This window comes from Actinosynnema pretiosum (assembly GCF_024171695.1).
Lineage (GTDB): Bacteria > Actinomycetota > Actinomycetes > Mycobacteriales > Pseudonocardiaceae > Actinosynnema > Actinosynnema pretiosum.
In genome coordinates this window covers 115,344-173,014 of record NZ_JAMTCF010000021.1, presented here as the reverse complement: position 1 = coordinate 173,014, position 57,671 = coordinate 115,344, and the positions used below count along the sequence as shown (strand labels likewise).

The window sequence follows — 57,671 nt, the reverse complement described above, 5'->3', positions numbered from 1 at the left end:
CTGGTGATCCGCTGGATCTTCCGGCCCTCCTCCATCGATAAGGGCCGGACAAACACGCTCGGTCGACGAGCCACAGCCACCTCCCGCACTCGACATGCGAGACCAGCCTGGCCGATCAGCCCACCAGACCGATTACCGGGTCAACCCTCCGAGACACGCCACTAGCCACCACGGCAGCCACCGCTTTTGCCGGGGCCGTGCGCGAGGCGAGCGCGTGGTGCAGCTCCCGCAGCACGTCGAACCCCGCGCAGCCGCCGACCGCGATCACCACCCGGATTCCGGCCGCGAGCAGGCCGCGCGCGTAGCCGAGCCCGGTGTGCTGCACCACGACCAGGTCGGGCGGTCGGTCCAGTTCGCCGAACTCGTGCGCCAGCAGCACCCCGTCGTCCAGGCGGACCCCGGAGAACAAGGGGTTCTCCGGCGAGCGCTCGGCCCGAGCGGACAGGTGCAGCACGTCGGCGCCGTTGGCCGCCGCCAGAACCAGGCGGCGGGTCGGCGGGACCACTTCCCCGATCGGGTACCGCGCGGCGATCTCCTGGGCGTTGGACGGGTGAAGGTCCGAGGGCGGCCCGACGACCAGCGCCCGGTTGAGCTCGTGGGGCGGGCGCTGTTGGGCGGTCCACCACGTCCCGGCTGACCGGGTGACCACCACCGGTGTGCGGCGCAGTGAGGGAAGGACCGTCCAGGGGAGTTCGTGCAGGTCAGGAGGTGGGATGACGACCAGGTCGCGGTCGGAGATCCTCGGCCGGAGCGGGGTGAGCAGGACGTGGTCCAGAGCCTCGGCGGCTTCTGCGGCGAGGGCGTGAGCGGCGCGGGTGAGCCTGGGGGAGTCGACCGCTGAGGCGGCGTGCAGGGCTCGGCGCAGCTTCGCGACGTTTTCGGTGACGAGTTGTTTGTCGAGGTCGACGGTGTGGGCGGCCCCGGACACGACGACGATCGCGATCAGGCGGTGGTGGGTGGTGGCGAGCAGCAGGAGTGCCCGGTGGCCCAGCGCGGTGCTCAGCGAGCGGGGGGACGGGGTGCGCTGACCTGGGGGTTCGCGGACGCGGATCACCTGCCAGGGGAGGTGCTCGGCGAGTGCGGCTCGCAGGGCCAGGGTGGTGAGCTGTCTGCGGTGCGCGGCTGCGAGCGGGCCTGGGGTGTGGTGGGTCGAGAGCGCCAGTTCGAGGGCGGCCCGGTGGTGGCCTCGGGCTTCGAGGAGTTCGGCCTCGCACAGCGCGTGGAGTGGCGAGGTCGGGGGCACGCGGGCCAGCAGGGTGCGGGCGGCGGGCAGGGAGCCGTGGGCGATGAGCAGGCGGGCGGCCAGGAGGGTGGCGTGGTCGGCCTGCGGGTGGAGGCCGTGGGCGGCGAAGGAGTCGGCGGTCAGGAGCGCGCGGTCGACGGACCAGATCCACCGGGCGCCGGGGGTGCGTCGGGTGCCCTCGCACATGCCGGTCAGCGCGGTGAGGGTGCAGGTGGCGGCGGCGTGGTGGTTGTTCTGGGCGGTGAACGCGCGGGCCGCGTCGAGGGCCCTGCGGACGGCCGAGGGGAGTTGGCCGGTCGCGAGGGAGACCAGGGCGCGCAGGTGGCGGGTTTCGGCGACGAGCGCACCCGGTTGACCGCGTTGGGGGCCGTCGCGGATGTGCTCCAGGCAGCGGCGGGCGTCCTCGTGGCGACCCGCGTCCAGTTCTGCGGCGGCTCGGTCCAGGTGGGTGCGGGTGGTGCCGAGGAGGGTGGTCGCCCTGGTGAGGTGGCGCAGGGCGCTGCTCAGGTCGTGCTGGGTGCGGTGGAGGGTGCCGAGGGTGTGGTGGAAGGCGCCTGCGGTGGGGTGCGGGAGGTGGGACTCGGCGCGTTCCGCCACGGCTTCGAGGGTGTGGCGCTCCTGGGTGAGCCAGGTCGACCAGGTGGTCGGGGGTGCGGTGGAGGCTCGGTCGAGCAGGTGGCGGTAGTGGTGGAACAGGCGGCCGAACGCTGCTCTCGCGGAGGCGGGGCTGAGGTGTTCGGTGACGAGGTCTCGGGCGTAGGCGGCCACCAGGTCGTGGGCGCGGAGGCCGCCTTTGCCGTTCTCCTCGACCAGGTGGACGCGGAGGAGGGCGTCTGCGGCTCGGCGCAGTTCGGTGGGGGTGAGGGTGGAGAGGGCGGCCAGGGCGCCGGGGGTGCAGTCGCGGCCGGGGTGGAGGCCGATCGCGTGGAAGAGGGTGCGGTCCTGGTCGGTGAGGGCTTTGAGGGACCAGGAGAAGACGGTGCGGAGGTTGTGGTCCCTGGTGCCCGCGCGGAGGAGGTGGTGTTCGTCTGCGAGTTCGGTGGCCAGGGTGGAGAGCGGGGTCCTGGTGCGGAGGGCTGCGGTTTCCGCGGTGATGGCCAGGGCCAGGGGGAGGCGGGCGCAGGTGCGGACCAGGGCTTGTGCGGCGGCTGGTTCTCGGGTGGCTCTGGGGCCGAGGGCGTGGTGGAGGTAGGTCAGCGCGTCGGCGGTGGGGGGTGGGGTCAGGGCGATGCGGTGGGAATCGCAGTGGAGGGTGGTCATCCGGTCCCGGCTGGTGATCAGGACGAGGCTCGGGCCCGCGCCGGGGAGGAGGGGGCGGATTTGGTTCGGGTGGGCTGCGTTGTCCAGGAGTACCAGGAGGGTTTTGGTGGCCAGGAGGGTGCGGTAGCGGGCGGCTCTGGCCTGGGGGGTGCCTGTGGTGGGTGCGCCTAGGGCTTGGAGGAAGTCGGTGAGGACGTCGTCTGGGGAGAGGGGGTGGGTGGGGTCGTGGTCGTAGCCGTGCAGGTCGGCGTGGAGTTGGCCGTCCGGGAAGAGGTGGGTTGAGCGGTGGGACCAGTGCAGGGCCAGTGCGGTTTTGCCCACCCCGGCTGGGCCGGAGATGGTGCAGGTGGTGGTTTTGCCTGGGGCGGCGGTGAGGGTTGCCAGTTCGGTGGTGCGGGCGGTGAAGCCTGCCGGTGGGGCTGGGAGTTGGTGGGGGATGGGTGCGGGTGGAGTGGAGGTGGGGGCGTGGGTGTGGGTGGGTGGGGCGTTGTGGATCGTGGCTGTGTGGATGGTGGCCGCTTGGATCACGGTGCCCCGGCTGCCCGGTGCGGTGTTCGTGGAGTGCGCGGCCGTCACGGGACCTCCAGGACTTGCGGTGGTCCGTCACAAGCTAAGGGCATCGCCTCGCCGGCGGGGCAGGCCTCCAAAAACGAGGGGGACGGGCTCTGTCGGCTGGTGGCTGTTGGTGTTGTGGTGCGGTTTACGGCGAAGTGCTGCGGTGGTTGGGGTCCCTCGTCTCCGTTTGGCCTCCTTTCAGGCAAGCACAGGCGTCAAGACGCCGTGTGACTCGTGTGGTCTGCCGGGCGGTGCGGCGGCGTCTTGACACCTGTGCTCGGGCTTCGCCAGGCCAAACGGAGACGAGGGACGCGGGAACGGGGTGCTGCGGGCTCGCTGCGCTCGCCCCGCAGCCCGCGAAGCGGTGAGCCTGCGAGTGCGTTTGGCCTGCGAGTGCGGTGAGCTGAGGGTGCGTGTGGCTTGTGGGTGCGGTGTGGTGCGTGGGCGGGCGGCACCACCTCGGCGTCCCGCAACCGAGGTGAACTAGGTTGCCCCGTATGCACCAGGACCAGACCGATCCGAGGGCCAGTCGCCGTTCCGGTGGTGAGGGGACCACGGCCGCCGACCTCGCCTCCAGTCCCTTCCGGGTCGACCGGGACCGGGTGGCGTCCTCGCCGTTCTTCTCGCGGCTCGGTGGGGTCACGCAGGTGGTCAGTTCCACCGGGTCGGGGTTGTTGGTGCACAACCGGCTCACGCACAGCCTCAAGGTCGCGCAGGCCGCTCGGGCCATCGCCGAGCGGCTTTGCGCGCGGCCTGAGCTGGGTGGGGTGTTGGAGAAGCTCGGGGGGTGCGACCCGGATGTCGTGGAGGCGGCCTCGTTGGCGCACGATCTCGGGCACCCGCCGTTCGGGCACCTCGGGGAGCAGGTGCTCGACCGGATCGCGCGGCACCGGTTCGGGTTGTCGGACGGGTTCGAGGGGAACGCGCAGTCGTTCCGCATCGTGACCACCACGGACGTGCGCGGGCCCGAGGCGGTGGGGTTGGACCTCACGGTGGCGGTTCGGGCCGCGATGTTGAAGTACCCGTGGACGCGGTTGTCGTACCCGGACCCGCACCCGCGTGACATGGGCTCGCCGCCGCGTGGCGCCGCCGAGCCGTCCGAGGCGCCGGGGACGGGGTCGGGGAAGTTCTCCGCTTACGTGACCGAGATGGACGACGTGCTCGGGGCCCGGCTGCCGTTCGACGGGAAGGTCGAGTCGTGGCAGCAGACCGTCGAGGCCTCGATCATGGACACCGCCGACGACATCGCTTACGCCATCCACGACCTGGAGGACTTCTACCGGGTCGGGGTGTTGCAGCACGCGACGGTGGCCGCCGAGTTGGGGACCTGGCTCCAGCAGGCGTTGGAGCTGGCCTCGTTGAGCGGGGCGGAGTTGGCTGCGCAGGAGCGGCGGCCTGGGCGGTCGTTGGAGGCGCTGCGGCGGCGGTTGCACCTCAAGGACTCGTGGGCGGTGGACGACGAGGTGTTCGCGGCGGCGGTCGCCAAGGTTCGGGCCGAGCTGGTCGACGGGTTGCTCGCGGTGCCGTTCGACGGGTCCACCGAGGCCGAGCAGGTCGTCGCGGGGTTCTCCGCGCGGTGGACGCGGCGGCTCGTGGACGCGGTGGGGGTGCTGGAGGAGCCCACGACGCGGTCCGGGCACGTGGTGCTGGCGCAGGCCCAGTGGCACGAGGTGCAGGTGCTCAAGTTCGTGCACCGGCGGTTCGTGCTGCTGCGGCCGGACCTCGCGCTGCACCAGCGGGGGCAGGCGCGGTTGCTCACGGCGCTCGTGGAGGCGTTGGAGCAGTGGGTGACCGACCGGCACGAGGTGGGGCGGTTGCCCCGTCGGCTGCACGACCTGGTGGAACTGGCGGAGCAGGAGTACGCCCGGTTGGCCGTGGACGATCCGGCGGCTCTGGTGGGTGCTACCGGTGAAAAACCGTCGGGGCCGGACGCGGTGCGCTCGCTCGCGCGGGGTCGGGCGGTCGTGGACTTCACCGCCTCGCTGACCGACAACCAGGCGTCCGCGCTGCTGGAGGCGCTGTCCGGACGAACCGGGCAACTCTGGACAGACGCCTTCGTTCTGTGAACTGTGATGTACGGGGTAACTGCGGCAAGTAGCCTGAACGGCCGCAGACGGTAATCGGGGCTGGCCAATACGTTGACCCCTCGATCGGTGACATCCGATCGTCGGCCGCGTGCGTCGGGGGCACGCATCAACGTGGGGGAGACGCCTGTGCGCTCACCGAAACGCCGGTCCCGAAGAAGCGACACCCTGGTCATCGCGGGCTCCGCGGCGTTAGCGCTGCTGCTGGGTTCGACGGCTCCGGCAGCGGCGGACCCGCCCAAGGCGAGCAGGGGTGTCGAGGACACGACGGCCGCGCAGATCGCGGCCCTGCAGGAGATCAAGAAGTCCGCCTCCCCGGCGGAGTCCAAAGTGGACAGCTCCCTGGTGGTCGAGCAGCGACGACGCGCCGACGCCGGGACGCGGGCCAAGCTCCCCTCGGTGCAGACGGGGGTAGAGGTTCAGAACGGGTCCGCCGTGCTGGTGGACATCCGCGCCCACAAGGTCAGCGACGACCTCGTCAACGCCGTGAAGTCCGCCGGCGGGGCGGTCCGGTCGGTCTCGACCGAGGGCGCCACGATCCGCGCGCAGCTGCCGCTGGCCGCGCTCACCGGCCTCGCGGGCCGGTCCGACGTGCGGCGCGTGGAGACCGCGGCGGACGCGAAGACCTTCCACCAGCAGGACGCGAAGTCCAAGCGGGACAAGGCTTCCGAGGAGTCGAAGCAGTCGAAGGAGGAGCGGGGGGCCGAGGTCGAGCGGCGCACCCGCGAGGCGCTGGAGCGGGTCGGCGCGGACGCGGTGGTCACCTCCGAGGGCGACCGGGCGCAGGCCACCGACACCGCGCGCCAGGAGCACCGGGTCACCGGCACCGGCGTGAAGCTGTGCGCGCTGTCGGACGGCGTGCGCTCGCTGGCGGTGTCGCAGGCGGCCGGTGAGCTGCCCGCCGTCGACGTGCTGCCGGGCCAGGAGGGCTCCGGCGACGAGGGCACGGCGATGCTGGAGATCCTGCACGACGTGGCGCCGAACGCGGAGCTGGGCTTCGCCACGGCGTTCACCAGCGACGCCAGCTTCGCCGACAACATCAGGGCCCTGCGCTTCCAGGCGGGCTGCGACGTGATCGTCGACGACGTCCTGTACTTCAACGAGTCGCCGTTCCAGGACGGCATCATCGCGCAGGCGGTGGACGCGGTCGCCGCCGACGGCGCGGTGTACTTCTCCTCGGCTGGCAACGAGGGCAGCGTCGCGGCGGGCACCTCCGGCCACTGGGAGGGCCAGTTCGTCGACTCGGGCGTGGGCATCGGGAAGTTCGCGGGCACCGCGCACGACTTCGACCCGGCCCCGAACGCCAAGCAGGTGCTCAACCCGCTGTCGGCCTACTCGACCGGCGTGCCGGTCACGCTGTTCTGGGCCGACCCGCTGAACCGGTCGTTCAACGACTACGACCTGTACCTGGTGAACTCGGCGGGCGCGGTCGTCTCGTTCAGCCAGAACGTCCAGGACGGCACGCAGAACCCGTACGAGCGGATCGACACGCCCGCCTCGGGTTCGGGGCTGCGGCTGGCGGTCGTGAAGTTCCGGGGTGACGACAAGTACCTGGCGCTGAGCGCGCTCGGCGGCCGGTTCAAGGACTCGGCGGACGGGCTCAAGGGCTTCGCGACGCCGGGCGTCTCGCGCGGTCACTCGGCGGCCAAGGGTGCGATCAGCGTCGCGGCGGCCCCGGCGGCGTCCGCGCTGTCGTTCGACCTGGAGCCGGGCGACCCGGCCAACCCGACCGGCCCGTTCCCCGGCTCGTTCACCTCGGCGCAGCAGCCGGAGCGCTTCACCTCCGACGGCCCGCGCCGGGTGTTCTTCGCGCCGGACGGCTCGCCCGCGCCCCAGGTGCGGCAGAAGCCGGACATCACCGCGGCGGACGGCGTGAACACGTCGGTGGCCGGGTTCAAGCCGTTCTTCGGCACGTCGGCGGCGGCGCCGAACGCGGCGGGCATCGCGGGCCTGGTGCTGTCGGGCAACCCGACGCTGACGCCCGCCGAGGTGCGGGCCGCGCTGGTGGACACCGCGATCGACATCGCGGCGGCGGGCGTGGACAACCAGACCGGCGCGGGCGTCGTGCGCGGCGACCTGGCGCTGGCGCACACGGGCGCGAGCCCGCAGCCGCTGGCGAGGGCGGTCGCCCCGACCATCGCCAACGACGACGGCAGCCGGTACCTCAAGCCGGGCACGACCGCGACGGTGACGCTGCCGGTGGCCAACACCGGTGACGGCACGGCCGCGTCGACCAGCGTGGTGCTGACCTCGTCGACGCCGGGCGTGACCATCGCGCCCCGCTCGAAGTACTACGGCAACGTGGACGCCGGGCAGACCCTGGTCGGCACGTTCAAGGTGACCGTGCCCGCCGGGCAGGCGATCGGGTCCGTGGTCAGGCTGGACGCGCGGGTGACCTACGCGGGCGCCACCTCGCCGACCAGCTCGGTGTTCCAGCTGCCGGTGGGCGAGCCGTCCAGCGAGGTCAAGACGTTCGGGTTCACCGGCGTCACGGCCATCCCGGACAACAGCGCCGAGGGCGTCTCGGTGCAGATCCCGGTGACGGGCGTGGGCGTGCTGTCGTCGCTGAAGTTCGTGATCGGCGGCGAGACCTGCACGACCACCGAGAAGGCCACGACCGTCGGCGTCGACCACACCTTCGTCGGCGACCTGGTCGGCACGCTGACCTCGCCGTCGGGCGTGAGCGCGACGCTGTTCCAGCGCAACGGCAGCTCGGGCAACAACCTGTGCCAGGTCGTGTTCGACGACTCGGCGGCGTCGGCGTTCTCGTCGGTGACGAGCGCCCAGGCGCCGTTCACCGGGTCGTGGCGGCCGGTGTCGCCGCTGGCGCCGCTCCTGTCGGGGTCGGCGGACGGCACGTGGACGTTCGAGGTCGTGGACTCGGCGGGGTCGGACACCGGTTCGGTGCGCGACGTGGCGCTGAAGGTGACCGGCTACGTGTGATCGGCGACGTGTGACCGGCTGCGTGTGATCGGTCGGCGGGCGTCCCGGTGTTCCGCTCAGCGGGATCCGGGGCGCTCCCCGATGTCCGTTCCGGGCGGTTTCCGGGGCCTGGACCGGGTGTTGTGACGAAGAAGGCCCCCGTGGGATATCCCACGGGGGCCTTCCCAACGGGTGGGACGGTCGGCGGCGCTCCTACTGCGGCCACTCCCAGCGGATGCCGAACACGCCGGGGCCGAAGCCGAGCGCGACCGCGTGCACGCCGCCCGCGTTGTCCAGGGCGAGGTTGCGGCGGCGCGACGGGGTCTCGTCACCGGCGGGCACGCTGAACTGCTGGCAGCGCGACGGGAGGTAGCCGGGGTCGAAGCGGACCTCGATGACGTACTCGCGCACCGGCAGCCGGAACTTGCGGGCGAACGTGTTGTTGCCGGGCGGGTAGTGGCCCTCGGCGAACAGCAGCTCGTACTCCATGATGAGGGTCTCGCCCCTGGCCAGCGGGCGCTCGAACATCATCTCCGCGGCCATGATGTTGACCTCGGGGTCCTGCACCACGCGGCCGAGGTGGCAGTTGCGCAGGTTCACGACCTGCGGCAGCACGTTGGACTCCTCGGTCTCGAACACCAGCGCCCAGCGGTCGGGGCCGTCCTGCTCGGCGCGAAGGATCTGCCGCACCCACACGGACCGCTGCCCGCCGTCGGCGGCGATCTCGACGCGGTCGTGCTGGCTGATCCGGCCCAGCTTCACGTCGGAGGTGGTGTCGACCTTGCTGAGCAGGTTCGCGACCCGCTCGCGGCGCGACCACAGCGCGTCGATCGGCATCATGGTGGTCGGTCGGGAGCGGCGCCCGCGCGGCCTCGGCGGTCCGAGCAGCGCGGACAGGCCCGAGGACGGCACGCCGAGCACGGTCTCCAGGTGCCGCAGGGCCTCCAGCGACTCCGGCCGCTCGGGGCGGCGGCGCCCCGACTGCCAGTAGCTCAGGGTGGCCACGCTGATCGTGACCCCGCGGAGCGCCAGCCGGTGCTGGATGCGGTCCAGGCTGAGCCGGGACGCTTTGATGGCTGCCCTCAGCGCCTCCGGGAACGGCCCGGTGGTCAGAAGCTGCGCAAGACTGCCGTGGCCCGTCGAGTCGAGCTCGTCGACGGACACGTTGGGTCGACCGGCAGCGTTGGTCATGGTGACTCCCCGCTGTCATGAGATCACGCCCCAGTGACCCTACCCGCCAACGCAGTCCGCCGTCGCCTGCCGGGAGGAGTCAATGCTTGGGCCATACGGGTTACGAGTTCACTGCTAGGGCATCGGTCTGTCAAGTGGTGTGCACGGTGAGTTCGCAAGAAGTCAACTCGCCGGTAACAAAACTCCCCCTGCGGGGTAGGTACTCGCTTGACGAGTGACCCCTTAGCCCTACTGTGTGGCCGTGACCGCCGCCCAGGACCAGGAACTCGCCCAGGAGGACCCGCTCGCGCAGGTGGCGGCGGCCGTGCTCGGGACGCCCCACCTGGTGGTGGTGGACCTGCTCGACATCGCCCGCGTCCGCCCCGACCGCCCGGTCGACGTGGTGCGCGCGAGCGACGACCTGCTGCCCAGGCTCGCGCACGAGAACGCCCTGCCGCAAGCCCTCATGGCCGCGCGCGAGGTGCTGCGGCCCGGCGGGCTGCTCGTCGCCGCGGTGCCCGAGCTGGACCGGCTGAGCAGGCTGCGGCCCACCGCGCCGCCGCCGAGGGTGGTCGGGCGCGGGGACGAGCGGCAGGTGACCGTGCAGCTGTGGGACTGGGCGTCGGACGGCGGGTCGTACGCGCTCGACGTGGTGCGGCTGGTGCGCGGGCCCGCGTCGTGGGAGGTCGCAGGTTCGGTGTCCACGCAGCACCGGGTGCTCTCCTCCGAGCAGGTCGCCGAGGAGTTGGCCGAGGCCGGGTTCGGTCCGGTGCAGCGGCTCTCGCCCGCCGAGAGCGGGCACCCGCTGCCGGTGTGGATCGCGCTGGTGCCCTGAGCGGGTGCGTCGGGCCCGCGTCCCGAGGTCCGTGCCTGGGGGCGGGCGTCCCGGAGCGGGTGCCGGGCGGGGTGCTGGGAAGTCGTGACAACCGGGTGAGCGCCCTGGCGCATTGGTAGGGGTGAGGGCGCTGCCGGACGGCGGCGCCACCGAACCTGGGAGACAGGTGTGCGCACTCGACTGGTGGTGATGGCCGGCGCGGTGGTGGTCGGCGGGGCGCTGATGGCGCTGCCCGCGCTCGCCAGCGGTTCCTGGCAGGGCGACGGGCAGCCGCCCGCCACCTCGGCGCCCGCGACGACCCCCGTCGCGACCTCGCCGATCGAGACCTCGCCGGGCGCGACGACGCCCGTCGAGACCTCGCCGCCCGCGACCTCGCCGGAGGCGACCACGTGGAGCCCGCCGGTCCAGGTCACCCCCGAGCCCACGTCGGGCCCCGGCGTGACGCTGACCGAGCCGCCCGTGCCGGAGACCTCGCCGCAGGCCACCACCCACCCCGACCAGCGGGGGAACTGACGGCGTGAGCTGGGACGCGGAGTTCACCCGGCACTTCGACCGGTCCGCCGCCTCGATGCGCTTCACGGCCTACCTGCTGTGCGGCAACTGGCACGAGGCGGAGGACGTGGTGCAGGCCGCGTACCTCAAGCTCTACCTCGCCGGGCCGAGGATGGCGCACCGGGACGGCGTCGACGCCTACCTCAGGCAGATCGTGGTGCGCACGTTCCTCGGCGAGCGCCGCAAGGCCCGGTGGAAGCGGGAGCGGGTCACCGACGAGCTGCCGGAGGTCGGGGCGCCCGCGCAGCTCAGCGAGGACCGGGTGGTGCTGTGGCGGGCGCTGGACGCGCTGCCCGCCAAGCAGCGGGCGGTGATCGTGCTGCGGTTCTGGCACGACCTGGGCGTTGACGAGGTCGCCCGGTCGCTGCGGTGCACGAGCGGCACCGTCAAGAGCCACACCTCGCGCGGGCTGGCGGCGCTGCGCCGCCGGTTGGGGGCGGACTTCGCCGAGCTGTGGCCGGAGGTGTCGCGGAATGCTTGAGCACGAGCTGAGGAAGACCTTCGAGGAGCTGGAGGACGCGCCGGGCGGACCGGTGGCCTTCGGCGCGGACGACGTGCTGCGGCGCGGGGCGCGGGTGCGGGCCGAGCGGGCGCGCAGGCGGGCCGTGCTGGGCACGGGGCTGGGCACGGCGGCGCTGGTGACCGTCGTCGCGCTGGGGCTGGGCGGCGCGCAGGGCGACGTGCAGCCCGCCGGGCCGCCGGTGGGCACGTCGGCGCCCACGACCGCGCCGGGCGCGCCCACGACGACGCCGGGCGGGCCTGCCACGAGCCCCGGCGGGAACCCGGACGGCACGCCGGGAGCCACCCCGTCCGGGACGGGTGGTCCGACGACCACGAACGGTGTGACGACCACGAACGGTGTGACCACTACGAACGGCGTGGCGACCACGAACGGCGTGGCGACCACGAACGGCGTGACCACCACGGCGCCCGCCACCTCGCCGGGGCCGTGAGCCGGGGGCGCGCCCGAGCGCGGGCGCGCCCCCGGTCGCTCAGCCGAGCGTCCCGGTCGCCAGCAGCCCGCCGTCCACCGCCACCGTCTCGCCGGTCACCCACGACGCCGAGTCCGACGCCAGGAACGCCACCAGCGACGCCACGTCCTCCGGCGTGCCCAGCCGCCCCAGCGGGTACGCGCCCGCCGCGTCCTCCTCCCGGCCGGTGTACAGCGCCTCGGCGAACTTGGTCTTCACCACGCCCGGCGCGACCGCGTTCACCCGCACCTTCGGCCCCAGCTGCCAGGCCAGCTCGGCCGTCAACCGGATCAGCGCGGCCTTCGACGCCCCGTAGGCGGCGATCACCCCGGTGGAGCGCAGCCCGCCCACCGAGGCCACGTTCACGATCGACCCGCCGTGCTCGGACATCCACGCCTTCCACACCAGCTGCACCATGCCCAGCGCGGCCACCACGTTCACGTCGAAGATCTTCTTGACGGCCTCCAGGTCGGCGTCCATCAGCGACCCGAACGAGGGGTTGATGCCGGTGTTGTTGACCAGCACGTCCAGGCTGCCGAACCGCTCGATCACCTTGGCCACCGCCTCCTCCCGGTCCTCGGCCCTGCCCGCGTTGCCGGGGATGGCGAGCACGTGGTCGGGCGCGCCCAGCTCGGCGGCGGCGGCGGCCAGCTGCTCCGGCTTGCGCGCGGTGATGGCGACCGCCGCGCCGCGCGCCACGAGTTCGCGCGCGATCCCGAGGCCGATCCCCCTGCTCGCCCCGGTCACCAGCGCCGTCTTGCCCGCGAAGTCAGTCATGGTCGAGCAATCTATTCCGGCAGGCGGTCCCCCGGCTGCCCCCGAACCGGGCTCCGGCCCCCCTGCCTTCGGCAGCGGCAAGGGCCACAGGTCGGCTTGTTCGGGGACCTGGACCCGTAGACTGGTCGGGTGGAGATCCTGATCGAGTGAGTGCGGCCGAGCGCCGCCCCCGTCACCCCACCCCCTCTCCACCTATCCCGGAGCCTCGAAGTGATCACCGCAACCGATCTTGAGTTGCGCGCGGGTTCGCGCATCCTGCTGTCCGACGCGACCCTGCGCGTCCAGCCCGGCGACCGGATCGGCCTCGTCGGTCGCAACGGCGCGGGCAAGACCACCACCCTGCGGGTCCTCGCGGGCGAGGGCCAGCCGTACGCGGGGGAGGTGCGGCGCACCGGCGAGCTCGGCTACCTGCCGCAGGACCCCCGCGAGGGCGACCTGTCCGTCATCGCCAAGGACCGGGTGCTGTCCGCGCGCGGCCTCGACCAGCTGCTGCGCGACATGGAGAAGACGCAGACCGCGATGGCGGAGCTGGCCGACGACGCAGAGCAGGAGGCCGCCGTGCGCCGGTACGGGCGCCTGGAGGAGCGGTTCTCCTCGCTCGGCGGGTACGCGGCCGAGAGCGAGGCCGCCCGGATCTGCGCGAACCTGGGCCTGGCGGACCGGGTGCTCGCCCAGCCGCTGAGCACGCTGTCCGGCGGTCAGCGCCGCCGCGTCGAGCTGGCCCGCATCCTGTTCGCCGCCTCCGAGGCGGGCGTCGGCGCCAAGTCGAGCACGATCCTGCTGATCGACGAGCCCACCAACCACCTCGACGCCGACTCGATCGCCTGGCTGCGCGGGTTCCTCAAGTCGCACGACGGCGGCCTCGTGGTGATCAGCCACGACGTGGAGCTGCTCGACGACGTGGTGAACAAGGTGTGGTTCCTCGACGCCACGCGCGGCGAGGTCGACACGTACAACATGGGCTGGAAGAAGTACCTGGAGGCGCGCTCGGCCGACGAGAAGCGCCGCCGCCGGGAGCGGGCCAACGCGGAGAAGAAGGCCGGGGCGCTGATGGCCCAGGCCGACAAGATGCGCGCCAAGGCCACCAAGGCCGTCGCCGCCCAGAACATGGCCCGCCGCGCCGAGAAGCTGCTGTCCGGGCTGGAGGAGACCAGGCAGGCCGACAAGGTCGCCAAGATCCGCTTCCCGCAGCCAGCCCAGTGCGGGCGCACCCCGCTGACCGCCGAGGGCCTGAGCAAGAGCTACGGGTCGCTGGAGGTGTTCACCGGCGTCGACCTGGCGATCGACCGGGGCTCGCGGGTGGTCATCCTGGGCCTGAACGGCGCGGGCAAGACCACGCTGCTGCGCCTGATCGGCAGCATGGAGACCCCCGACAGCGGCGAGGTCGTGCCCGGTCACGGGCTGAAGCTGGGCTACTTCGCGCAGGAGCACGAGACGCTCGACCACGACGCGTCGGTGTGGGCGAACATCCGGCACGCCGCGCCGGACGTGCCCGAGCAGCAGCTGCGGTCCCTGCTGGGCACGTTCCTGTTCAGCGGCGAGCAGCTCGACCAGCCCGCGGGCACCCTGTCGGGCGGCGAGAAGACCCGGCTGGCGCTGGCGGGCCTGGTGTCCAGCGCGGCCAACGTGCTGCTGCTCGACGAGCCCACCAACAACCTCGACCCGGCCAGCCGCGAGCAGGTGCTCGACGCCCTGCGCCGCTACGAGGGGGCCGTCGTGCTGGTCACGCACGACCCCGGAGCGGTCGAGGCGCTGGAGCCCGAGCGGGTGATCCTGTTGCCGGACGGGAGCGAGGACCACTGGTCCGCGGACTACCTGGAACTCGTGCAATTGGCCTGACGCAACGATTTCGCCCCCGAAACCCCGATCAACTCTGAGTGATCATCCGAACGCGCGCCGATCTTTTCGTAAGATCACCTGGCGTTCTCGCCCTCCGTGATCGATCATTGCGACGACAGGGGCTTTCAAGGCCCGACCTGCTGTCCACGGAAGGCGGGACAAGGTGGCTGACCTGAAGAAGGGCGCCCGGATCACCGGTGCCACACGGGACAAGCTGGCCGCTGACCTGAAGAAGAAGTACGAAAAGGGCGCGAGCATCCGGGCTTTGGCCGAGTCAACCGGGCGCTCCTACGGCTTCGTGCACCGGGTCCTCAGCGAGTCCGGTGTGCAGCTGCGCGGTCGAGGTGGCGCCACCCGAACGAAGAAGAAGTAAGCTACCCTCCGGTAACACAAGCGGGTGACGCAGGACGCGACACCCTCCCGGACCCGGAGGTTGCAGCGCATGTCGGCATCGAGCGCAGTGGACGCCGACCTGCTTGAGCGCGGTGGTGTGCGGCTCGTCCTCGACGGACCGCGCGCGACCATCGTGCTCGAACGGCCGGACGTGCTCAACGCGCAGACGCCGTCCACGTGGGAGGCTCTGCGCCACATCGGTGGGAAGCTGGGCCCGGACGTCCGCGTCGTGGTCGTCCGGGGCTCAGGCCGCGCTTTCTCGGCGGGCCTGGACCGGCGCTTGTTCACCGGTGACCACGTGGACGGCGAACCCGGCCTGATGGACATCGTGAAGCGCGGTCCCGAGGCCGGAGCCGAGCTGATCGCCTCCTTCCAGGAGGGCTTCCGCTGGCTGCGCGCCCCCGAGCGGGTGACCGTGGCCGCCGTGCGCGGGCACGCCATCGGCGCGGGCTTCCAGCTGGCGCTCGCGTGCGACTTCCGCGTCGCCGCCGAGGACGCCCGGTTCCGCATGGCCGAGACCTCGCTGGGGCTCGTCCCCGACCTGGGCGGCACGCTGCCGCTGGTGCGGCTCGTCGGGTACTCGCGGGCCGCCGACATCTGCCTGACCGGGCGCGAGATCGCCGCCGCCGAGGCCCTGGAGATGGGGCTGGTCAACGCGGTCGTGCCGGTCGACGGGCTCGATGCTGCTGTGGACCACCTGGTGGAGGCGCTCGTGCGGCCCGCCGCCGGGGCGACGCGGGAGACGCTGGCGCTGCTGGCGGGCGCGGCCGACGGGGCTTCCGAGGAGGAGCAGTTGCGGGCCGAGCGCGAGGCGCAGCTGCGCAGGCTCGCGGACCTCGCTGCGCGGGCCGAGCGGGGCGGGGCCTGAGTGCCGCGCGGGGCGGGGCCTGAGTTCTGAGTTCCGAGCCCTGGTCCCTGAGCCCTGGTTCTTGAGCTCTGCTGCGGGATCGCGCAGGTTCCTGGTGCGCCCTCCGGTTCGCCCTGACGTGGCGGCGGCGGTTCCGGAAAGTAGAACTGAAAGCGTTTTCAGGTTCTGCCTCCGGCGTTCATGACGCCGTCGTGGGGCGTCGGTGGGGCGGCAAACCGGTCGCGGGGGTAGCTTTCGACACGTTTCCAGGGGCGGGCCAACGGTCGCCGGGCGAACGATCCTTGTTCTTCCGGGTGGAATTCCGGGTTCCACGCTGGATCGTTTTGTGGGCCAAGCATCGCGGAAGTTCACTCGATCGTGTCGCTTGCGCGGGCTTGCATTCTCGGTGCTGGCCGGATTCCGACGGCGGGCATTCCCCGGTGCGCACCCGTCGGGACCATTCGTTACCTGAAAAATGTTCGCGTTCGGCGGAACAAGGGAAGCAAGCGGCCCGCTCCGGTGTTCTCCACGGGCGTGGAAGGTTCCTGGGCTCTGATGCGCGCGGCCGTGGCCGCCTCCGACGCTCCGAGCGGCGTCCGGCGCGGCACGTTCCGCCGGGTGCTCGCCTTCGCCCGGCCGCACCGGGCGAAGCTCGTGGTGTTCCTGCTGCTCACGGTCGTGTCGGCGGTGCTCGCGGTCAGCACACCGGTGCTCGCCGGGCGGGTCGTGGACGCGATCGTCGGGCACGGCGACGTGTCCACCGTGGTGTGGCTCGCCGTCGTCATCGCGGGCATCGCGGTGCTCGACGCCGCGCTCGGCCTGGTCGAGCGCTGGCAGTCCTCCCGCATCGGCGAGGGGCTGATCCACGACCTGCGGCGCGCGGTGTTCGAGCACGTGCAGCGGATGCCCGTCGCGTTCTTCACCCGCACCCGCACCGGCGCGCTGGTCAGCAGGCTCAACAACGACGTCATCGGCGCCCAGCGCGCCTTCACCTCCACCCTGTCGGGTGTGGTCACGAACGTCATCCAGCTCGGTCTGTCACTGGGCGTCATGGTCACGCTGTCCTGGCAGGTGACCGCGCTCGCCCTCGTGCTGCTGCCGCTGTTCGTGCTGCCCGCCAGGCGGATGGGCGCGCGCATGGCCGACCTGCAGCGCGAGGCGTCCGGGCTGAACGCGGGCATGACCACCCAGATGACCGAGCGGTTCTCCGCGCCCGGCGCGACCCTGGTGAAGCTGTTCGGCCACCCGCGCGCCGAGGCCGCCGAGTTCGGCGAGCGGGCCGCGCGGGTGCGCGACATCGGCGTGCGGACCGCGATGGCCACCCGCTGGTTCATGACCGGCCTGACCCTGGTGTCCGCGCTCGCCCAGGCGCTGGTCTACGGGCTCGGCGGTTACCTGGCGATCACCGGGCAGCTCGCGGCGGGCACCGTCGTGTCGCTGGCGCTGCTGCTGACCAGGCTGTACGCGCCGCTGACCGCGCTGGCCAACGCGCGGGTGGACGTGATGACGGCGCTGGTGTCGTTCGAGCGGGTCTTCGAGGTGCTCGACCTGGAACCGATGATCACCGAGCCGGAGAAGCCGGTGAAGCTGCCCGAGGGGCCGCTGTCGGTGGAGTTCGACGGCGTCCGCTTCGGCTACCCGGCCCCCGACCGGGTGTCGCTGGCCTCCCTCGAATCGGTGGCCACGCTGGACACGCGCGGTGGCGAGGAGGTGCTGCACGGGCTGGACTTCCGCGCCGAGGCCGGGCAGTTGGTCGCCGTGGTCGGCTCGTCCGGGGCGGGCAAGTCGACGCTGGCCTCGCTGGTGCCCAGGCTGTACGACGTGGACGCGGGCGCGGTGCGGTTGTCCGGGGTGGACGTGCGCGAGGTCGCGTCCGAGGACCTGCGCGGCGCGGTCGGCGTCGTCACCCAGGACGGGCACCTGTTCCACGACACGATCCGGGCCAACCTGCTGTACCCCCGGCCCGAGGCGACCGAGGAGGAGGTGTGGGACGCGCTGCGGCGGGCCAGGTTGGAGCAGCTGGTCGCGTCGCTGCCGGACGGGCTCGACACGGTCGTCGGCGAGCGCGGGTACCGGCTGTCCGGCGGGGAGCGGCAGCGGTTGACCATCGCCCGGTTGTTGTTGGCCAGGCCCAGGGTGGTGATCCTGGACGAGGCGACCGCGCACCTGGACACCGAGTCGGAGGCGGCGGTGCAGGCCGCGCTCGGCGAGGCGCTGCGCGGGCGGACCGCGCTGGTGATCGCGCACCGGCTGTCCACGATCCGGTCGGCCGACGTGATCCTGGTGGTGGAGGACGGGCGGATCGTCGAGCGGGGCACGCACGACGAGCTGATCGCGGCCGGTGGGCGGTACAAGCAGTTGAACGGCGCGCAGGGTGGGGAAGGTGCGCGGGGTGGGGAAGGTGTGCAGGGCGGGGAGAAGGTTGGTGTCGTGCAGGTCTGACGGGCCCCGTCCCGTCACAGGCCGCCCAGGAACTCCCCGGTGATCCGCACGGCCGGTTCCGACGAGCCGCCGCCCACGACCAGGACCGCGAACGCCACGTCACCCCGGTAGCCCACGAACCAGCCGTGCGCGCCGGTGCCGTCGCCGAACTGCGCGGTGCCGGTCTTGCCCCGCACGTCCCCGTGCGCGGAGAGCGCTCGGGCCGTGCCGGAGGTGACCACGTCCGCCATCATCGCCCGCAGCGCGGTCACCACGGCCGGGCTTGGAGCCGGGTGGCCGCCGCCGGTGGTCTCCAGCTCGCGGACCAGCTTCGGGGTCGGGGTCGAGCCGTTGGCCACGGTCGCCGCCAGCAGCGCCATGCCGAACGGCGTGACCTGCACCCGGCCCTGCCCGATGCCGGCCTCCACCCGTTCGGGCACCGACTCGGCGGGTGGCACCTTGCCGGTGTTCGTGGTCAGGCCGGGCACGTCGTAGTCCGCGCCGAGGCCGAACCTGGCTGCCGCGTCTTGGAGGGCGGTGGCCGGGAGGTCGGCGGCTAGCTTCCCGAAGGTGGTGTTGCAGGACGCGGCGAACGCCCGGCGCAGCGGCACGGTCCCGAGGTCGAAACCGCCGTCGTTGGTGATGGTGCGGGTGCCGATGGTGGCTTCACCGGGGCAGGGCAGCGGGGTGCTCGCGGTGAGGCCGCCGGTCGTGAGGGCTGCGGCGGCGGTGACGACCTTGAAGGTCGAGCCCGGCTCGAAGTGGTCGACCAGGGCGAGGTTCGGGCCTGCGAGGGGGCTCTGGGCGATGGCCAGGACCTCGCCGGTGGACGGTTGGAGCGCGACCAGCGCGGCGGGGTGCCCGGTGGAGGCCAGGGCTGCCTGCGCCGAGCGCTGCGCCGCCGGGTCCAGGGTCGTGGTCATGGTCTCGGAGCGCGCGGGTTTCTCCGCCAGCACGCCGATCTGCGCGTCCGAGGCGTCGACGAGACCGATCTGCCAGCCGGTGGACCCCTCCAGCGGGCCGGTCGCCTGGGTGAGGGCGGGCCGCAGCGCCGGGGCCAGGTCGGGGGTGAGCCGCTCGCCGGTCCTGGCGCGCAGGCCGCCCTCGCCGGTCGTGCTGCGGTGCACCAGCGCGCCGCCCTCGGGTAGTTCGGGGTGCAGCAGGGACGGTGACCAGCGCAGCAGCCAGCGCTCGCCGGAGCGGTGCACCGGGACCCGCACCCGGTAGGCCAGCGGGGTTCCGTCGGGCAGCGTCCAGGTCACCTCGGCTGACAGCTCGGCCTCGTTGCCGTGCGGCGGCTCCGCGTCGGCGACGACCACGCGCAGGCGTGCCGGGGCCATGCCTTCCTTGACCCTGGTGATGGCGGGGGCCGCCGCCTCCGGTGAGTCTGTGGCCAGGCTCGCGCGCCGCGCGTCGCCCACCTCGAACGCGGAGAAGAAGTCCCGCGCGGGTGTCGAGGGCAGTTGTTCCTGGAGGTGCTCCTGCGCGGCGACCGGGGTGCGCGGGCCGCCGTCCCCCGGCGCGAACTCCAGCACCGCCGCCCCGACGAGCGCGAGCACGGCCACCGCCCCGGCGGTGTTCACGGCTAATCTGGTTCTCCTGCGCATGGTCGACTTCCCCCTCGGTGTCGTCAGCACCGGACGCTAACGAGGGGTTGTGGAGGTTCCGCGCAGACCGGGCGTCGGTTTGGTGGAGATCCACTCCGGGGTTGGGATGATCGGGGGGCGTCAGCCCAGTTGCGGCACCCGCGACTGGTACTTGCGCAGCAGGCCCGCGTTCGCCGCGTCGCCGCCCTCCACGTTCGCGCTGCGCCAGAGGGGGAGGTCCACGCCCTCCTCGGCGGCCTTGTCCAGCAGCCGCACCATGACCAGGTTCCAGAGGAAGGTGGTCGCGATCGTGGACACCGCCGCCGTCACCGGCTCGTCCGGCGGGTAGCCGGAGTCACCCGGCGGGACCAGGTTGTCCAGCACGATCGTGGCGTTGTCGGCGAGGGTCGAGCCCGCCCGCCTCGGCGCGGCGGCGCTCGCGGCGCGGGAGGTCACGGCAACGACTGGGCAGCCCGCGTCGGCGGCGTGCGCGGCCAGCTCCACCGGGTACGGGTTCACGCCCGAGGTGGAGAACACGAACAGCACGTCGTGCCTGGCCAGGCCCGCCTCGCGGAGCACCTGGCCTGCGAGGCCCGAGCGGCGCTCGGCGGCGGTGCTGCTGATCGCGCCGTGCATCGGGAGGAGTTCGGGGTGGTACAGCGGGCGCACGCACGCCAGGCCGCCCGCCCGGTAGAAGGTCTCGGCGACCGCCGCCAGCGAGTGGCCCGCGCCCGCCGCGAGCACCACGCCGTCGCCCCGCACCGAGGCGAGGACGAGCTCGGCGACGTCGTCCAGCGCGGCGGCGTTCTGCTCCTCCACCCTGGACAGCAGGTCGCGGACCGCGTCGCCGTACGCGGAACCGGTTCGCTTCGCACCCATCTGGTGACCTCCGGTGATCGGCAGCAAGGTGGGGCAGTCCTACCAGGAGGGTGGCGCGGGCCACCAGCCCTTGACCACGACCAGGCTGGTTGTTCGGATGAACTCCGTGGATGTGGCACAGCGGCACGAGGTGATCCTGGGCAGCCTGCGGCACGGCGGGCGGGTGGGCGTCGCGGAGATCGCGGAGCTGGTGGGGTGCTCGGAGATGACCGTGCGGCGGGACCTGGACGTGCTGGAGCGGGAGGGGCTGCTGCGGCGGGTGCGCGGGGCGGCGGTCGGGATGCTCACCGGGCAGGCGACGCCGTACTCGGCGCGGGTGCGGCAGCGGGTCGAGGCCAAGCGGCGGATCGGCGCGGCGGTCGCCGGGATGCTGGACGAGGGGGAGACGGCGGTGCTGGACGCCGGGACGACGACGTTGGAGGTCGCCCGGTGCTTGGTGGACCGGAGGGTGACGGTGCTGGCGCTGTCGCTGCACGCGGTTGATCTGTTGCGGGGGTCCGCGGAGGTGCGGTTGCTGCTGCCTGGTGGGGAGGTCCGGGCGGGGGAGCAGGCGTTCACGGGGCCGTTGACGGAGCACGCGTTCCGGGTGATGCGGTTCGACACGGTGGTGTTGAGCAGTTGTGGGTTGAGCGCGCGGGACGGGGTGTCGGCGCACGACTTGGGGGAGAGCGCGGTGAAGTTGGCCGCGGTGGGGGCTGCGGGGCGGGTGGTGGCGGCGGTGGACAGCTCGAAGTTCGGGCGGACCGCGTTCGGGCGGGTTTGTGGGGTGGAGGAGATCGATGTGCTGGTGACGGATGTGGACGCGCCTGGGGATGAGGTCGCGCGGATCCGGGACGCGGGGGTGGAGGTCGTGCTGGTGTGAGGGGGGTGTGGGGGGAGGGGTGGGGGAAGAGCAAGGGCGAAGAGCAAGAGCGAAGAGCTGAAGAGCTCGCCTCGCCGGCGGGGCAGGCCTCCAAAAACGAGGGGGAAGGGCTCTGCCGGCCGGTGGCCGTTCCGCTGGTGGTCCGGTTTACAGACAACTACTGCGGTGGGTGGGGTCCCTCGTCTCCGTTTGGCCTCCTTTCAGGCAAGCACAGGCGTCAAGACGCCGTTTGACTTGGGCGGTCTGCCGGGTAGTGCGGCGGCGTCTTGACACCTGTGCTCGGGCTTCGCCAGGCCAAACGGAGACGAGGGACGCGGTGGGGGGGCTCTGTGCGCACGCTGCGCGTGCGCACATCGCCGCGTGGTGGTGTGGCTACCAGGGTAGGGGGCCCTCGTCGTCGCTGAAGGTGCCGGACGGGCCGTTGTTGGGCAGGGTTGCCAAGTGGATGGCGGTCGTCGCGCCCTGCTCGGGGGTGCGGGGAGCTTGGAAGCCGGTGAAGTCGGTGGCCACCAGGCCTGGGCAGGCCGCGTTCACGAGGATGTTGGTGTTCGCCAGTTGGCGGGCGTACTGGACGGTCACGGCGTTCAGGTAGGACTTCGTGGGGGCGTAGACGGCCATGATCGGGCCGCTTGGGGTGGTTGGGTCGGACTGCCTGGTCAGGGAGGCGACGCTGCTGGAGAGGTTCACGATCCTGGGGGTTGGGGACTTGTGCAGCAGGGGGAGGAGGGCGTTGGTCACGCGGATGACGCCGAAGACGTTCGTCTCCACCACCCTGCGGGCCTCGGACAGGTCGAGGGTGGTCGGGTCCTGGGACCAGTCGGGGGCGTAGGCGCCGGAGATGCCCGCGTTGTTGATCAGGATGTCCAGGCCGTGGCCCGCTGCTTCCAGCAGGTGCGCCGCCGTGGTGACGCTGTCGTCGTCGGTGACGTCCAGGGGGACGCCGAACGCGTCCACCCCCTCCGCGCGCAGCTTGGCCACGGCCTCCTCGCGGCGGGCGTCGTCGCGGGCGCCCACTCCCACGCGGTGGCCCAGTGCGCCAAGGCCTGCCGCGATCGCGTAGCCGATGCCCTTGTTCGCGCCGGTTACCAGCGCGGTCTTCTGCTCGTTCACGGTGTTGATGCTCGGGCTCGAGGTGGGGTGGGCGCCAAGACCCGTTGGGCCGGTGGTGATACTCGGCGGGTATCAGCGTGGGTAGCGTGGTGGGGTGGAGTTGGAGACGCGGGAGTTGCGGTACTTCGTCGCGGTGGCCGAGGAGTTGCACTTCGGGCGGGCTGCGGAGCGGTTGGGGATGGCGCAGCCGCCGTTGTCCAGGGCGATCCAGCGGTTGGAGCGGCGGCTCGGGGTGGTGCTGCTGGAGCGGGACCGGCGGTCGGTCGCGTTGACCGGGGCGGGTGAGGTGCTGCTGCGGGAGGGGCGGGTCGTGCTGGACGCCGCGGAGGGCGCCGTCAACCGGGTTCGGCGGGCCGGGGGGCGGATCGTGCTGGCGGTCAAGGCGGGGGCCGACCACGAGTTGTTGAGCAGGCTGCTGCCGGCGTACCGGGAGGAGGCTGGGGCGGCCGAGGTCGAGGTGCTGCTGTGCGGGATCGGGGAGCAGGCCGGGTTGTTGCGGCAGGGGCGGGCGGACGCCGCGCTGGTGCACCGGCCGTTCGACGACGTGGCGGGGTTCGACACCGAGGAGCTGCTGGTCGAGGAGCAGGTGGCGGTGCTGCCCGCGCGGCACCCGCTGGCCCGGCGGGCCTCGTTGACCATGGCGGAGATCGCGGACGTGCCTGACCTGCCGCTCGCGCGGTGGCCCCGGCTCGAAGGGGGGTACCCGCCGGGGCCGGGTCCTGAGGTGCGGGACCAGGCGCAGGTGTCCCAGCTCATCGCGCTCGGGCTGGCGCTGCTGGTCATCCCGGCGTCCAGCCGGGCCTGGCAGTGGGCCGAGCACGCGGGGGTGCCGGTGGTGGACGCGCCGCCGGTGACCACGATCATCGCGTGGCAGCCGCACAGCCGGTCCCAGGCCCTCGCCGGGCTGGTCCGCGCGGCCGTGCGGGTGGGGGAGGAGACCGGGTTCGGGGTTCGGGAGCGCCCCGCAGTCGTTGCGGGATCGATCAAGTAGCGGGGGGCGAGTCGACGTCGTCGCCGTTGGCCACGTCCTCGCACGGCACCATCAGGGCGTTGTGCTCGACCAGGTAGTCGCGCGCGCCCACGTCGGCGCGCGCCGACTCCGACACCGGGACCCAGTGGTCCCGGCCGATCAGCACCGGATGGCCGGGCACCCCGGCGTAGCAGGCTCTCGCCAGCACCGCCGGGGACGCCAGCACGAGCAGCCGGGCGACCGCGTCCGCCGTGACACCGGGGGTGTCGACCGGCAGCACCGCGACCGCGTCCCGGTCACCCGCTGCGGCGAGGCCCACGCGCAGGGACGATCCCACGCCCGTGGACCAGTCCGCGTTGTCCACCACCACCGCGTCTCCCAGCGACGCGGTGGCTCGCACCCGTGCGGATGAGGCGCCCAGCACCACGACCACCCGGTCGCAACCCGCCGCCCGGAGCACCCCGCAGGCCGTCTCGACCCACAGCGCGCCACCCTGCGACACCAGCGCCTTCGGGCGGCCGTACCGCCGCCCGGCGCCTGCGGCCAGGAGCAGGCCCGTCACCCCCACGGGGTCACACCAGGGCGCTGTGCCCCTTCAGCTCGGTTCTGCTCGCCACGGACAGCTTCCGGTACACCCTCGTCAAGTGCTGCTCTACCGTGCTCACGGTGATGTGCAGCCGCATGGCGATGGCCCGGTTGCTGTGTCCACACGCGGCGAGGGTCGCAACCCGACGCTCCGAGTAGGTCAACTCCGTCATATTGAGGCAGACGTGCCACGACCCGGTAACGGTTCAACGACAAGTCGAAAATCATGAAATCGACAGGTTGGCCAGCAGCAGGGCGGTGACCGCCTCGGGGGCCTCCTCGGGCGCCCAGTGCGACACGTCCTCCAGCATCCGGAAGGTGTAAGGGCCGGTCACCCAGTCGCCCGTGGCCAGCGCGGCCGTGGAGCCGAAGGCCACGTCCTCGGTCGTCCACACGTACAACGTGGGCACCGTCACCTTCCCGATCCGGCCGTCGGGGCGCCCGGCCCGGTACCAGTTGAGCGCCGCCGTGAGCGCCCCCGGCTCCTTCAGCCGCGACACGTACTCGTCCACCCGGCCCGGCGGCACCCGCCAGTCGAAGATCCGCCGCAGCGCCTCCGCGTCGTTCGCGAGGAGCTGCTTCTCCGCGCCCGACGCGCGCAGCTGCGCCATGTACCCGGACCGCTGGTGCTGCTCCTCGTCGGTGCGCATCGCCTCGCCGAGCGCGGCCGGGTGCGGGGTGGACACGACGGTCAGCGAGCGCAGCCGCTCGGGGTGGTCGGCAGCCGCCCACCAGGCCACCGCGCCGCCCCAGTCGTGCCCGACCAGGTCGAACGCGGGCCAGCCCAGCTCGTCGGCCACCGCGAGCACGTCGCCCACCAGCGACTCCATCCCGTACGCGGCCGCCTGCTCCGGTCGGGCGCCGGGGGAGTAGCCGCGCTGGTCGAACGCGACCGCCCGGTAGCCCTCGCGGCCCAGCACCGCGACCTGGTGCTCCCAGCACAGGGCCGCCTGCGGGAAGCCGTGCAGCAGCAGCACCGGGCGGCCGTCCTCCGGTCCGGCGGCGATCGCGTCGAACACGCCCTGCTCCGTGCGCACGCTCATCTGCTCGATCACTGGTGCTCCAGGTCCCATCCGTTGGTCTTCCGCCTCCATCCTGGCCTGGGATGGCGGGTGCCCGCGATCACGGCGGTGATCGCCGGTGGCGAACACCGGTGGCGGGTGTCGGGGTGGGCGTCGCGGGACCGGCGCGTCTCGGCAGGGACCCGGTCGCCGCACTCGTCATCACGCTCCGACACAACGGGGAGTTCTCCCCGGTTCGGGGCCGATCAGGCCACCGGGTGGGCTGTCTGGACCTGCGACAACTCGTCCTGGTGCGCTAGCCGTCAGCTCCGCTGGGCCGAACGGTGCACGTGCTCCCTCAACCGGGTGCTCTTGCCTCTGCGAGCTCGAATCCCGTGGTCAGCTTGGCCCGATCAGGTATCAGCGCCCCGGCTCGACGCTCCTATGAGTAGCCGGTGGCATCCGGTCGGGGTGGACGCGAGCGTGAGGAGGTCGCCGGATGGGGCACCACGCAGTCGTGCGAGCTGACTTCGAGATCGAGGGGATCGAGACGGTCGGCCGCGACGGCGCCGTGGCGGGGGAGGGGCGGATCAGGCTGGTCGAGAGCGGGCCCGAGCCCGACGTGCTGACGACCGCCTGGCTCGCCGAGGCCGAACTGGGGGAGCTGGTCGACCACGCGCTGGCGGGCAGGCCGCGCGCGATCGACCAGCTGCTGACGCGGGTGCAGCCGCTCGTGCTGCGCTACTGCCGGGCCAGGGTGGGGATGCGCGAGCGCACCCTCGTCTCGGCCGAGGACATCGCGCAGGAGGTGTGCCTGGCCGTCGTTGCGGCGCTGGGGCGCTACCGCTACGAGCCGACGTCGTTCCTGGCGTTCGTCTACGGCATCGCCGCGCACAAGGTCGCCGACGCGCGCAGGCGGGCCGTGCGCAGCCGCGCCGAGGTCGTGCCCGAGCTGCCGGACACCCCGGCGCTGGAGGACGGGCCGGAGCAGCGCGCGGTCAACGGGGAGCTGATCGGCCAGATCACCCGGATGCTCGGCAAGCTGCCCACCAGGCAGCGGGAGATCCTGGTGCTGCGGGTCGCGGTCGGCCTCACCGCCGAGGAGACCGCCGCCGCCGTCGGCTCCACGCCCGGCGCGGTCCGCGTGGCCCAGCACCGGGCGCTGACCAGGATGCGGGAAATGGCCGCCGCGGTCGACCGGGTGGACCGCTCCGCTTCCTAGGGCCGGCATCGTGTGCGCATGAGCGACGAGGCGCCGTCCTTCGACGTGCTGCTGTCCGGGACGGTGTTCCTGGACATCATCTTCACCGGCCTGCCCCGCCCGCCCGCGCCGGGCACCGAGGTGTGGGCGGACGGGCTGGGCTCCTGTCCCGGAGGCATCGCCAACCTGGCCGTGGCCCTGCGCAGGCTGGAGCTGCGCACCGGGCTGTCGGCGGCGTTCGGCGAGGACGTCTACGCCGACTTCTGCTGGGAGGTGCTGGCCGAGCAGGAGAAGGTGGACCTGGGGCACTGCCGCCGGTTCTACGGCTGGCACACCCCGGTCACCGTCTCCATGGCGATGGACCACGACCGGAGCATGGTCACCCACGGCCACCAGCCGCCCGTCACCGCCGACGAGCTGCTCGACCCGCCGCCGTCGACCCGCGCGTGCTTCGTGCACCTGCAGGCCGAGGACGAGGCGTGGGTGCGCAAGGCCAAGGAGGGCGGGGCGCTGCTGTTCGCCGACATCGGCTGGGACCGCACCGAGGCGTGGGCGCCCGACCTGCTGACCAGGCTCGACGGGTACGACGCGTTCCTGCCGAACTCGGTCGAGGCGATGAGCTACACCCGCTCGTCCACGCCGGAGCTGGCCGCCGAGCGGCTGGCCGAGCTGGTGCCGGTGGTCGTGGTGACCAGGGGCGGCGGGGGAGCGGTCGCGGTCGACTCGGCCACCGGGGAGCGGGCGGACGTGCCGGGGCTGAGCGTGGCGGCGCTGGACCCGACCGGGGCCGGGGACGTGTTCGGGGCCGGGTTCGTGCTGGGCACGCTGGAGGGCTGGCCGCTCGCGCAGCGGGTGCGGTTCGCGAACCTGTGCGCGGCGCTGTCCACGCAGCACTTCGGCGGGTCGCTGTCGGCGCCGGGGTGGGCGGACATCGCGATGTGGTGGCGGACGGTGCGGCGGCGGGCGCGCGACGAGCGGGAGCTGAGCGAGTACGGGTTCCTGGAGGACGTGCTGCCGCAGCACGGCGGGGACGAGGTGCGGCGGGCCAGCGCGACGATCCGGCTGGCGCCCAAGTAGGCCCGAGTGAGCACAAGTGGGCCGGAGTGGGCACAAGTAAGCCCGAGTGCCCGAGCAGGCGGGCAGGCGGGCAGGCCCGAGTAGTCGGGCGGGGCTGGCCTGGCGGGGCGGTCGGGCAGGAGCGGCCGGGCGGAGCGGTCGGGCAGGGGACAGCCGGGCGGGGGCGGTCGGGTGGCGCGGTGAGCATTGCGCGGCCGTCCTCGCCGTCCTGAGCGCGGCCGTCCCCCACCGTCCCGCGCGTGGCCGTCCCCGACGCCCCCCGCGCCCATTAAGTGAAGATCCTTCGTTTCCGGCCCCGGTGTCCGACTGCCCGCGCTGTCGCCTGCCTCACCACTGCCCTGCCTGCCTGGTGTTTCACCTCGTTCACAACCGGGCAGGAGTAACTTGCGGGGCAGGTCGCGCACGGCCAACCCGGAATTTTCTCGCCTGTCCAGGCAACCGGGTTCGGGTCCCGCGCGACTTATCTGTGGAGGGGCGTCGTTTCCCCGCGGGTCTGGAAGGGGTTGCTGGTTCAGTGTTCGCCGCACGTGCGACAGGTCTGCTCAAGATGGTGGGGTTGTGCCTCACGGCGGGGGTTCTCGTCGCCGCCGTGCTCTTCCCCGTCGTCGGTGGTCTGGGGTTGGCCTCCAACCGCGCCGCCGACACCGTCGACCAGACCTCTGGCGAGCTGACCAAGGCCGAGCTGCCTCTGGTCACCACCATCCAGGACAAGGATGGGCAGCCCATCGCCTACCTGTACGACCAGTACCGCATCCCGGTGGCGTTCGAGGACATCGCCGACACGATGAAGGCCGCGATCATCGCGATCGAGGACCGCAGGTTCTTCGAGCACCAGGGCGTCGACTGGCAGGGCATCATGCGCGCCGCCGCCAAGGCGGGCGTCGAGGGTGAGACCTCCCAGGGCGCGTCCACGCTCACCCAGCAGTACGTGAAGAACTACCTCGCGTTCGTGGTGGGCAAGGGCTCCGATGAGGCGTACGAGAAGGCGACGGCTGCCACGATGGCGCGCAAGCTGAGCGAAGCGCGCATCGCCATGCAGCTCGAGCAGAAGATGACGAAGGAGGAGATCCTCACCGCATACCTGAACGTCGTGCCGTTCGGCAACGGCACCTACGGCGTCGGCGCCGCGGCGCAGACGTACTTCAACACCACGGCCGACAAGCTGACCGTCCCGCAGGCCGCCCTGCTGGCGGGCCTGGTCAACCGGCCGAGCGCGCTGAACCCGGAGGCCGGCGCGGACGCCGCCATGGAGCGGCGCAACACGGTCATCGACTACATGCGCAACAACGGCGCGTTCGGCGAGGACACCGCGCGGGCCGACCAGCTGACCGAGGAGTACAAGGCCGCGCCCATCGGCGTGGTCGAGGACCTCAAGCTGCTGCCCATGGGGTGCGTCGGCGCGGGCGACGGGCCGATCTACGGCTCGTTCTGCCGGTACCTGATCGACTACCTGCTGGAGCACGGCCTGACCGAGGACGACCTGCGCAGGGGCGGCCTCACCATCAAGTCGACGATGGACGCGAAGGCCACGCAGGCCGTCAAGGAGGCCGCCGAGGGCCAGGTCTCCAAGACCACCCCCGGTGTCGCCAACGCGATGGCCGTGGTGGAGCCGGGCAAGGACAAGCACCGCGTCCGCGCGCTGGCCGCCAACCGCGACTTCGGCAACAACGCCGACGCCGGGCAGAGCGCGTACTCGCTGCCCGCCGAGGTGACGAGGTTCGGCGCGGGCTCGATCTACAAGGTGTTCACCGCCGCCGCGGCGATGGAGCAGGGCAAGACCGGCATCGACCGGCAGGTCCCGGTTCCGAACACCTACACGTCGCGGGTCTACCGGGACGGCAACAAGGGCTACACGGTCAAGAACTACTCCGACGGCGCCGACACCAGCATGACCCTCACCAAGGCGCTGGCCACCTCGCCCAACACCGGGTTCATCATCCTGGAGGAGCAGGCGGGGCTGAACAACGTCGTGGACATGGCCTACCGGCTGGGTCTGCGTGAGGGGATGCAGGGCGTCACCTTGGCGGGTGACCCGCTCAAGGAGGACAAGTCCAACGGTCCGTCGCAGGGTGACGCCGTGAAGCAGGGCAACATGGGGTCGTTCACCCTCGGCGCAGGGCCGACGAGCGTGCTGGAGCTGGCGAACGTGTCGGCGACGATCGTGAGCGAGGGCACCTGGTGCCCGCCGACCCCGATCGAGCAGGTCCTCGACCGCAACGGCAACCCGGTCCAGCTCCAGGAGGCGGCCTGCGAGCAGGCCGTGGCCCCGGAGCTGGCGGCGGCGCTGGCGCAGGGCATGAGCCACGACACCACCGCGGGCGGCACCGCGGCGGGCGCGGCGTCCAGGGCGGGCTGGAACCGGCCGACCATCGGCAAGACCGGCACCACCGAGAACTACTGGTCGGTGGGCTTCATGGGCGCCACGATGCAGTACGCGGGCGCCGTCCTGACCTTCACCGACGGCGCGTCGCCGCAGGTCCTCTGCGGCAACCCGGTCCGGCTGTGCGGTCAGGGGCGGACCGGTCTCACCGGTGGTGAGGTCGCGGCCCCGACGTGGTTCAACGCGATGAACAAGATCCACGAGGGGCTGCCCGCCGTTCCGCTGCCCCCGGCGACCAAGTTCCGGTAGCGCCCACCGCCCGCCGGGGTCTCCCGGTGGACGTGGGGTGATCGGCTGGTCGCCCGTGGTGACCGTGGTCCCCGTCCCGCTCCTGCGGGACGGGGACCACTGCTTTTCCGGTGCGCGGAACGGGGTGGCGGGTGGGTGGTTCCGCTGTTCGGCGCAACCACGCTTCGTCACGTGTTCGGGGGTAAACACCGGTTTCGGGGGTTGTTCCCGGTCGCGGGGGTTCGGGGCGTACCGGCTGGTCAAGGCGGCGATTCCGGTTCACGGCGACTCGGTGGCCGGTCCGGGTGATCGGCGGTGGTGATCTCTGAACCGGTTCGGGTGACACCGGGTTGACCTGCGTTGATAACGGCGACTTATCGGCCCCGACCCGTCTTTGAACACGGAGCGTAATTGGCGGTGGGGTATCTCACTAAATCTCCGCAGTTCGCCACGAATGGGTTGCCCACTTTCGTGACGTCGGGTTACGTTCTCCGCCGCATGTCACGGTTCGGTCTCTAGCAGGCAACGGAGGTGCTCCCCGAAGGCACCTCCACCCGGTCCCCCGGCCGGGTGTCCTGGACCGAGCCCCCCGAAATGCCTGGAGGAACGTTGGCCCGCCACACGCACGCCCCCGGACGCACCGCTTTCACGGCTCCGCCGAAGAAGGCGTCGGCGCCCGGTCGTCGCGGCTCGCACCGCGCGGAGGACGAGAGGTCCCCGCTGCGTGGCAGGGTCACCGCCGCAGCCGTGGTGGCGGGCGCCATCGCGACCGGCTCGGGCTTCTTCAACGCGGTCGGCACCAGCGCCATCCCGCTCGCGGCGGGCGGTGACCTGGCGGGCGCGCTGCTCGTGCCCGGTGAGGAGGCTCCCGCGCAGGCGTCGGGCGCGGTGCTGACCGTGCACGACGTGAACCCCGGCCTGGAGTCCGCGAAGCTCGTGCGCGGCGAGGGCATGGTGGCGCTCCAGCAGATCGACCGCGTGGTGCAGCGGGCGAGCGCGGACTACGCGGTGAAGCAGGACGAGCTGCGCAAGCAGCAGGAGGCCGAGGCGGCCGAGAAGGCGCGCAAGGAGGCCGAGGAGGCCGCGAAGCGCCCGAAGGTCGTGAAGCCCGCGCAGGGTTCGTTCACGTCCGGCTTCGGCGCCAGGTGGGGCACGACGCACTACGGCATCGACATCGCGAACTCGATCGGCACCCCGATCGTGTCAGCGATGGACGGCACGGTGATCGAGGCGGGCTCGGCGTCCGGGTTCGGCCTGTGGGTGCGCGTGCAGCACGACGACGGCACGGTGACGGTGTACGGCCACGTGGACACGATCGTGGCTTACGCGGGCACCAGGGTGTCGGCGGGGCAGCAGATCGCGACGATGGGCAACCGGGGCCAGTCGACGGGGCCGCACCTGCACTTCGAGGTGTGGGTCAACGGCGGGCAGAAGATCGACCCGGTGGGCTGGCTGGCGCAGCGCGGGATCGCGCTTTGAGTTGGGGGGCTGTCTCCTGGCGGGCCTGCGCACCTCTTGGATGCCCCTGATCGGGGACGCTAAACACGTCGGGTGGGGGAGTTGTCCACCGAGGGCCTGTGCGCGGGTTGCGGCTGGATGAGCGGACCACCCCCGCGTATACGGGGAGGACCTGCCCGCCGAGGGCTGGTCGCGCACTGAGATCGGACCACCCTCGCCTGTGCGGGGAAGACGCCGGTACGGCGGTCGCGGGGACGGACGTCACCGGACCACCCCCGCGTATGCGGGGAAGACGTCGTCCACTGCGACCCCGACACCAAGGACGGGGGACCACCCCCGCGTGTGCGGGGAAGACGCTTGTTGAACAGCGACTTTATCCGTCCAAGGAGCCCTTTTTATTCGGTTCGGCGGAGTCTCAGGTCCGGCGCTTGGTCCTGCACGCTTAAAGCCGCCCCCGTACCCCCATTCGGCATACCGACCAGTCGGTACCCTGCGGTACGGTGCGTTCACCTGGAGCTCTGGGAGGCCACCGTGGGTCGTTGGGGTATCACGCTGCCGTTGACCGGTGTCCCGCTCCTCGACCACCAAGCCCTGGTCTCCGAGCTCACCGCCCTCGGCTACACCGACATCTGGTCCGCCGAGACCTCCGGCGCCGACGCGTTCACCCCGCTCGCCCTCGCCGCCCAGTGGTCGCCCGACGCCCGCCTCGGCACCGCCATCGCCCCCGTCTACACCCGAGGCCCGGCTCTGCTCGCCATGTCGGCCGCCACGCTCGCCGAGGTCTCCCTCGGCCGGTTCGTGCTCGGGATCGGGTCGTCCTCGCCCGCCATCGTCTCCCGGTGGAACGGGCAGCAGTTCACCGAGCCCTTCGCCCGCACCCGCGACACCCTGCGGTTCCTCCGCTCCGCGCTCGCGGGGGAGAAGGTCACCCGCGACTACCCGACCTTCAGCGTCAGCGGCTTCCGGCTCGAGAAAGCGCCCGCGCACCACGTGCCGATCATGCTCGCGGCGCTGCGGCCGGGGATGCTGCGCCTCGCCGCGCGAGAGGCCGACGGGGCCATCACCAACTGGCTCGCCGCCACCGACGTCCCGCGCGTCCGCGAAGCGCTCGGCCCCGACAAGGAGCTCGCCGCCCGCGTCTTCGTCTGCCCCACCGAGGACGCCGACGCCGCCCGCGCCCTCGGCCGCTCCCTCATCTGCGCCTACCTCACCGTCCCCGCCTACGCCGCCTTCCACGACTGGCTCGGGCGCGGCGCGGCGCTCGCGCCCATGCGCGAGGCCTGGGCGGCGGGCAGGCGCAAGGAGGCCAACGCGCTCGTGCCCGACGAGGTGGTCGACGCGCTCGTCGTGCACGGCAGCCCCGAGCAGTGCCGCGACAAGATCCGGCAGTACGCCGACAACGGCGTCGACACCCCGGTCATCGGGCTCCTGCCCACGGGCGAGGACCAGCTCGACCTCGTGCGGCGGCTGGCCCCCGGCGTCGGCTGACCGTCAGCCCCGCTCCCGCAGCACCGCCAGCGCCTTGTCGGCGTGCGCGTTCATCGCGAACTCCGACTTGATCACCTCCAGCACCGTCAGGTCCGTCCCGATCACGAACGTGTGCCGCTTCACCGGCAGCGGGCCGAAGCGCCGCTTCACGCCGAACGCCTCGGCCACCGCGCCGTCCGCGTCGGACAGCAGCGGGTAGTCGAAGCTGTTGATGTCCGCGAACTGCTTCTGCCGCGCCACCGAGTCCGTGCTGATCCCCACCCGCTGCGCGCCCGCCTCCCGGAACTCGGCGGCCAGGTCGCGGAAGTGGCAGCTCTCCGCCGTGCACCCGCTCGTCATCGCCGACGGGTAGAAGAACAGCACCACCGGGCCGCCTTCCAGCAGCGCGGACAGGGTGCGCGGTTCGCCGTCCTGGTCGGGCAGCGTGAAGTCGGTGACCACGTCGCCTGGCTTCATCGGGGGTCCTCCTCGAAGGGGGTGGGGTGGCTCACCATGATCGTCCCAGGGCCGCGCGGCGGCGGGTCGTCGGGAGGTTCTCGATACCCTCGGGTGAAGCCTGGAGGTGTGGATGACCAGCATGTCCGACGTGGCGAAGGCCGCCGGGGTCTCCGCGGCCACGGTGTCGCGCGCGCTGCGCGGCGAGCCGGGGGTGTCGGAGGCCACGCGCGAGCACGTCGCCGAGGTGGCCAAGCGGATGCGCTACGCGATCGCCCGCGACGCCTCCAGCCTCGCGGGCGGGCGCCGCTACGCGGTCGCGGTGCTCACCGCCGACGTCGGGCGCGGCGACCTGCTCGCGGGCGCGGAGGCCGCCCTGCGCGAGGCCGGGTACGACGTGCTGCTGTACGTGCTCAACGACGCCGCCGCGCGCGCCCGCTTCTTCGAGCAGGTGCCCACCGGCCGCCGGGTCGACGGGGTCCTCGCGCTGGCCATAAGGCCCACCGAGGCCGAGCGGGCCGCGCTGGACGGCGCGGGCGTGCCGGTCGTCCTGGTCGAGGACGGCGACCTCGGCGAGGCGGTCGCGCTGGCGGCCAGGCACCTCATCGGCCACGGCCACCGCGAGGTGGCGCTGGTGCTCGCCGAGGACGTGGACGAGTCGCTGGACGAGGTGCTCGCCGCCGAGGGGCTGGTGGTGCGTCCCGAGTGGACCGTGTGGTCCTCGCCCACGGTCGCGGGCGGCGAGCAGGTGGTCGACGCGCTGCTCGACGGCGGCACCCTGCCCACGGCGGTGATCAGCTCCAGCGGCGAGGTGGCGCTCGGGGTGTTCCTGCGGTTGCGCCGCGACGGGCGCGAGGTTCCCTCGGACGTGTCGGTGGTCAGCCTGGAGGGCGCGGAACTGGCGCGGGCGGTGGGCATCACCGCCGTCGAGGGCGCGTGGCGCGAGCGCGGCGAGCACGCCACGGCCGCGCTGCTGACCGCCCTGCGCGGGCACGACGTCCACCCGCACGCGGAAGCCATCGCGCCGCCCTCGGCGCAGCTCGTGGTGCGGGGGTCGAGCGGGCCTGCGCTGCGCAGCAGCGCAAACCCCCCAACCGCCGCACCCTAGCTCCCAGCTGCGCCCCAGTGCTTGTGGTCTTTTCCCCGGTTCCGCACTGCCCCCCACCACCGCCCCCCACCCCCCGAAACCCGCACTGCGCCTGCGGGTTCGACCACCCCGGCCCAGGGCATTCCCCCACCGTGGCCGACTCCGCGAACCAGCCGACCAGCACCACCCCCCAGCTCCAAGGCGAGCCCCCGCACGGGAAAACCACCCCGCCCGACCCCGGTCCGCAGGCCGGCACCGCTCCCAGCCACTCGACCGGGCCATCCGGTAGTGCGGCTTCCTGCAACCATCGGGTGACCCCGCCTGACCTGCCTGGCTTCCGGCACCCGCACCGGACGAAGCTGTCCAGCGTGGACGAGGACCTGGCCGCGCTGGCCCGTGCGCACGGAGTCGCCACCTGGTACGAGGACGCGGGCGACACCCGCGTCGAGGTGGACGCCGACGTGGTCGTGGCCGTGCTGGCCGAGCTCGGCGTCGACGCCTCCACCCCGGAGGCCGTCCGAGCCGCGCTCGCGACCCCGAAGCCGCCGCCCGCCACGATCGTCCTGCGCGAGGGCGAGCTCCTGGAGGGCGACGGGACGGTCGCGCTGGAGGACGGCGGCTCCGCGCCGCTCCCGGCGGTCCTGCCGCTCGGCTACCACCGCCTCGGCGCCCGCACCGTCGTCGTCGCCCCCGCGACGCTCCCCCCGGTCCCCAGGGCCTGGGGCTGGATGCTCCAGCTCTACGCGATGCGCTCCGACCAGTCCTGGGGCATGGGCGACTACGGCGACCTCGCCACCACCGCCCGCCGCTCGGCCGCCGAGCTGGGCGCGGGCGTCCTGCTGGTCAACCCGGTGCAGGCCATCAGCCCCACTCACCCGGTCGAGCGATCGCCCTACTCGCCGAGCAGCCGCCGGTTCGCCAACCCGCTGTACCTGCGCGTCACCGACCTGGAGGAGTTCCACCGCGCCCCGGCCGAGGTCAGGCGCGCGGTCCAGGACCTGCGCCCCGAGCACGCCGACCTGATCGACTACGACGCCGTCTGGGCCGCGAAGAAGGCCGCGCTCGAACTGCTCTGGACCGACCGCGAGCACGACCTGCCCGAGGACCGCGACCTGCTCGACTTCGCCCGGTTCTGCGCCATCGCCGAGCGGCACGGCCCCGACTGGCGGAACTGGCCCGACGACCAGCGCGACCCGGCCACCGCCACCGCCGACCCCGAGCGCGTCGCCTTCCACGCCTGGCTCCAGACCCTGTGCGAGCGCCAGCTCGCCGACGCCCGCGCCGCCGCGTCCGCCATGCCCGTCGGCATCGTCCACGACCTCCCGGTCGGCGTGCACCCCGGCGGCGCCGACACCTGGGCGCTGCGCGACGCCTTCGCCGCGGGCGTGCGGGTCGGCGCCCCGCCGGACGCCTTCAACCAGCTCGGCCAGGACTGGAACCTGCCGCCGTGGCGCCCCGACCGGCTCGCCGAGCAGGGCTACGAGCCGTTCCGCGCCGTGCTGCGCGGCGTCCTGCGGCACGCCGACGGCATCCGCGTCGACCACGTCGCCGGGCTGTGGCGGCTGTGGTGGATCCCGCCGGGCGAGCCCGCCAAGCGCGGCACGTACGTCCACTACGACGCCGACGCCATGCTCGCCGTCCTCACCCTGGAGGCGCACCGCGCGGGCGCCGTCGTCGTCGGCGAGGACCTGGGCACCGTCGAGGACCGGGTCACCGAGGAGCTGCACGAGCGCGGCGCCCTCAGCTCCGCCGTCCTGTGGTTCCAGCGCGACTACGACCAGCCCGGCCACCCGCTCATCCCGCCCAAGGCGTGGACCCCCTCCACGATGGCGAGCCTGTCCACCCACGACCTGCCCACGCTCGCCGGTTTCCTGCGCGCCGAGCACGTGCGGATCAGGGCCGAACTCGGGTTGTTTGAAGCCGACCCGAAGGGGGAATTCGAGGCCGCCGAGGCTGAACGAGACCAGTTGGTCGAGCTGCTGCGGCAGGAAGGGGTACTCGGTGACGACCTGCTCGTGTCGTTCCACGCGCTGCTCGCCGAGGCGCCTTCGGTGCTCGTGCTGACCTCCCCGCAGGACGCGGTGGGCGAGACCCGCCAGCCGAACCTGCCCGGAACCGTCGACCAGTACCCGAACTGGCGCATCCCGCTCCCCGGCGGGCTGGACGCCTTCCTGACCGACCCGCGCGTGCGCGCCATCGCCGCCGCGTTGCGCGCGGGACGTGACCGGTGACCCGCCCCAGGGTGGGAAACACGCACGAAACCGCAGGCAGCACGCTTGCGGAGTACCGTTCGACCCGTCATCACCCCGACACGGTTGGAGGTGGCACGACCCCGTGAACACCGATCTGGTCACGCCCACAGCAACAGCGGTCATCCCCCAGCAGCTCGCCGCGAACCCGGCGGACGAGCTGGAGCTGGCGGTGGAGAAGGTCCTCGCCTCGGTCCGCCCCAGCTCGCTGGGCGACCCGGCCGAGGGCTCGCGGCGCGCCGAGCGCGTGCTGCGCGACGCGCTCGACCTGCCCGACGAGTCCACCAACGACGCCCTGCGCCAGGCACGCGCCTGCGTCGAGGCCGCCTGCGAGCACCTGCGCTACCAGGAGTTCCAGGAGGCCAGGCTGCTGCTCGTCGCGAGCAGGGGCCAGCTGGTGCGCGCCCACACCGGCAGAGCCTGATCCCGGCACCGGCGGCAGCGGCCCAGCGCGGGGCCGCCACCGCCCGGCCGCCGAAGCACTGACCGCCCGGCCGTCCCCGCAGACCGACCCGGTGGTGCACCGCATCGGGACGACCCGGCTCCACGACCCCCGACTGGGACATGCACCTCTAGGAGCACCGTTGCGGCCCTGGCCTGGAACGCCCTACCCGCTCGGCGCCACGTACGACGGCGTCGGCACCAACTTCACCCTGTTCTCCGAGGCAGGCGAGTGGGTCGAGCTGTGCCTGTTCGACGACGACGGCAACGAGGAGCGCGTCAGGCTCCCCGAGGTCGACGGCTTCGTCCACCACGGCTACCTGCTCGGCATCGGACCCGGCCAGCGCTACGGCTACCGCGTGCACGGCCCGCACCAGCCCGAGCAGGGTTTGCGCTGCAACCCGAACAAGCTCCTCATCGACCCCTACGCCAAGGCCATCGACGGCGAGGTGAAGTGGCACGAGTCGCTGTTCGGCTACCCCTTCGGCGACCCCGACGCCCGCAACGACCAGGACTCGGCGGGCCACGTGCCGCTGTCGGTCGTGGTCAACCCGTTCTTCGACTGGGCCAACGACCGCCCGCCGAAGATCCCCTACAACGAGACCGTCATCTACGAGGCGCACGTCCGGGGCCTGACCATGCGGCACCCGGAGGTCCCCGAGCGGCTGCGCGGCACCTACGCGGGCCTTGCCCACCCGGTGGTCATCGACCACCTGAAGGCGCTCGGCGTCAACGCCATCGAGCTGATGCCGGTGCACCAGTTCGTCACCGACCACGGCCTGGTCGAGAAGGGCCTGCGCAACTACTGGGGCTACAACACGATCGGGTTCTTCGCCCCGCACGACGGCTACTCCGCGCTCGGGCACGACGCGGGCCAGGTCCAGGAGTTCAAGGGCATGGTCAGGGCGCTGCACGAGGCGGGCATCGAGGTCATCCTCGACGTGGTCTACAACCACACCGCCGAGGGCAACCACCTCGGGCCGACCCTGTCCATGCGCGGCATCGACAACCAGGCCTACTACCGCCTGGTCGAGGACGAGCCGAAGTACTACATGGACTACACCGGCACCGGCAACTCCATGAACGTGCGCAGCCCGCACACCCTGCAGCTGATCATGGACTCGTTGCGCTACTGGGTGACCGAGATGCACGTCGACGGCTTCCGCTTCGACCTCGCCGCCACCCTGGCCCGCGAGTTCTACGACGTGGACCGGCTGTCGACGTTCTTCGACCTGGTGCAGCAGGACCCGGTGGTCAGCCAGGTCAAGCTCATCGCCGAGCCGTGGGACGTCGGTCCCGGCGGCTACCAGGTGGGCAACTTCCCGCCGCTGTGGACCGAGTGGAACGGCAAGTACCGCGACACCGCCCGCGACTTCTGGCGCGGCGAGCCCGCCACCCTCGGCGAGTTCGCCTCCCGCTTCACCGGCTCCTCCGACCTGTACAAGGAGGACGGGCGCAGGCCGTACGCGTCGATCAACTTCGTGACCGCGCACGACGGCTACACCCTCACCGACCTGGTCTCGTACAACGAGAAGCACAACCTGGCCAACGGCGAGGACGGCCGCGACGGCGCGGACGACAACCGGTCGTGGAACTGCGGCGTCGAGGGCCCCACCGACGACCCCGAGGTCAACGCGCTGCGCGAGCGCCAGCGGCGCAACCTGCTGGCCACGCTGCTGCTGTCCCAGGGCGTGCCGATGCTGCTGCACGGCGACGAGCTCGGCCGCACCCAGCAGGGCAACAACAACGCCTACTGCCAGGACAACGAGCTGTCCTGGGTCGACTGGACGCTGCTGGAGAAGAACCAGCCGCTGTTCGACTTCACCGCGGGCCTGACCGCCTTCCGCAAGAAGCACCCGGTGTTCCGGCGCAGGCGCTTCTTCCAGGGCAGGCCCATCCGCAAGGGCGAGGAGCTGCGCGACATCGCGTGGTTCACCCCGGCGGGCGAGGAGATGACCGAGCAGAACTGGGAGGACGGGTTCGGCCGCTGCGTCACCGTCTTCCTCAACGGCAAGGGCATCCCTGACCTGGACCAGCGCGGCATGAAGGTCGAGGACGACTCGTTCCTGGTGGTGTTCAACGCCCACCACGAGGACATCGGGATCACCCTCCCGGACGAGGGCTACGGCCCGCAGTGGGCGGTCGTCGTCGACACCGCGACCGGGGAGATCGCCGCGTTCCCGCAGGACGAGCCCACGATCCCGGCGGGCGGCAGCGTCACCGCCACCGCGCGCTCGGTCGTCGTGCTCCAGCGGACGGGGGCCGAGTGAGCACGTCCGAGCGCGCTGGGGGGAGCCGTCCGGCTCCCCCCAGCTCCACCTACCGGCTCCAGTTCACCCCGGACTTCACCTTCGCCCACGCCGAGGCCGCGCTCGACTACCTCGACGCGCTCGGCGCGGGCGCGCTCTACGCGTCCCCGCTGCTGGAGGCCGTCCCCGGCTCCACGCACGGCTACGACGTCACCGACCCCACCCGCGCCCGCGCCGACTTCGGCGGCGAGCAGGGCAGGGCGTCGCTGGCCAAGGCCGTGCGCGGCGCGGGCCTCGGGTTCGTGGTCGACATCGTGCCCAACCACATGGCCGTCGACTCCACCCCGGTCAACGCGTGGTGGACCGACGTCATGGAGAACGGCCGGGGCTCCCGGTACGCCCGCTACTTCGACATCGACTGGTCCGACGGCTCGCTGCTGCTGCCCTTCGCCGGTGACGAGGACTCGGAGGAGGAGCACGAGCACTACCGGCTCGCGTTCTGGCGGCGCGGCAACGCCGAGCTGAACTACCGCCGGTTCTTCGACATCACCACGCTCGCCGCCGTCCGCGTCGAGGACCCCGAGGTGTTCGACGCCACCCACGGCGAGGTGCTGCGCTGGGTCGCCGAGGGCGACGTCACCGGCCTGCGCGTCGACCACCCGGACGGCCTCGCCGACCCCGGCGGGTACGCCCGCGACCTGGCCGCGCGCAGCGGCGCGTGGGTCGTCGTGGAGAAGATCCTCGGCCCCGACGAGTCGCTGCCGGTCAGCTGGCCCGTCGCGGGCACCACCGGCTACGACGCGCTGCGCGAGGTGTGCGGGCTGTTCGTCGACCCGGCGGGGGAGGGGCCGTTCACCGACCTCGCGGTCGAGCTGGGCGTGCCCACCGACTTCGCCGCCGTCGAGCACGAGTGCCGCGCGCTGGTCGCGTCCACGATCCTGCGCGCCGAGGTGCGCCGGATCGCCGCGCTGCTCGAACCCTCCCTCCCCGAGGGCGTGGACGTCGAGCAGGCCCGCGAGGCCGTCGCCGCCGTCATGGCCGCGTTCCCGGTGTACCGCTCCTACCTGCCCGAGGGCGAGCAGGACTGGGCCACCGCCGTGCGCCGCGCCGGGGGACCGGCCGCCGAGGCGCTCGACGCGGCCGTGCGCGCCGACCCGACCGGCGAGCTGGCCACCCGGCTCCAGCAGACCTCCGGCATGGTCGTCGCCAAGGGCACCGAGGACACCGCGTTCTACCGGTTCACCCGGTTCGTCGCCCTCAACGAGGTCGGCGGCGCCCCCGACCGGTTCGGCGTCACCCCGGAGGAGTTCCACCGCAGGGCCGCCGCCCGCGAGTCCGGCTCCCCGGACACCATGACGGCGCTGTCCACGCACGACACCAAGCGCTCCGAGGACGTGCGGGCCCGGCTCGCCGTGCTCGCCGAGGTGCCGGACGAGTTCGCCGCCGCCGTCCGCCGGTGGAGCGCCGCGCACCCCATCGACGAGCCGAGCCTGAACTCCCTGGCCTGGCAGTCGCTGGTCGGCGCGTGGCCGGTCAGCGCCGACCGGATGCGCGCCTACCTGGAGAAGGCGGCCAAGGAGTCCAAGGTCCGCACCACCTGGGTCGACCACGACGAGGAGTTCGAGGCCGCCGTCGACGCCTGGCCCGCCGCCGTGCTGGGCTCCGAGACGGCGGGCGAGGTCGCCGCGTTCGTCGACGGCATCGTGGACGCCGGCTGGTCCAACGCGCTCGGGCAGAAGCTCGTGCAGCTCACCGCGCCGGGCGTGCCCGACGTGTACCAGGGCACCGAGCTGTGGGACCTGTCCCTGGTCGACCCGGACAACCGGCGGCCGGTGGACTACGCGCCCCGGCGCGCCCTGCTGGAGCGCGTCGACGCCGGGTGGCTGCCCGAGGTCGACGACTCCGGCGCGGCGAAGCTGCTGGTCACCTCGCGCGCGCTGCGGCTGCGCAGGCAGCGGCCCGAGCTGTTCCGGGGCTACCGGCCGGTGCCCGCCGCCGGACCCGCCTCGGCGCACGCGCTCGCGTTCGAGCGCACCGGGCTGATCACCGTCGCGACCCGGCTCCCGGTGGGCCTGGCCCGCGCCGGTGGCTGGGGGAGCACCGTGCTGCCGCTGCCGCCCGGCGAGTGGACCGACGTGCTCACCGGCCGCGCGGTCACCGGTCCAGGGGACGCCAACGCAGCGCCCGCGCTGGCCGACCTGCTCGACCGCTACCCCGTCGCCCTGCTCGTGCGAGGAGACCGGTGACCTTCACGGTGTGGGCCCCCGACCGGGACGGCGTCGTCGTCCGGGTCGACGGCCAGGACCACGACATGACCCCCGTCGGCGGCGGCTGGTGGCACAGCGACGCCACCGGGACCGACTACGCGTTCGTGCTCGACGGCGACGCGCTGCCCGACCCGCGCTCGCTGCGCCAGCCGGACGGGGTGCACGGCCCGTCCCGCGTCTACGACCACGACGCGTTCACCTGGACCGACGACGGCTGGACCGGGCGCGCGCTGCCCGGCGCGGTGGTCTACGAGCTGCACGTCGGCACGTTCACCCCCGGCGGCACCTTCGACTCCGCGGTCGAGCGGCTGGACCACCTCGCCGACCTGGGCGTCACCCACGTCGAGGTGCTGCCGGTCAACTCGTTCGACGGGCCGTCCGGCTGGGGCTACGACGGCGTGCTGTGGGGCGCGGTGCACGAGCCCTACGGCGGGCCGGACGGGTTCAAGCGGTTCGTGGACGCCTGCCACGCGCGCGGCCTGGCCGTGCTGCTGGACGTCGTCTACAACCACCTCGGGCCGTCCGGCGCCTACCTCGACCGGTTCGGGCCGTACTTCGCGGGCAGCAACGAGTGGGGGCCCGGCCTCAACCTGGACGGGTCCGGCGCGGACGAGGTGCGGCGCTACGTCGTCGACAACGCGCTCGGCTGGCTGCGGGACTTCCACGTCGACGGGCTGCGGCTCGACGCCGTGCACGCCCTGCTCGACCGGTCCGCCACGCACCTGCTGGAGCAGCTCGCGCGGGAGGTCGACGCGCTGTCCGCCGCGCTGCGCCGCCCGCTCACCCTCATCGCCGAGTCCGACCTCAACGACGCCCGGCTGGTGACCGCGCGCGAGGGCGGCGGCTACGGGTTGCACGCCCAGTGGGCCGACGACCTGCACCACGCGCTGCACGTCGCCCTGTCGGGCGAGACGTTCGGCTACTACCCGGACTTCGAGGGGAAGCTGGCGACCACGCTGGAGCGGGTGTTCCTGCACGACGGCACGTGGTCGTCGTTCCGGGGCCGCGCGCACGGCAGGCCGGTGGACCGCGACCGGCTGCCCGGCTACCGGTTCCTGGCCTACCTGCAGAACCACGACCAGATCGGGAACCGGGCCACCGGCGACCGGCTGACCGCGACCGTGTCGCCGGAGCGGCTCGCGATCGGGGCGGCCATCGTCCTGTGCTCCCCGTACACGCCGATGCTGTTCATGGGGGAGGAGTGGGGCGCCCGCACGCCGTGGCGGTTCTTCGCCTCGTTCCCCGACCCGCAGCTGGCCGAGGCGGTCCGGACCGGGCGGCGGCGCGAGTTCGCCAGGCACGGCTGGGGCGAGTCGGACGTGCCCGACCCGGTCGACCCGGCCACCGTCGAGGCGTCCAAGCTGGACTGGGCCGAGGTCGGGCGGCCCGAGCACGCGCGGGTCCTCGAACTGCACCGGGCGCTGATCCGGCTGCGGCGCGAGCACCCGGACCTGGCCGACCCGAGGCTGGACCGGTTCCGCGTCGAGCAGCGCGGGTCGGTGCTGGTGCTGCACCGGGGCGATCTGCGGCTGCTGTGCAACCTCACGCCCGCCGGAGGCGTTCACCCCGGTGAGGGCGCGGTCGGCGCCGTCACCGGTGCGGCTGTCGGGGCTGGCGCGGCGGGCGGCGCCGACGGCGCCCTCACCGGTTCCGACGCGGCGGGCTCCGGGGCCCGCGACGCCGAGGTCGACCTCGGCGTCGCGCCCGTCGCCGTCCTGCTCGCCTCCGGTGAGGCGAAGGTCGCGGGGCAGGTGCTCAGCCTGCCCGCGGAGACGTTCGCGGTCGTTCAGCTCCCAGGGAGCCAGCCGACCTCGGTGAGCCGCTCGGCGAGGAGCTGACCGGCGAGGTTCACCTGGTCGGTCAGCTGTCTTCGCGCCTCGGGCTCGTGGCCGCTCGACGCGGTAGCCGCGTCGTAGGCGGCCACGAGCTGCCGGGCGGCCTGCACCACGTCAGCCCCCGGCCAGTCGACGGGGGTCGGCACGCCGGTCTGCTCCTCGGACACCTGGACCGCGCGCACCGCGCGGTGCGGTCCCAGCTCGGCCGCGAGGTCTATCAGCTTCACGGCGATGGTGTGCAGCTTGACGTTGTGGTGCTGCGACATGCGGACCAGCAGCTGGAACCCCTGTTGCGGGGTGCACCCCTGCACCGCCGCGATGAGTCCGGTCGCCTGCCCGATCACGGTGCGCGTCTGCACCGCGTTGCGCAATCCCCTCACCTCGGCTTCGAGGCTGGCGATCCGCGCGGTCAGCGAATCGTCCTGGCCCATGTCCCCGACCACGGTCGGGCTCCTCTCGCACGTCGGAACTGGTCAGCGCCTGCCAGCGGTGCGAGGGGACGGACGCGCGTCGACGAGCCAGCTCCGGCAAGCCCACAGCACGAGTTCCCTCGCTGACCCAGGCGCCCTGGTTTGGACACCCGGTGGCTTGCGGCTGGCTTTTCAACCGCGTAGGACGATCACCGTAGTCGAGCCCTGGTCGCGGTGTGCACATGAGGTCCCGGTTTCCGGTCGGTGTCGCGGGGGTAGTCAGTGAGAGCACAGCGGACTCCACCGAAAGGACCGGTCATGGGGATCGACGACAAGGCGAGCAACAAGGCCGAGGAGCTGAAGGGCCGTGCCAAGGAGGGCGTGGGCGAGGCGACCGGGAACGAGCAGTGGCAGGCCGAGGGCCGCGCTGAGCGCGCGTCCGGTGCCCTGAAGCAGGGCATTGAGAAGGTCAAGGACGCGTTCCGGAAGTAGCGCTGGCGACGCGCAGGGCCTGCTCCTCGAACTCCGAGGTGCGATCACCGGTCGTGGAGGGCGCGGGACACGCCGACGACCGGTCCGGGTGGGACGTTCCACCCGTGCTACCGCCCGTGAGGGCACACATTCGGCACTGCGCGGCGTGATGCCGCGCGCCCGGAACACCACAGGGCCGCCCATCCCCGATCAGTCGGGGGCGGGCGGCCCTGGGTGTTTTCCTTCCAGGCCTTCCGGGCCGAGGAAGAGACGACCCCGGTGCCGCTTCCCGCGCGTGGAGCCGGTGCGCGGGCCGAGTGGACTGGCTCGGAGCAGACGGGGGCGGGTGGCTGCCTGGTATTCGCCAGGCTCAGCCGAGATCAGGCCGGGTCCTAGCGGACAGCCACCTCACGACGAGTCCTATAGCTACACAACTTGGGACCACCTCCTTCCTCGTGTACCCGAACGTTATGCCGGGCGACCGGGACCGTGCAAACAAAAATCCGCGTGAGGTGCGAGACGTTGCGAGGTCGGCGGAGGAGGCGTAGCGGGGTGGGAAGCGCTTGGCGCGCTTGGGCTCCGGGCGCTTGGTCCCGGTGCTCCGCGGCGCTCCCGGCCGGCGCTCCGGTCAGCGCTCCCCGACCCAGTCGGCCAGCAGCAGCGGGTCCGGCGGGGTTCCGGTGCGGGCCAGCGCGTCCGCGTGCACGGCCTTGACCACCTCGGGCACCGCGAGCAGCGCTTCCCGGCGCGAGGCCAGCGCCAGACCGGCCCAGGCCTGGAGGTCGTCCGGCTCGGCCAGCAAGCGCTTGCGGTACCCGGCCAGGGCGGTGCGCACGTCGCCGCGCGCGCACGCCGCGTCGACCTCGTCCGCGACCGGCATCCGCTCCCCGGTGGCGAGCGCGCGCAGCAGCGCGGCCCGCGCGGGCGCCCGGCCCGCGCCCGACGGGTCGGCCTCCGGCAGATCAGCCCCGGTCGGGTGAACTTCGGTCCGCACCTGCAACCGGAACGGCTTCGGGCGGCGTTCCAACCACGCGCCGGTCAGGCAGGACACGTCCGCCGGGTACGGGCGCACGTGCCTGATCCGCCACAGCGCCCGGTGCTCGGCCACCACCCGGTCCACCGCCCGCACCACCTCCACGGCGGGCTGGTCGGCGCACGCGTCCAGCCGGTGCGCGCAGGCGGCCAGCAGCGCGCGGCCCTCCGCCGTCAGCTCGGGCGCGTTCAGCACGGTCCCCATAGCGGCGCGGACCTGCGCCCTGCGCAGCGCGAACGCGTACTCGGCGTCCGCCCGCTGGTCGGCGGGCAGCCCGGCGCGCAGCCCGTGCCACAGCTCGGCGACCCCGGTCAGCGCGTAGATCCCGTGCAGCACCGCGCCGAGCGGCCTCGGGTCGTCGCGCCACGGGGCGTGGAAGCTCGGCGTCGCGTCGGCGTCGTGCAGCCGCACCAGGCCGGTGAGCGCGCTGAGCTTGCCGTGCTGCCGCTCGCGCACCAGCAGCTCCGCCAGCTCGGTCGCGGTCGCCGCCTCGGGCAGCGCGACGGCGCCGAACGCGGCGGCGGACGAGGACCCGTCGTGCTCGGCCCCGGTGGGCGGCACGAGGGTGAGCGGGCCGCCGGACAGCTCGGCCGCGTGGTCGGGCGCGCAGCGCTCCAGCAGCTCCCAGGCCCGGTCGAGCAGCGCGGTCCAGCGCGCGCGGCCGGTCTCGTCGAGGGGCGCGGGCGGGACCGGGTCGGTGAACGCGCGGTGCGGGTCGACGTCCTCCAGCACGGCGGTCAGCGGGTGCTCGCCGGTGCCGCAGCGGTGCGCGTCCAGCCGCTGGAAGGCGGCCTCCGGCGCGCTGGGCGGGGTGTCGAGCGCGAACCGGCCGCCGTCGTGGCGCAGCGGCAGGTGGGTCGGGCGGTCGTCGGCGGGGCCCGGCGGCAGGGTGAACCAGCCGACCGTGGGCAGGGTGACGACGCCGTGCGCGACGGGGACGTCGAGCTGGAACGGCACGCCCGCGCGCAGCGCCGACGCGGCGGCCACCGCGCTCAGCGCGCCGAGGTCGGGGCGCGCGCGGGGGCCTGCGGTCAGGCCCAGCGCCAGCCTGCGCAGCGCCCTGACCAGCCACAGGCCGACCGGCGGCGACAGCAGCACGTCGGCGGTGGAGTCGGGGTCGGCGTCGTCGGCGGCGACCAGGACGTGCCAGGCGCGGTCGGCGCACCCGGCGGGGAAGCCCGAGGGGGCGGAGGTGGCGAGCGCGTGGCGCAGGACGAGCAGCTGCTCCTTGCGCTCGGCCAGCACCCGGTCGCGCAGCGCGCGGGGCGCGCGGCGGTCGGACGGGCCCGCGAGGACGGCGGAGCACAGCTGCGAGCGGGTGTCGGGGGTCGCGGTGGCCGTGGGCATCAGTCGCACCGCTCGTGGACGAGGTCCTGCGGCGCGGTCGAGCGGACCCTGGCCAGCAGTCGGGCCGCCAGCCGCTCGACCGCGTCGCCGCCGGGGTCGCCCAGCTCCCGCAGCGGGGTTCTGGCGAGGTCCGGGGGCAGTTCCGCGTGGGGTTGTTTCTGCATGGTCCCTGGTTTTATTCTCGTTTATTCTCGGGCTGTGTTCGAGGTCGGCTTCTCGGTGTCGGATTTCGGTCACCGTATGGCACGCGGTGGGGGCAGGGGAAACCCCAGGCCGAGTTGCAGTGGGGTTGACGCCTGTCCGGTTCATCCATTCGGGATTAATCTGATGGAGTGAGGCCTGGCGGGGTCTACCTGCTAGTTTGGTGCTCCGCTGCGGTTTCACCGCGTTGTTAGGTGTATTGAGTGATCGCCGCAACCGGCGATGGTGTTCCGTTTATGTGACGGAACTCTCACCCTTTCGTGGGAAGTGCGCTCGGTGCTGCCCCGTGAATCCATCGGGAATTATTCGGAATAAAGCGGAGCGCCCCGCCCGAGGTCCGGGCGGGGCGCTCGCGGTCGGTCGGATCAGCTCGCGGACACGTCCACGCAGGAGTAGAACGCGTTCGGGGTGTCACCGATGTTCCAGATGGCCAGCACGGTCTGCCTGCCGCTGGACGGCAGGGTGACGGTGTGCGTCACCACCGCGCCGGGGATCTGGTTGCCGCCGTCGACGACGGCGACCCTGGAGCCGTTCACGTAGTACTCGTAGTTCGAGGTGCGGTGGCGGGCGGTGAAGGTCCAGTTGAACGTCACCGTCCGGCCGGTCGAGGTGGCCTTCCAGCCCTTGTTGTTCTCGTTCAGCTCGGCGAAGCGCGCGACCCCGCCGTTGCAGCTGCGCAGGCCCTTGGGCCCTTCGACGCTCTGCGGCTCCCACTTGATGTCGCCGCAGGACACCGTGTTCTGGGCGCACTGCGCCTGCCTGCTCGGAGGGGACGAGATGTAGCCGTGCGCGAACGCGGGGGTGCTCGGCAGCGCCACGACGGCCAGCGGCGCGACGAGCGCGCCTGAGGCCAGTGCCGCGATCCTTCGGCGGAGTTGCATGGTCGGCTCCCATCGGACGGGCGGTACGCGGTGAGGCGAACGCCGACCTGGCAGCGTGCGGTGCGAGGAGAGAACCGCATTGGCTCGGTCGTTCACCAATGCGGCGGCCGGTCTAGACCATACTCTGAGTGACCGGGTGGTGACAACGGTCACTCGGGAGGTGAGGGGTGGTGTCCTGTCCGGCTGAAGTTGTCGGTGTCCGGACCTAGTTGTCGGTGAGGGTGTCGGCGTCCGGAGGTAGTTGTCGGGGGTGGTGAGTCGGCCTTGGCGTCGCCCGAGAGAATGCGGCCGTGCCGACGCTTGATCTTGTGTCCGGCGGCGCGCGGGCGTCGCTGGCTGAGCGGTTCGAACTCGCGTACGCGGACGAGCGTGGTGAGCAGCGCGTTCCTCTCACCGAATCGTGGTCCCTGTCGTTCGAGGACTACATGCCGGTGCGCGGTTTCCCGTCGTACAAGGGGCAGCGCCATCACGTCGGGCGCTGGTGGACGGCGACGACAGGCAGTTTGGTGGGCTACGAGTCGTGGTTGGAGCGAGACCGGCTGGTCCTGTTGGACTTCGATCCCGAGGTAGTCGGTATCGCTTCCCAGCCGTTCTGGCTGTTCTGGGCCACAGGCGAAGGCAAGGTCCGCTCGCACGCTCCGGACTACTTCGCTCGCCTGGCCGACGGCTCCGCGCTGGTGCTCGATGTCCGCTCGGCGGACCGGATCAAGCCACGTGACCAGGTCGCGTTCGACGCGACGCGGGCGGCCTGCGACGCACTGAGCTGGCAATACGAGGTCGCCGGAGCTCCACCGACATCGTTGCTGGCCAACGTCCGCTGGCTGGCCGGCTATCGCCATCCCCGCCACTATCTCCCGGACGTCGCCGCCGCGCTGCGCACGGCGTTCGCCGCTCCGACAGGCCTGTTGCACGGCGCCGAACAGGTCGGCGATCCGATCGCGGTGTTGCCGGTGTTGTTCCACCTGCTCTGGCGACGTGAACTGCACACCGACCTGGACCGGCCGCTGCACCCCGAGGTCGTGGTCATGGCCGAGGCGGTGGGGTCGTGACCTCGTCAAGTGCGGTTCTGCGCGTCGGCGATCGCGTCGCCTTCGACGGAGACGAGCACGTGGTGGTGGGGCTCGCGGGCTCCACGGTCCGGCTCCGCGCCGACGCGGGCGGCGAGCAAGTCGTGCTGGCAGGGCATCTGATGGCCGCCGCCGATTTCGCCGTCTTGGAGGGCGTCAGCCTGCCCGTCATGGAGCCGTTCGGGCTGCTGGAGTCCCTGCCCGCCGAGGTCGTCGCCGAGGCCGAACGCTGGCGCGATCACCTCGTGGAGATCGAGACCGGGCTACCGCCCGGCGCCACGCCGGGCACGGCCGCACGCCCCGGCTTCGACCCGAATACCACTTCGGCGACCGACCGCTTGCACGCCAAAGCCACCGAGCTGGGCATCAGCACGCGCACGATCGAACGCAAACGCGCCCGGTTCGAGGCGCAGGGGTTGTGGGGCCTGGTCGACCAGCGCGCCGCGCGAACCTTCGACGTCACCGGGCAGGCCGACGCGCGGCTGGTCGAGGTGCTGCGCGAGGTGATCGCGGCGGAGACAGACCTGTCCACTGGCACGCGGTCGCGACTGATCCGCCGCGCGACCAAGCGCGTCGAGGAACTGCACGGCGAGGGAGTCGTGCCGCTACCGGGACGCAGCGCCTTCTACGAACTGGTCGACCGCCTGACGGTCGGCTGGCACACCTTCGGCTCGGCGGTCACCCGGCGGCAGACGGCGAACCGGCCGCCCGGCGCGTTCACCGCGACGGACGCCTCGCGCCCCGGCGAGCAGGTCCAGATCGACTCCACCCCGCTCGACGTGATGGTCCTGGCCGCCGACGGCGTCCCGGTCCGCGCCGATCTGACGATCGCGGTCGACGTCGCCACCCGCACCATCGCCGCGGCGGTGCTGCGCCCGGTCGGCACCAAGGCCGTCGACGCGTCGCTGCTGCTGGCCAAGATGCTGGTCCCGGAACCGATGCGGCCGGGCTGGGCCGACGCCCTGCGCATGTCAGCCTCGCGGCTGCCACACGAACGGCTGCTCACCATCGACGCACGGATGCACGAAGCAGCGGCTCGGCCGGTCATCGTCCCCGAGCAGGTGGTGATCGACCACGGCAAGGTGTTCGTCTCCGAGACGTTCTCCCGCGCCTGCGGACGGCTCGGGATCTCCATCCAGCCTGCGCGCAAGGACACTCCGACCGACAAGGCCGTGGTCGAGGCGACCTTCACAGCGATCAAGACACTGTTCGCGCAGCACGTCGCCGGATTCAAGGGGGCCAACACCCAGCAGCGCGGACGGGGTGTCGCTGCCGCCTGGACGCTGGACCAGCTACAGGACCTGCTCGACGAATGGCTGATCGTCGGTTGGCAACACCGCCCACACGACGCGCTGCGCGACCCGCACGCACCCCGGCGCAAGCTCACCCCGAACGAACGCTACGCCGCGCTCGTCGCGATCGCAGGCTATCTCCCGCTCACCCTGACCGGCACCGACTACCTCGAACTACTGCCGGTGAAATGGCGCGCCATCAACGACTACGGCATCCAGATCGACTATCGCACCTACGACTGCCCCGAGCTCGGCGACTACCGGCGACAGCACTCAGGGCTGGCAGGCAAGCGCGGCCTCTGGGAAGTCCACTACGACCCCTACGACCTCTCCCAGGTCTTCCTCCGCACGCCGAACGGCTGGATCACCGTTCCCTGGACACACCGCGCGATGGTCACCGCGCCGTTCGCCGACTTCACCTGGCGCCACGCCCGCCGCCTCGCCGAACAGACCAGCCTGCGCACGCATAACCAGGTGACCGAAACCGAGATCGCCCGCGCGCTGGACGCCCTGCTCACCCGCGCCGAACACGGACCCGACAAGGCCGGAGCACGGATCGCCGCCCGCACCCGCACCGCCGCAGCCGCGCACCGGCCCGAACTGCCCGCGGCGGCCGCCGCCGTCGACGGGCACGCATCCCCAGCCGACCCGACACCCGCCGCGCAGAAGGCGCAGGTGATTCCGTTCGGCGTGTTCGACGCCGACGCAGAAGCGGAAAGGTGGCTATGACCACGCTGCAAGCCGAACTCGACCACGTTGACCAGCTCGCGCCGGACGAGTCGCTGACCACCAGGGAAGGCTGGCGCCGGTTCGTCGAGCACCAGAGCGCCCCGCCGGTCCTCCCGACCGCCGCCGAACTCACCGCGTTGTCGGCTCGGGCTCGCGCCGAGTTGGTCCAAGCCCGCCGCGACTACCACAGCGACCTGCCGCTGGCCCACACCCCGGTCATCCGGAAACTGCTGACCACCGGGCGGTTGCTGGTCCAGCTCAACCGCGGCCAGATCTCCGCCCGGCGCGGCATGATCCTCTCCGGCGCCTCCGGCACCGGCAAGACCACCGCGCTCACCCAGCTCGGCCGCACCCACGAACGCGCCGTCCGCAAGCGCCACCCCGGCCGCGCCGGACAGGACCGGATCCCGGTCGTCTATGTCACGGTCCCCACCGACGCGACCCCGAAGATGCTCGCGGTCGAGTTCGCGCGGTTCTACGGCGTCGAGTTCGGCTCCCGCGCCACCATGCCCGACATCGTCAACACCGTCTGCGCCGTCGCCGCCCGCACCCACCTGGAACTGGTACTGATCGACGAGATCCACAACATCCTCGACACCCGCGCCCGCGCCGAGGTCTCCGACCAGCTCAAATACTTCGCCGAACGGCTCCCCGCCACGTTCGCCTACGCCGGCATCGAGGTCGAGGAACGCGGCATGTTCGCCGGACCCCGCGGCCGCCAGATCGCCGGCCGGTTCACCCTGATCGACTCCACACCGTTCGACTACGGCACCCCCGAGCACAAGACCGCCTGGCGGTCGCTGATCGCCACCCTCGAACACTCCCTGCGCCTGCACCGGCACCAACCCGGCACCCTGGTCGAACAGGCCGACTACCTCTACGAACGCACCGGCGGCGCCATCGGCAGCCTCTCGGTCCTCATCCGCGGCGCCGCCGTCCTGGCCATCGAGGACGAAACCGAGCAGATCACCCTCGACCTGCTCGACCTGATCCCCCTCGATCACACCGCGACCAGCACGACACCCGTCCGGCGACGCACGACGAAGGGCAGGCGCTGATGGTCTCCCGCCTCCCGATCACCACCCGCCCCGCACACCAGGAAATCGCCGTCTCCTACCTCGCCCGGCTCGCCGCCCTGCACGACCTGCCCGCCGACGAACTCTGGCACCAGGTCAGCCGCCCCAAGGCCAAGGGCAGCCCCACCCGACGCCTCGACGGTGACCTGCTCGCCACCGTCGCCAACCAGCCCCGAGCACGACTCGAACGCGCCGTGACCGAGCTGCGCACGCCGGAACCGGACTGGCTCGCCCTGCGCCACGAACCCCAACGCGGCTGCTGGCGCTGCGACGCCCGCCACCCCGGCGGACCCGTGCTGCACCTACTCGCCCACCACCACTACGTCTGCACCCGTCACCACGTCTGGATCGGCCCACCCGACCAGGAAGACCACCCCCAACCCGACCTGGACGCGCTCCCCGAAATCGTCACCGCCCAGCACCGGCACCGACGGCTGATCCGCCGCTTCGGCCCCGCCGCGACCTTCGACGCAGTGCTCACCGGCTTCCTCATCTGCGCGCACCGCTGGAACTTCGCCGACCTCGCCTTCCCCGGCGACGCCTGGATCGAATGGCGCCGCCGCGCCGAACTCCTCATCCCACCCGGTACCGAAGACGACACCTTCAGCACCTCACGACTATTCGCATGCACCTACCCCGAAGCAGTCGCCCTCGCTGAACTGATCGGCTCATTGCACTGGCGACGCGTCGTCGCACACGGCCCCGACGGCCAACGCACGTTCGCTACCGAAATCGGCCGCCGCCTCGGCCTGCGCGACTACCGCCCCATCGTGATCAAAGACGCGGTCGCCCACTGGATGGAACAGGACTGCTGGCGACCACCCAGCCCACCCAACACCGACTACCGCAGCCTCAGAACCTTCGGCGGCCCCACCTTCCGCAAACCCAGCCAGGACAGCGACACCAAACGCCGCGACAACGCCCTCTGGTTCAGCCGCCACCGCCGCGGCGGCGACTCGATGCTGCACCACCGCACCCTCAACCCCGTCGTCATCCGCGACTGGTCAACCAAGATGGAAGTCTTCGACGGCGCCCTCGCTCAAACCGCCAACACCACCATCAGACTGCGCAAACCCCTCACCACCAAAGACCTCCTCGCACTCGCCACCACCGAATGGATCCGATCCGATCCGATCTCCTCGACATGGCTGAACACCGCCACCGAACCCGTCGACTGGCACCGCAGGACCGGACCGCGACCACCCACCGGCGGACGGCCAGCCCTGCCACACGAGCGACCACGCAGCCGCCAAACCAGAACGGCCTACGCCCGACGAAGCGCTAACACCACCTCGAAGCCCGGAACCGGGGTCGTCCCCACGGAATCCGTCAACTAGTGTCGGGGTACTGGTAGAAGTGCGGAGGTGCGTACGGCTGAACGTGCAGAGGTTGCGGCCGGTCGTTGGGGCGGCTGCCAGATGACGGTCCTACCGGTGGACTGCCTCCGGTGGGACCGCAGGACGAGTGCGACGTGACAAAGTCGATTGTCGCGCCGTACGGGCGCTGGGAGCCATTGACGCCCGCTCGGATCGCCTCGCTGTTCGCGGCGATGCCGTGCTCCTGGTGGATCGCCGGCGGGTATGCCATCGAACTGGCGGTCGGCCACCACATTCGCCAGCACGGTGACATCGACGTGATGATGCTGCGCCCGGACCAGCGTCACCTGCACGATGCCCTACCTGATTGGGAGTGCTGGGCGGCCGACCCGCCCGGTGTCCTGCGCCCCTGGGAACCCGGAGAGACCCTTCCTCCGTCCGTCCACGACATCTGGTGCCGCCCGGGCCCAGACCGGCCGTGGGGCCTGCAGGTGATGCTCGACGAGACGAGCGACGGACAGTGGGTGTCGCGACGCGACCCCGGCATTCGCCGACCCGTAGCGACGATCGGACGAATCAGCCGGGACGGCATCCCCTACCTCGCACCCGAGATCCAACTGTTCTACAAGGCCAGGCAGCCTGGGCCGAAGGACCACACCGACTTCCTCGCGGCACTGCCGTCACTTTCCGCCAGCCAACGAGTCTGGCTGAGCCATGCGCTGTCCCACAGCATCGGCCCTCACTCCTGGCACGACCGACTCGCCTCCTGAACGTGAGAAGGCACGCCCGACCTCTATACGTTCGCCCGTACCTCGTACTTCGCCCGGACGTGTACGCCGACAACTAGGTCCGGACACCACGACCCATCGTCGTCCGGACCTAGTTGTCGGACCGCAGGTCAGCAGCCTCGTCATCCGACAACTTCACCCGGACGGGACAGGTGGGTGCGCACCGGACCGGCCGGTCGGACCGGGCGACGCCCTGACCTGGCAGGCGGGCCGCAGGTGAGCCACTCGGGTCCCCGGTTGCCCTGGGCGGAGCAGGCGGCCGAGGGCCGATGTCCGCTCCGGTCGGAGTCGGAGCGGTCCAGGCGCGGTCCGGGCGTCGTCACGGATCACGCCGACATCCCGCACTCGATCGGACAAGCAGGTACGGCTGTTCGGGTAAGTCCGACAAAACCTTTCCGCGGCTGTGCGCGCCCGCGCTTAATCTCGCCGCGGGGGGAAACATGAACACTGCTATCCGCACGCGTCCTGTCATCCTCGCGGTAGCGCTCGCGACCGCGTTCCTGCTCGTGCTGGGGCTCGTCGCGCCACCGACCGCCGTGCCGGGCTCCGCGTCGACCGTCGACGCGGAACGGCTCAGCGGCGAGGTCCTGCGCGGGCTCGCCGAGGCGCCCGAACTGCACCTCGTCGGCGACCTGCGCACCGCCTCGGGCGCCCCGCTGGAACTGGACGTCGCCGTTCTCGCCGACGGCCGCCTCTCCGCGATCGTCGACGATGACGCGGGCGGCACCGCCGAGTTCGCCGTCGTCGGCGACCGCGCCGTCGTGCGGGCCAACCGCGCGTGGTGGGTCAACACCCTGCCCGCCGCCGCCGACACCAGCGCCGACCGGTGGGTGCAGGCCGACGACAACTCGGGCTTCCCCGTCGGGATGCTCGGCGCGCTGTCCGGCACGGCGCTGGGCGCGCTCGTCGCCCAGCGCACCGAGGACTCCGGCTGGCGGATCACCGCCGACGAGCTCGACGACGGCACCCCGGTCAGCTCCCTCACCACGAACGACGGGGTCTGGACCGTGCAGGCCACGCTCGACGACCCGCCACGCCTGGTCGGCCTGCGCGGCCCGCTCGCCGCAGGCGTGCGCAAGTTCGCGGGCGGCACGCGCGCGACCACCTACTCCGACGTCTCCCTGCGGACCGAACGCCCCGACAGCGGCTGCCGGGAACGCGCCGAGAAGGAGCTCGCCGAGGCCGCGCCCGACATCGAGGCCGCGCCGCCACCGCCCCAGCCCGTGGCGCCGCAGGACGTCCCGTCGGTCGCCGTCACGATCGTCTCGACCGGCGTCTGCATGACGCCGGTGTGCCCGACCCCGGTGACCGTGACCAACACCGGGAAGGTGCAGGTCGCGGGCAGCCTCATGGTGTCCTCGTCCAGCGGCGGCGGAGGGGTGTTCCCGGTGGCGCTGCCACCCGGCGGCAGCGCCACCTCCACGGCCGTGGTCACCAACCCCGCCAGCACCTGCACCCGGACCTGCACCGTGCCCTACCAGGTGTCCGCGTTCGTCCAGGTCCAGTCGGCGGGCGTCGACCTTGACAGGGGCAAGCGGCTCCACGACCGGGGCATCGACCCGAACGACCCGATCCCCGGCAACGGCAAGGCCAAGGGCCCCGACGTCCTCGCCGCGATCGACGGCCTGGTCAAGGGCCTGGTCGCCCCACCGGGCTTCGGGCGGACCGACCCCGTCGCGGCGCAGAACGCCGTGGTGCTCGGGACGATCGAGGCGTACCTGGGCAACGCGCTCCTGCACAAGGCCAGGCAGGTGCTCGACTCGAACGCGCTCGTCCCGACCACCGACGTGAACCAGCACCCCCTGGTCGTGCTGGCCGCCCAGTTCGACGCGTCCGCACCGAACGACGTGGACGGGGCCGAGGCCGCCCGCAAGACGTTCCTGCTGCTGCACCGGCTCGCCACCGAGCAGAACAGGCAGCCCGGCACGCTGACCGTGCACAACGGCGCGCTCGTGGACCGCCAGACCGCCCGCGCCTACTCCGTCGCCGGGCTCAGCCCCGGCGACAAGCCGGGTGGCCGCCACTCGCTGGGCAGTTCGGTCGACCGCGCCGAGCGGGCGCTGACCACGGCGCTGTCCCGCTTCCCCGAGGACACCACCAACGTCCTCGTGCTCCACGCAGACCAGACGGCGGAGGTGATCGGACCGGCCAACCGGTCCGCCGCGCTGCGGTTCCTGGAAGACCCGAAGCTCTTCCCGCTGGTGACCGACCCGGCCGTCACCGAGCTGATCATCACCAACGACCGGTCCAAGGTCCTCGGCGATCCCCGCTACCCCGAGGCGTACGTCTTCGACGGCGCGGACCTCGCCGCGCTGCGCGCGACCTTCGACCCGTCGGCCCGGCCGGCGACGCCGCCCGCGAACCCCACGCTCAACCCGGTCAACCGGCGCCACGTGACCACCGGCGACCCGTTCGACCCGACCACGCCCGAGAGCAAGCAGGACTCGGGCGGCCACAGCGCCGGGGCGGGCGTGGCGGACAAGACGGAGTTCCCGATCGGCTGGTCCGACGCCGACGTCGAGCAGGCCGTGCTCGCCGTCATCGCCGCTCCCGCGTCGCCGCCGACGAGCAGGCCTGCGGGCAACCACATGGGCAGGCAGCAGTGGGGCTGGGTCTACCGGGGCAAGGCCACGGTCAACGGCATCACGGTGGAGCTGGAGGTCATCGTCCTGGAGGACGGGCAGATCCGCACCGCCTACCCCACCGAGACGCCCGACCCGAGCAAGCCGGAGTGGGACCCCACCGTCGTCTTCCGCAATCCGGCCAAGGCTCCGGACACCCCGCAGGACATCGACCTCGGCGACGGGCCGAGGTCCAACTTCACCCCCCTCAACCGCCCTCGCTACGTCCGCGCGCGCAGCGCGAGCGAGCCGGGCTACTGGGAGCACCACGCGATCACCCGGCCGAGCAAGAAGCAGGCCAAGGCGGGGCAGCAGGCGAAGGAGATCAAGGTCCGCACCGGCCCCGACGGCCGCTTCGACCGCGCTGTCGACGTCTACGACGCGCAGAACAACCGCGTGCCCGTGCAGGCGCCCGCCCGGCAGTCCCCAGCTCAGCCGTCCCCCGCCCAGCCGTCCGCCAAGGCCACGCCGCCGCCCGCCGTGGGAACCTGCTGACATGGGGTACGAGGCGGAGGCCGCGCTGCTGGGACGGCTCGCGGGCAGGCTGTCCGACGAGGCGGTCGCGATGACGTGGGGAGACCTGAACGCCGGGGAGACGGGCCTGGCGCACGCCGGGCTCGCCGGATGGCTGGAGGTCGAGCGCGTCGCGCTCACCCGCGAGGAGGCCGCGCTGTTCACCGGGGCGACCGGGCGGACCCCGCCGCTGGTGGCCGACGAACCCCCGCCCGGTTACACCTTCACCGCGCGCGGCGGCGCCGAACCACCCGAGCACGAGGAGCGGCTGCTCGCCTGGGCCGCGCGGCTGCCCGAGGTGCGGCAGGTGCTGCGGGCGTGGCGGGTGCCCGGACGTGGCGCCACCCAGCCCGCCGCGTGGGTCCACCTCGTCGTGGTCGACGCGGGGACGCCCCCGCACCACGTGGTCTTCCGGGAACCCGGAGTGCACGCGGTCGCCGAGGGGGAGGAACTGCCGCCGTACCTGGCCGCGGCGCTGGCCGCCGCCGAGCCGCTGCGGCAGGCCGGGGGCTGACCTCGTCCACGAGCGCCCCGAGGCGGTCGAGAGGGGCGACGCTCCTGCGGCGGGTGGGGCTCGGGAAGGCCGTCGGAAATCCGGTGGTGGGAGCGGCGCCGGTGCTGATAGCTTCTGCGCGACCGTGCTGCGAACCGAGGAGGTGGTACCCGTGA

At 72.5% G+C, this 57,671-nt stretch carries 46 protein-coding genes (1 of these 46 only partly in view); 31 read left to right on the top strand and 15 right to left on the bottom strand.

Translation table 11 applies throughout. The features are described from left to right. Both LV78_RS33850 and LV78_RS33845 read right to left on the bottom strand, forming a co-directional pair. Nucleotides 1–35 carry part of the coding region annotated (locus LV78_RS33850) for a helix-turn-helix domain-containing protein (RefSeq protein WP_253850057.1) on the bottom strand (this coding region is incomplete at its 3' end). 178 nt of the annotated region lie to the left of the window's left edge, so 35 of the 213 annotated nt are shown. An 80-nt stretch (nucleotides 36–115) separates the two neighbouring features. Continuing rightward, the gene (locus LV78_RS33845; protein WP_253850056.1) at nucleotides 116–2,824 is read right to left on the bottom strand and encodes a CHAT domain-containing protein; all 2,709 of its coding nucleotides are present in this window, start codon (nucleotides 2,822–2,824) and stop codon (nucleotides 116–118) included. A 731-nt stretch (nucleotides 2,825–3,555) separates the two neighbouring features. Between LV78_RS33845 and LV78_RS33840 the strand changes: the two genes are divergently transcribed. After that, nucleotides 3,556–5,124, top strand: coding sequence for a deoxyguanosinetriphosphate triphosphohydrolase family protein (locus LV78_RS33840; protein ID WP_253850055.1), 1,569 nt, complete (start codon nucleotides 3,556–3,558; stop codon nucleotides 5,122–5,124). Between the two features lie 147 nt (nucleotides 5,125–5,271). Then, nucleotides 5,272–8,085, top strand: a complete 2,814-nt coding sequence (locus LV78_RS33835) for a S8 family serine peptidase (RefSeq protein ID WP_253850054.1) — start codon at nucleotides 5,272–5,274, stop codon at nucleotides 8,083–8,085. 192 nt (nucleotides 8,086–8,277) lie between these two features. Here the strand turns inward: LV78_RS33835 and LV78_RS33830 are convergent, their stop codons facing one another. Further along, complete coding sequence (locus LV78_RS33830) at nucleotides 8,278–9,255, bottom strand: helix-turn-helix domain-containing protein (RefSeq protein ID WP_015803847.1); 978 nt, start codon at nucleotides 9,253–9,255, stop codon at nucleotides 8,278–8,280. 241 nt (nucleotides 9,256–9,496) lie between these two features. Here LV78_RS33830 and LV78_RS33825 point away from each other — a divergent pair, with 241 nt between their 5' ends. The 4 genes from LV78_RS33825 to LV78_RS33810 all read left to right on the top strand — a co-directional run bounded on the left by LV78_RS33825 (nucleotide 9,497) and on the right by LV78_RS33810 (nucleotide 11,574). Then, nucleotides 9,497–10,069: a class I SAM-dependent methyltransferase gene (locus LV78_RS33825; protein WP_253850053.1), complete on the top strand. Its 573-nt coding sequence runs from the start codon at nucleotides 9,497–9,499 to the stop codon at nucleotides 10,067–10,069. 168 nt (nucleotides 10,070–10,237) lie between these two features. Further along, nucleotides 10,238–10,582 (top strand): hypothetical protein, encoded by a 345-nt coding sequence (locus LV78_RS33820; RefSeq protein WP_253850052.1) that lies wholly within the window; start codon nucleotides 10,238–10,240, stop codon nucleotides 10,580–10,582. A gap of 4 nt (nucleotides 10,583–10,586) precedes the next feature. Continuing rightward, nucleotides 10,587–11,102 (top strand): SigE family RNA polymerase sigma factor, encoded by a 516-nt coding sequence (locus LV78_RS33815; protein ID WP_253850051.1) that lies wholly within the window; start codon nucleotides 10,587–10,589, stop codon nucleotides 11,100–11,102. Then, nucleotides 11,095–11,574: a hypothetical protein gene (locus LV78_RS33810; RefSeq protein WP_253850050.1), complete on the top strand. Its 480-nt coding sequence runs from the start codon at nucleotides 11,095–11,097 to the stop codon at nucleotides 11,572–11,574. Before LV78_RS33815 ends, LV78_RS33810 begins: the two co-directional genes overlap by 8 nt. A 39-nt stretch (nucleotides 11,575–11,613) precedes the next feature. Here the strand turns inward: LV78_RS33810 and LV78_RS33805 are convergent, their stop codons facing one another. After that, the gene (locus tag LV78_RS33805; protein WP_253850049.1) at nucleotides 11,614–12,369 is read right to left on the bottom strand and encodes an SDR family oxidoreductase; all 756 of its coding nucleotides are present in this window, start codon (nucleotides 12,367–12,369) and stop codon (nucleotides 11,614–11,616) included. A gap of 210 nt (nucleotides 12,370–12,579) precedes the next feature. Between LV78_RS33805 and LV78_RS33800 the strand changes: the two genes are divergently transcribed. From LV78_RS33800 to LV78_RS33785, 4 genes are all read left to right on the top strand, one after another. Further along, on the top strand, nucleotides 12,580–14,208 hold the full coding sequence (locus LV78_RS33800) for an ABC-F family ATP-binding cassette domain-containing protein (RefSeq protein WP_253850048.1): 1,629 nt from the start codon (nucleotides 12,580–12,582) through the stop codon (nucleotides 14,206–14,208). 163 nt (nucleotides 14,209–14,371) lie between these two features. Next, a complete protein-coding gene (locus tag LV78_RS33795) occupies nucleotides 14,372–14,581 on the top strand; it encodes a helix-turn-helix domain-containing protein (protein WP_015103570.1) in 210 nt (69 codons plus the stop codon). A gap of 69 nt (nucleotides 14,582–14,650) precedes the next feature. Continuing rightward, nucleotides 14,651–15,469, top strand: a complete 819-nt coding sequence (locus LV78_RS33790) for an enoyl-CoA hydratase/isomerase family protein (RefSeq protein WP_253850047.1) — start codon at nucleotides 14,651–14,653, stop codon at nucleotides 15,467–15,469. Between the two features lie 534 nt (nucleotides 15,470–16,003). Then, a complete protein-coding gene (locus LV78_RS33785; RefSeq protein WP_253850046.1) occupies nucleotides 16,004–17,890 on the top strand; it encodes an ABC transporter ATP-binding protein in 1,887 nt (628 codons plus the stop codon). Between the two features lie 14 nt (nucleotides 17,891–17,904). Here the strand turns inward: LV78_RS33785 and LV78_RS33780 are convergent, their stop codons facing one another. Both LV78_RS33780 and LV78_RS33775 read right to left on the bottom strand, forming a co-directional pair. Continuing rightward, nucleotides 17,905–19,476: a penicillin-binding transpeptidase domain-containing protein gene (locus LV78_RS33780; protein ID WP_253850045.1), complete on the bottom strand. Its 1,572-nt coding sequence runs from the start codon at nucleotides 19,474–19,476 to the stop codon at nucleotides 17,905–17,907. 120 nt (nucleotides 19,477–19,596) lie between these two features. Then, nucleotides 19,597–20,334: an SIS domain-containing protein gene (locus LV78_RS33775; RefSeq protein WP_253850044.1), complete on the bottom strand. Its 738-nt coding sequence runs from the start codon at nucleotides 20,332–20,334 to the stop codon at nucleotides 19,597–19,599. A gap of 13 nt (nucleotides 20,335–20,347) precedes the next feature. Between LV78_RS33775 and LV78_RS33770 the strand changes: the two genes are divergently transcribed. Continuing rightward, nucleotides 20,348–21,196 (top strand): DeoR/GlpR family DNA-binding transcription regulator, encoded by an 849-nt coding sequence (locus LV78_RS33770; RefSeq protein WP_308208787.1) that lies wholly within the window; start codon nucleotides 20,348–20,350, stop codon nucleotides 21,194–21,196. Nucleotides 21,197–21,568: 372 nt separating this feature from the next. Here the strand turns inward: LV78_RS33770 and LV78_RS33765 are convergent, their stop codons facing one another. Continuing rightward, the gene (locus LV78_RS33765) at nucleotides 21,569–22,306 is read right to left on the bottom strand and encodes an SDR family oxidoreductase (RefSeq protein WP_253850043.1); all 738 of its coding nucleotides are present in this window, start codon (nucleotides 22,304–22,306) and stop codon (nucleotides 21,569–21,571) included. A gap of 94 nt (nucleotides 22,307–22,400) precedes the next feature. Between LV78_RS33765 and LV78_RS33760 the strand changes: the two genes are divergently transcribed. Next, nucleotides 22,401–23,297 carry a LysR family transcriptional regulator gene (locus tag LV78_RS33760; protein WP_253850042.1) on the top strand — a complete coding sequence of 299 codons (897 nt, stop codon included), beginning with the start codon at nucleotides 22,401–22,403 and terminating at the stop codon, nucleotides 23,295–23,297. On the opposite strand, the gene LV78_RS33755 is transcribed toward LV78_RS33760, so the two are convergent. From LV78_RS33755 to LV78_RS33745, 3 genes are read right to left on the bottom strand one after another with little or no spacing between them, the layout of a single operon-like run. Beyond that, the gene (locus LV78_RS33755; protein ID WP_253850041.1) at nucleotides 23,290–23,844 is read right to left on the bottom strand and encodes a nucleotidyltransferase family protein; all 555 of its coding nucleotides are present in this window, start codon (nucleotides 23,842–23,844) and stop codon (nucleotides 23,290–23,292) included. The two genes, LV78_RS33760 and LV78_RS33755, sit on opposite strands and share 8 nt — an antisense overlap. 4 nt (nucleotides 23,845–23,848) lie before the next feature. Continuing rightward, nucleotides 23,849–24,034: a helix-turn-helix domain-containing protein gene (locus LV78_RS33750; RefSeq protein ID WP_041837014.1), complete on the bottom strand. Its 186-nt coding sequence runs from the start codon at nucleotides 24,032–24,034 to the stop codon at nucleotides 23,849–23,851. A gap of 51 nt (nucleotides 24,035–24,085) precedes the next feature. Then, nucleotides 24,086–24,904 (bottom strand): alpha/beta fold hydrolase, encoded by an 819-nt coding sequence (locus LV78_RS33745; RefSeq protein ID WP_301307830.1) that lies wholly within the window; start codon nucleotides 24,902–24,904, stop codon nucleotides 24,086–24,088. 457 nt (nucleotides 24,905–25,361) lie between these two features. Between LV78_RS33745 and shbA the strand changes: the two genes are divergently transcribed. From shbA to LV78_RS33720, 5 genes are all read left to right on the top strand, one after another. After that, nucleotides 25,362–26,084, top strand: a complete 723-nt coding sequence (gene shbA, locus LV78_RS33740; protein WP_253850039.1) for an RNA polymerase sigma factor ShbA — start codon at nucleotides 25,362–25,364, stop codon at nucleotides 26,082–26,084. A gap of 18 nt (nucleotides 26,085–26,102) precedes the next feature. After that, nucleotides 26,103–27,140, top strand: a complete 1,038-nt coding sequence (locus LV78_RS33735; RefSeq protein WP_253850038.1) for a carbohydrate kinase family protein — start codon at nucleotides 26,103–26,105, stop codon at nucleotides 27,138–27,140. Nucleotides 27,141–27,654: 514 nt separating this feature from the next. After that, nucleotides 27,655–29,769, top strand: coding sequence for a transglycosylase domain-containing protein (locus LV78_RS33730; RefSeq protein WP_253850037.1), 2,115 nt, complete (start codon nucleotides 27,655–27,657; stop codon nucleotides 29,767–29,769). A gap of 588 nt (nucleotides 29,770–30,357) precedes the next feature. Beyond that, the gene (locus LV78_RS33725) at nucleotides 30,358–31,227 is read left to right on the top strand and encodes a M23 family metallopeptidase (RefSeq protein WP_253850036.1); all 870 of its coding nucleotides are present in this window, start codon (nucleotides 30,358–30,360) and stop codon (nucleotides 31,225–31,227) included. A gap of 537 nt (nucleotides 31,228–31,764) precedes the next feature. Then, on the top strand, nucleotides 31,765–32,694 hold the full coding sequence (locus LV78_RS33720) for an LLM class F420-dependent oxidoreductase (protein ID WP_253850035.1): 930 nt from the start codon (nucleotides 31,765–31,767) through the stop codon (nucleotides 32,692–32,694). 3 nt (nucleotides 32,695–32,697) lie between these two features. On the opposite strand, the gene LV78_RS33715 is transcribed toward LV78_RS33720, so the two are convergent. Beyond that, nucleotides 32,698–33,150, bottom strand: coding sequence for a peroxiredoxin (locus LV78_RS33715; protein ID WP_253850034.1), 453 nt, complete (start codon nucleotides 33,148–33,150; stop codon nucleotides 32,698–32,700). 112 nt (nucleotides 33,151–33,262) lie between these two features. Here LV78_RS33715 and LV78_RS33710 point away from each other — a divergent pair, with 112 nt between their 5' ends. From LV78_RS33710 to treZ, 6 genes are all read left to right on the top strand, one after another. After that, a complete protein-coding gene (locus LV78_RS33710; RefSeq protein ID WP_253850033.1) occupies nucleotides 33,263–34,237 on the top strand; it encodes a LacI family DNA-binding transcriptional regulator in 975 nt (324 codons plus the stop codon). Between the two features lie 347 nt (nucleotides 34,238–34,584). Next, a complete protein-coding gene (gene malQ / locus LV78_RS33705) occupies nucleotides 34,585–36,447 on the top strand; it encodes a 4-alpha-glucanotransferase (RefSeq protein ID WP_253850062.1) in 1,863 nt (620 codons plus the stop codon). Between the two features lie 103 nt (nucleotides 36,448–36,550). Beyond that, a complete protein-coding gene (locus tag LV78_RS33700; protein WP_253850032.1) occupies nucleotides 36,551–36,889 on the top strand; it encodes a hypothetical protein in 339 nt (112 codons plus the stop codon). A 160-nt stretch (nucleotides 36,890–37,049) separates the two neighbouring features. Then, a complete protein-coding gene (gene glgX / locus LV78_RS33695) occupies nucleotides 37,050–39,176 on the top strand; it encodes a glycogen debranching protein GlgX (protein ID WP_253850031.1) in 2,127 nt (708 codons plus the stop codon). Continuing rightward, nucleotides 39,173–41,401 carry a malto-oligosyltrehalose synthase gene (gene treY, locus LV78_RS33690; protein ID WP_253850030.1) on the top strand — a complete coding sequence of 743 codons (2,229 nt, stop codon included), beginning with the start codon at nucleotides 39,173–39,175 and terminating at the stop codon, nucleotides 41,399–41,401. The genes glgX and treY overlap by 4 nt, the downstream gene beginning before the upstream one ends. After that, on the top strand, nucleotides 41,398–43,260 hold the full coding sequence (treZ, locus tag LV78_RS33685) for a malto-oligosyltrehalose trehalohydrolase (RefSeq protein ID WP_253850029.1): 1,863 nt from the start codon (nucleotides 41,398–41,400) through the stop codon (nucleotides 43,258–43,260). The genes treY and treZ overlap by 4 nt, the downstream gene beginning before the upstream one ends. Here the strand turns inward: treZ and LV78_RS33680 are convergent. After that, a complete protein-coding gene (locus LV78_RS33680; RefSeq protein WP_253850028.1) occupies nucleotides 43,209–43,700 on the bottom strand; it encodes an ANTAR domain-containing protein in 492 nt (163 codons plus the stop codon). The genes treZ and LV78_RS33680 overlap by 52 nt on opposite strands. 285 nt (nucleotides 43,701–43,985) lie before the next feature. Between LV78_RS33680 and LV78_RS33675 the strand changes: the two genes are divergently transcribed. Continuing rightward, the gene (locus tag LV78_RS33675) at nucleotides 43,986–44,159 is read left to right on the top strand and encodes a CsbD family protein (RefSeq protein WP_015803819.1); all 174 of its coding nucleotides are present in this window, start codon (nucleotides 43,986–43,988) and stop codon (nucleotides 44,157–44,159) included. Between the two features lie 607 nt (nucleotides 44,160–44,766). On the opposite strand, the gene LV78_RS33670 is transcribed toward LV78_RS33675, so the two are convergent. The 3 genes from LV78_RS33670 to LV78_RS33660 all read right to left on the bottom strand — a co-directional run bounded on the left by LV78_RS33670 (nucleotide 44,767) and on the right by LV78_RS33660 (nucleotide 47,600). Continuing rightward, entirely contained in the window at nucleotides 44,767–46,518 is a 1,752-nt protein-coding gene (locus tag LV78_RS33670) for an aKG-HExxH-type peptide beta-hydroxylase (protein ID WP_253850027.1), read from the bottom strand. Beyond that, a complete protein-coding gene (locus LV78_RS33665; protein ID WP_253850026.1) occupies nucleotides 46,518–46,682 on the bottom strand; it encodes a hypothetical protein in 165 nt (54 codons plus the stop codon). Before LV78_RS33665 ends, LV78_RS33670 begins: the two co-directional genes overlap by 1 nt. Nucleotides 46,683–47,084: 402 nt before the next feature. Continuing rightward, nucleotides 47,085–47,600 (bottom strand): lytic polysaccharide monooxygenase auxiliary activity family 9 protein, encoded by a 516-nt coding sequence (locus LV78_RS33660; protein ID WP_253850025.1) that lies wholly within the window; start codon nucleotides 47,598–47,600, stop codon nucleotides 47,085–47,087. Nucleotides 47,601–47,890: 290 nt separating this feature from the next. On the opposite strand from LV78_RS33660, the gene LV78_RS33655 reads away from it, so the two are divergent. From LV78_RS33655 to LV78_RS33625, 7 genes are all read left to right on the top strand, one after another. After that, on the top strand, nucleotides 47,891–48,649 hold the full coding sequence (locus LV78_RS33655) for a TnsA-like heteromeric transposase endonuclease subunit (RefSeq protein ID WP_253850024.1): 759 nt from the start codon (nucleotides 47,891–47,893) through the stop codon (nucleotides 48,647–48,649). Then, entirely contained in the window at nucleotides 48,646–50,688 is a 2,043-nt protein-coding gene (locus LV78_RS41870; protein WP_253850023.1) for a Mu transposase C-terminal domain-containing protein, read from the top strand. Before LV78_RS33655 ends, LV78_RS41870 begins: the two co-directional genes overlap by 4 nt. After that, on the top strand, nucleotides 50,685–51,746 hold the full coding sequence (locus tag LV78_RS33645) for a TniB family NTP-binding protein (protein ID WP_253850022.1): 1,062 nt from the start codon (nucleotides 50,685–50,687) through the stop codon (nucleotides 51,744–51,746). The genes LV78_RS41870 and LV78_RS33645 overlap by 4 nt, the downstream gene beginning before the upstream one ends. Further along, entirely contained in the window at nucleotides 51,746–53,101 is a 1,356-nt protein-coding gene (locus tag LV78_RS33640) for a TniQ family protein (protein ID WP_253850021.1), read from the top strand. The genes LV78_RS33645 and LV78_RS33640 overlap by 1 nt, the downstream gene beginning before the upstream one ends. 110 nt (nucleotides 53,102–53,211) lie before the next feature. Further along, the gene (locus LV78_RS33635) at nucleotides 53,212–53,850 is read left to right on the top strand and encodes a nucleotidyltransferase domain-containing protein (protein ID WP_253850020.1); all 639 of its coding nucleotides are present in this window, start codon (nucleotides 53,212–53,214) and stop codon (nucleotides 53,848–53,850) included. A gap of 458 nt (nucleotides 53,851–54,308) precedes the next feature. Beyond that, entirely contained in the window at nucleotides 54,309–56,984 is a 2,676-nt protein-coding gene (locus LV78_RS33630) for an EndoU domain-containing protein (RefSeq protein ID WP_253850019.1), read from the top strand. A 1-nt stretch (nucleotide 56,985) separates the two neighbouring features. Next, nucleotides 56,986–57,516 carry a hypothetical protein gene (locus LV78_RS33625; protein ID WP_253850018.1) on the top strand — a complete coding sequence of 177 codons (531 nt, stop codon included), beginning with the start codon at nucleotides 56,986–56,988 and terminating at the stop codon, nucleotides 57,514–57,516. The last annotated feature ends 155 nt before the right edge of the window (nucleotides 57,517–57,671 follow it).

Excerpts from the sequence above, each read along its gene's own strand:
- LV78_RS33840 (WP_253850055.1), top strand. The coding sequence starts at position 3,556 with ATGCACCAGGACCAGACCGATCCGAGGGCCAGTCGCCGTTCCGGTGGT.
- LV78_RS33830 (WP_015803847.1), bottom strand. The coding sequence starts at position 9,255 with ATGACCAACGCTGCCGGTCGACCCAACGTGTCCGTCGACGAGCTCGAC.
- LV78_RS33810 (WP_253850050.1), top strand. The coding sequence starts at position 11,095 with ATGCTTGAGCACGAGCTGAGGAAGACCTTCGAGGAGCTGGAGGACGCG.
- LV78_RS33805 (WP_253850049.1), bottom strand. The coding sequence starts at position 12,369 with ATGACTGACTTCGCGGGCAAGACGGCGCTGGTGACCGGGGCGAGCAGG.
- LV78_RS33790 (WP_253850047.1), top strand. The coding sequence starts at position 14,651 with ATGTCGGCATCGAGCGCAGTGGACGCCGACCTGCTTGAGCGCGGTGGT.
- LV78_RS33785 (WP_253850046.1), top strand. The coding sequence starts at position 16,004 with ATGCGCGCGGCCGTGGCCGCCTCCGACGCTCCGAGCGGCGTCCGGCGC.
- LV78_RS33780 (WP_253850045.1), bottom strand. The coding sequence starts at position 19,476 with ATGCGCAGGAGAACCAGATTAGCCGTGAACACCGCCGGGGCGGTGGCC.
- LV78_RS33775 (WP_253850044.1), bottom strand. The coding sequence starts at position 20,334 with ATGGGTGCGAAGCGAACCGGTTCCGCGTACGGCGACGCGGTCCGCGAC.
- LV78_RS33750 (WP_041837014.1), bottom strand. The coding sequence starts at position 24,034 with ATGACGGAGTTGACCTACTCGGAGCGTCGGGTTGCGACCCTCGCCGCG.
- LV78_RS33745 (WP_301307830.1), bottom strand. The coding sequence starts at position 24,904 with ATGAGCGTGCGCACGGAGCAGGGCGTGTTCGACGCGATCGCCGCCGGA.
- shbA (WP_253850039.1), top strand. The coding sequence starts at position 25,362 with ATGGGGCACCACGCAGTCGTGCGAGCTGACTTCGAGATCGAGGGGATC.
- LV78_RS33735 (WP_253850038.1), top strand. The coding sequence starts at position 26,103 with ATGAGCGACGAGGCGCCGTCCTTCGACGTGCTGCTGTCCGGGACGGTG.
- LV78_RS33715 (WP_253850034.1), bottom strand. The coding sequence starts at position 33,150 with ATGAAGCCAGGCGACGTGGTCACCGACTTCACGCTGCCCGACCAGGAC.
- LV78_RS33710 (WP_253850033.1), top strand. The coding sequence starts at position 33,263 with ATGACCAGCATGTCCGACGTGGCGAAGGCCGCCGGGGTCTCCGCGGCC.
- LV78_RS33675 (WP_015803819.1), top strand. The coding sequence starts at position 43,986 with ATGGGGATCGACGACAAGGCGAGCAACAAGGCCGAGGAGCTGAAGGGC.
- LV78_RS33670 (WP_253850027.1), bottom strand. The coding sequence starts at position 46,518 with ATGCCCACGGCCACCGCGACCCCCGACACCCGCTCGCAGCTGTGCTCC.
- LV78_RS33665 (WP_253850026.1), bottom strand. The coding sequence starts at position 46,682 with ATGCAGAAACAACCCCACGCGGAACTGCCCCCGGACCTCGCCAGAACC.
- LV78_RS33660 (WP_253850025.1), bottom strand. The coding sequence starts at position 47,600 with ATGCAACTCCGCCGAAGGATCGCGGCACTGGCCTCAGGCGCGCTCGTC.
- LV78_RS33645 (WP_253850022.1), top strand. The coding sequence starts at position 50,685 with ATGACCACGCTGCAAGCCGAACTCGACCACGTTGACCAGCTCGCGCCG.
- LV78_RS33640 (WP_253850021.1), top strand. The coding sequence starts at position 51,746 with ATGGTCTCCCGCCTCCCGATCACCACCCGCCCCGCACACCAGGAAATC.
- LV78_RS33630 (WP_253850019.1), top strand. The coding sequence starts at position 54,309 with ATGAACACTGCTATCCGCACGCGTCCTGTCATCCTCGCGGTAGCGCTC.
- LV78_RS33625 (WP_253850018.1), top strand. The coding sequence starts at position 56,986 with ATGGGGTACGAGGCGGAGGCCGCGCTGCTGGGACGGCTCGCGGGCAGG.